Below are 55,553 nucleotides of genomic sequence, written 5' to 3'. Positions count from 1 at the left end.
CCGGTGTGGGCAGCGAAAGCGTGGCCATTCTCCGAGACTAGGGTCCTCGGTCCCGGTTCCCCGGGTGATTCGTAACGATTCGACCGCTGCCGGTGGGGCTTTCATTCCGGTTGCGTAACCACTTCACCGAGGCCCGTCTGCGGGGTGGATCCGTCGCTAGCCTGGCCTTGGCGCGGTTGCTCCACCCGGAGTGCGCGCCGCCGGTGATTCCGGTGCGAAATGCACGGGACGGCAATGGAAGTACCTGGAAGGGCACGGAAGCAGTCGATGAACCACATCTCGAACGTCCGCCGGACCACCGCGAGCGGTGCCGGCACCGGATCCATCAGCACCGAAGAGATCAAGTCCCGCATCGCGGCAATGTTCGGAGACGCACCGGCCGGCCATCAGGACAAGTAGGCCCGGCACCTTCCCACCTCGATCACTCCCCCGCTTCGTCCCCCGCCGGACGCGCCCGGATGTGTGCGCGCTCGCCCTGGCGCCCGAAGAGCCCCAGGAATTCGACGGGGTTCGCGTCCGCCGCGCCGAACCAGTGCGGGACGCGGGTGTCGAACTCGGCGGCCTCGCCCGGGAGCATCACGATGTCCTGCTCGCCGAGCACCAGTCGCAGCTTCCCGTTGAGCACGTAGAGCCACTCGTAGCCCTCGTGTACCCGTGGGTCCGGTTCCTGCGGGCCGACGACGCCCGGGATCACGTGCTTGTACGCCTGGATTCCGCCCGGCCGTCGGGTGAGCGGCACGATAGTCTTGCCACCCCGGGTGACGGGCCGCATGTGGATCCGCGGGTCCCCGGTCGCCGGTGCGCCGACGAGTTCGTCGAGCGGCACCCCGTACGCCCTGGCCAGCGGCAACAGCAGTTCCAGATTCGGCTTGCGCTGACCCGACTCGAGCCGCGACAGCGTGCTCACCGAGATCCCGGTGTCCGCGGACAGGTCCGCGAGGGTCACCGCCCGCTGCTGCCGTAGGTCCCGCAACCGCGGGCCCACCGCGCCGAGGATGCGGCCCATGTCGTCGACGTCGTCCATGTCTCCCAGCCTGCCCGGAAGTTGCCACTTCGGCAATAAACCTTGCTCACCGATGCCCGCGGTCGGCATGGTGGTGGTACCGAGGGAGGTATCGATGAGCGAACAGATGTCGGACGGATACGACGTAGTGGTGGTCGGCGGCGGCGCCGCCGGCCTGGAGGGAGCGTTGATGCTCGCCCGGTCCCGCCGGAGCGTGCTGGTGATCGACGCGGGTCGACCGCGCAACGCCCCGGCGGACGGGGTGCACGGCTTCCTGACCCGGGACGGCGTCCCACCCGCCGAACTGGCGAGGATGGGCCGGGACGAGGTCCGCGGCTACGGCGGGCACGTCGTGGACGGCACGGTCGCGGACATCCGCCGCGAGGACGCCCGGTTCACCGTGGACCTCGCCGACGGCCGGACCGTGCAGGCACGCCGTGTGCTGGTGACGACCGGTCTGGTCGACGAGTTGCCCGACGTCCCGGGCCTGCGGGAACTGTGGGGACGGGACGTGCTGCACTGCCCGTACTGCCACGGGTGGGAGATCAGCGATCAGCCCGTGGGCGTGTTGGCGACCGGTCCGATGTCCGTGCACCAGGCACTGATGTTCCGGCAGTGGACCGACGACGTCGTCCTGTTCGCGCACACGGGCCCGGAACCGACGGCCGAGGAACACGAGCAGCTCGCGGCCCGCGGCGTCACCGTCGTCCCCGGACGAGTGCAGTCACTCGTGACCGACGACGGCCGCCTCACCGGGGTCCGCCTCGCCGACGGCACCGTCGTCGACCGTCGGGCGCTGGTCGTGGCACCGCGGTTCGTGGCACGCGTCGACGCGCTCACCTCGCTGGGCCTCGAGACCGAGGTCGAGCCGATGAGCGGTGGCCGGTTCGTGCCGGGCGACTGGTCCGGACAGACGAAGGTCCCCGGGGTGTGGGTCGCGGGCAACGTCGCCGACGCCAAGCTGCAGGTCCTCGGAGCTGCGGCAGGTGCCGCGATGGCCGCCGTCGCGATCAACAGCGACCTCATCCTCGAAGACACACAGATTGCCGTCGCGCAGCACCGCGCACGCGAATCGAAGGGAATGGACGCATGACCGAGCAGTTCGACGAGAACTTCTGGAACGAGCGGTACCGCTCGAGTGACCGCGTGTGGAGCGGAAATCCGAACGGCGGCCTGGTACAGGAGGTTTCGAACCTCGACCCCGGAACCGCACTGGACGTCGGCTGCGGCGAGGGCGCCGACGCGATCTGGCTCGCCGGCCGCGGATGGCAGGTGACGGCCCTGGACCTGTCCGTCGTCGCCGTCGAGCGCGCCGCCGAACACGCGGCCGGCGCCGGCGACGACATCGCCCGCCGGATCACGTGGCAGCAGGCCGACCTGCTCGAGTGGGATCCGGGCACCGACCGGTACGACCTCGTGACGTCGCAGTACGTGCACCTGCCCACCGGCCCACGCGAAGCGCTGTACGACCGTCTCGCCGACTTCGTCGCGCCGGGCGGCACCCTGCTGATCGTGGGGCACCACCCGTCGGATCTGCACTCAGGGGTGCAGCGCCCGCCGCACGCCGAGCTGTACTTCACCCCGGAAGACGTTGTGTCCCGGCTGGATCCGAAGGACTGGCAGATCGTCACCGCCACCTCGGTGTCGCGCAACGTCCGGCACGGCGACCACGACGTCACCATCCACGACAGCGTCGTCCGCGCACGTCGGGCCGGCTGAGGGTTCCGATCATCCATCGTGGCGCCGGCCGACTCGGCCGGCGCCACGGCCCTCGCCGTCACACCCACGCCGCGCGCAACCTCGCGTCCCGCGCGCGCAACCGGCCGCGCAGCGCGCTGACCTGCGCGCGGGAGCTGTCGGGCAGGTAGTACCCGGGGCGAATACAGGTAGTCGAACAGGTAGTTCTAACGTGGCTGGCGCACCCCTCGGAGAGAGAACCTGGAGTAGTCACATCGGCACTACCCGAGGAGAACGGTCATGATGCGTCGCGGACGCAAGACGCTCATTTTGCTTGACAGCGGAAGTTGGCGATTCGGCCGTATCGTCGGTCCGCGCCGTAGCGAGTCCGGCGTGCGGGTCCAACTCCTCGAACGCGACGGCGGGAAGTTTCCGATCTTCACCGTCGCCGAGCAGACGGTGGGCGACGGTTTCGCCCTCTGAGCGCGTCCCCTCCAGGTTCATCTCTCGAAGCCCCGAGCAAACGCTCGGGGCTTCTTTCTCACAGACGCCCTGACACCCTCCGCCAGATCACACGTCGGCTGGACACGCGCGCTACGGTGACATGCAAGCTGACCGGAATGCCTGGTTCGCCGATGTGGGCCGTCGCCGGCGTGTTCTGCTTCGCGGCATCCAGAAGGGCCATCATGCGGTGGGCGAGCGTTCACCCTCCCCCGTCGATTCCGAACGAAGGGCAACCATGAGCAGCACTCTGCCGAGTACACCTCCGACCGACGCCGAGATCATTGCCGTCATCCGCAACCACGCAGCCGACCGCGCGAACGAGGGCGTGAAGATCGCCCAGGCCCTGACTGACATCACGTGCAGTGGTGGGGTCGTCACCGCCGTCTTCAACCCGTCACGCGCGGGACTCACGGTCGAGGTTTTCGGCGACATCAACCCGTTCGAGAATCTCGCGCAGTTCGTCGGTACGCCGATCGCATTCGACGATTCGGTCGGGCAGTGGTTCCGGCAGCGACTGGTCCGTATCGACACGGAACTCCCCGACGGGTCTCCACTCGGATCGTTGACGGCCGACGAGCTTCACGAGTTGAGGACAACGGGAAAGGCCCCCGAGTAGCCAGGAGACGAGAAGCGTTTCTAGGCCTGGTCGAACCACTCGTCTCGACTGATGAAGTAGACCGACCATCCGTCGGCGTTGGACGCTGTCCGCCGCATGCCGAGCCGTGTCAATGCTCGCTGAGCAGGCACATTGTCCGGAGCGGTTTCGGCTCCGATCCGTTGAAGATTCAACGCGCCGAATCCTGCTCCCAGACAAGCTTTTGCAGCCTCGACCGCCAGGCCCTTGTGCCAGAAGCTCCGGTTACCTCGACCCCCGATTCCCACCTCCGGGCCCCAGCCGTAGTCCTCGTGCTGAAGTCCCACGTCGCCGACAATCCGTCCGCCGGCGCGTTCGATGACCGTCCACAGACTCAGTTGGTCATCGGACTCGTACAGATCGATCTTGGACCGGACCCATCGTTCGGCTTCGGCGACTGACGTCGGTACATCCGGCGTCAGGTACTGCATCGCGTCGGCGTCACCGTAGACGGCGAGTAGTTCCTGGGCATCTTCCAGGCGCATCGGACGAATTTCGAGACGATCGGTGAAAAGTGGGAATCGTATTCGTTCAGGCACGCGCCAACCCTAGTGCCGCGCGCAGCACGGTTCCGAATGAATTTCAGGAACCCTCAGGAGGGAAAATGGCCCCTCACCAGCTTCACCGTTGGTGAGGGACCTTTCCTTCGGAGCCCCCTGTCAGGATTGAACTGACGACCTTTCGCTTACAAGGCGAGTGCTCTACCACTGAGCTAAGGAGGCAGTGGAGCGCGCCCATCATATCCATAGCAACAGTGGTGTGCGTAACCGTGCCGCGACCGCCCGTTTTCGTTAGCGTTGTCCCATGCGCATCTCGGAGATCGCCACTGTCCTCGCGTGGCACGACGCTCTCAATTCGTCCGACATCGACACGCTGCTCGCGGTGTCGAGCGACGACATCGACATCGCCGGCGAGGAGGGCGCAGCGCAGGGGCTGACGATGCTCCGCGAGTGGGCCTCGTCGGCCGGCCTTACACTGGTCCCCGGCCGGATGTTCATGCACGACGGGGTGATCGTCGTAGAGGAGCAGGCCACCTGGGCGTCTGCACCCGACCAATCCAAGACCGTGGCGACCGCGTTCCGTGTCGTGAACGACCAGGTGACCACCGTCTTCCGGCACGACACTCTCGAAGAGGCACTGGAGGCCACCGATCTCAGCGAGAAGGATCTCGTCACCGACATCTGACATGCGCAGGTTTGCGGCATCGCTCGGCAGTCTCGTCAAGGACCGCCGGGCGACGGTCGACACGGTCACGGCCGCGCCGACCCCGCTGCAGCCGATCGACCTCACCGACGATGCACGAGTGGCCGAGGTGCTCGATCTCGCGGTCCGGGTCGGCGAGGTGCTGCTCGCGTCCGGTACGGCCGCGATGGACACCGCCACCCAGGTGAAGTTCATCGCGGCGACGTACGGACTGGCACAGTGCGACGTCGACGTCACCTACAACTCGATCGTCGTGTCGGCGCACCGCGGTCCGCTGATCCCGCCGGCCGGCACGATGCGCATCGTGCACTACCGCTCGATGGACTTCACCCGCCTCGCGGCCGCCGACCGGCTGACCCGACGGATCCGCCTCGAGGCCATCACCCCCGCGCAGGCGCACGCCGCGCTCGACGCGATCGTCTCCGCGCCGCACCCCTACAACCGGTGGATCGCGACGCTGGGCTGGGCCGGACTGGCGGCCGCGGTGGCCGTGCTCCTCGGCGGCGGCCCGCTCATCACCGCCGTCGCGTTCCTCACCACCGTCGTCATCGACCGCTTCAACCGGGTCCTCAACCGCTTCGGCCTTCCGTACTTCTTCCAGCAGATGATGGGTGGCCTGATCGCTGCGGCGCCGGCTACCGCGTTGTACACGATCCAGGATCATCTGGGCGTCGTCATCAGACCCTCACAGGTCATCGCCGCCGGAGTGGTGGTGCTGCTGTCCGGGCTGTCGCTGGTGGGCTCGGTGCAGGACGCCATCACGGGGGCCCCGATCACGGCGGCCGCCCGGTTCTTCGAGGTCGTCATGATGACGGGCGGCATCATCGCCGGCGTCGCGCTGTCGCTGCGGGTGGCGTCGGCGCTGGGTGCGAACCTGCCGGTGATCAGCAACGCCGCGCAACCGGACCTGACCCAGCTTCCGGTCAAGGTGGCCGCGGGCGCGCTGGCCTCGATGTTCTATGCGCTGGTCTGCTACGCCGAGCGCCGGGCGCTCACGGCGGCCGGACTGGGTGGCGCCGCCGGACTCCTCTTCTTCGTCCTGGCCCAGAGTGCGGGGATCGGTCCGGTCATCTCGTCCGCGATCGCCGCGACGGTGGTCGGTTTCGCGGGTGGCCTGATGGCACGCCGCGCCTTGACCCCGCCGCTCGTGGTCGCCGTCGCGGGCATCACCCCACTGCTGCCCGGCCTGTCGCTCTACCGCGGCCTGTACGCGCTGCTCAACAACGAACTGATCATCGGACTCAGCGCCCTGCTGTCCGCGTTCGGCATCGGGTGCGCGCTGGCCGCCGGCGTCACACTCGGGGAATGGGGCGCGCGGACATTGCGCCGGCCGCCCCGTATGCGCCGGAATGCGACGCTTCGCCGAAACACGACGCTGCGCCGTCCGAGGTTCGGACGACGCAGCGTCGTGATGAGCGATCCGGTGCCCGATTCCGTGACCAAATAGGTCGACGGGGCGGGCGGAAAGGGCTACTTGCCGGCGTTCTTCTGGTCCTGCTCCATGGCCTCACGCAGGCTCTTCGGCCGCATGTCGGTCCAGTTCTTCTCGACGTATTCGACGCATGCCTGACGCGAATCCTCACCGAAAACGATCCTCCAGCCCTGCGGGACCTCGGAGAATGTGGGCCACAGGGAGTGCTGGTCCTCGTCGTTCACCAACACATAGAAGCGGCCGTCTTCGTCGTCGAACGGATTGGTGCTCATCTAACCTCGCTTATCGCGTACGGGTTGTCTGCGCTCAGCCTAGCAAGGCGACCGCCGAGATCTCGATGAGCGAGAATCGAATTGAGAATCTCTCCTGCGCGCACCGCAACATTGGACAGCAACGACGCCGTCAGTCCGTGGGTCTTCTCGGTCCCGCCCTGCAGGTAGATGCCCCCACGGACCCCCGGACCGGCCTCGAGTCGGTAGTCGCGGCCGATCCCCCGATCGACGCGCACCTCGGGCAGTGACGCGCCGAACAACGACTCCAGCGGCGCCGCCGAGAACCCGGTCGCCAGGACCAGTGCGTCACAGGCCAGCGTGTCGGTCAGGCCGTCGATCGAACTGCGCACCGACACCTCGATACCGTCCTCGACTTCGCGGACACCCTCGATCTCGGAGGCACGACGCATGAACAGGCGTCGCTCACCTCGGACTCGTTCCTGATATTCGGTGGCGTAGAGCTCGTTGATCAGGTCGATGTCGACGACCGAATAGTTCGTACTGCGGTGCAGTTCGAGCAGCCGGGCACGTTCCTGCGCGGGCGCGGCGTGCAGTTCGTCCACTGTGTCCGGATCGAAGATCCGATTCGCATACGGGCTGTCGTCGGCGGGGCTGAACCCGAAGCGGGAGAACACACTGTGCACCTCGGCGTCGGGATAGTTGGTGTGCAGGTACTGCACCACCTCGGCGGCGCTCTGTCCGGCGCCCAGGACGACGAACCGTTGATGCACGGGCTCGGGCAGCTCCGCGATCCGGAACAGGAACTGGTGGTTGTGGAAGCAGCGCGCGGACGGGGTTGCCCACTCCGGCAGCCGTTCCCGCAGCCCGGCACCCACCACGACATTGCGGGCGTACACCTCTCGACCGTCCCTCGGCTCCACCGCGAACCGGTCCAGGACACCCGAGGCATCGGCGACGCCCTCGACCCGGTCGACGACCGAGCCGTAGCGGACGTCCGCCTCGACCCGCTCCGCCGCCCACTGCAGGTAGTCCTGGAACTCGTGACGGGTCGGGAAGAAGGTCTGGTGGTTCACGAAGTCGACCAGTCGCTCACGGGCGTGCAGGTACGCGAAGAAGCTGTAGCCACTGCACGGGTTTCGGAAGGTGACCAGGTCCTTCGGGAACGCGATCTGCATGGTCGCGCCGTCGAGGAGCATGCCCTGATGCCAGCCGAACTGATCCTGCCGCTCGAAGAAGCGTGCCGTGATCCGCGCGTCGGGCGCGCACTCGCCGTTGTGCTCCTCGATCGCGATCGCGAGCGCGAGATTCGCGGGCCCGAATCCGATCCCGACGACGTCGAGCGGCTCCTCGAGCGTGTCCCCAATTCCGGTTCGTCGGCTGTCAGTCATCGCTCATCGTCCGTCCTCGTCGCACCGGCACCCCGATCTGAGTTCGCATCCCTGCGTGGCAAAAGATAGCAAAGGCTATCCTCAGTTTGGGATGCTACCAACCAGGAACCGACTGCGCTCTTCGTAGCGCAAGCCCCCCGTTCACGCGCTCCTCACGACCGTGCGGTGTCGCCCGTGACCACTTCCAGCAACGCCGGAATCTCTCGCGCCCACCGCTCGACGGTGTCCCGGTCGAGCACTCCTGTGGAGAACTCGAAGTAGGCGCGAACCGGACCCGCGCCCGCGGACTCGCGGAAGGCCAGTGTCAATTCCGCCGAGGGCATTCCGACCGACACCGGCAGGAACCCCTCGACCACGCCGTCGAGCCCGCCGGTGCGGTCGGTCCCGGGCCGCTCGTCGTGAACGAGCATCACCTGCGGGTAGCGGGTTCCCACCCGTCCACCGAGCTCGGCTGCAACCCAACCGAATCCGACATGCCGATGGCCCAATGCCTCACGGTTCGACGCCTGGACACGCGCCAGCAGCTCGTCGAATCTCGGCGAACCACTCGTATCGGTACGCAGAATCACGATGTTGGAGAAGCAGCCGACCAGGCCGTCGAGCACCTCCTCCTCACGACCGGTGACCAGTGCGCCGATCGGGATGTCGTTCCCTGCACCGTGTCTGGTGAGAATCGTCGCGAGCGCCGCCTGCATCACCGTGAACGTGTCGACCCCCACCCGGCCCGCGAGGCGGTCGACACCGTCGCGCAGCGCCGCACCGATGTCGACCCGGACTGTTTCCCGCCGAGGCTCACGGACACCGGCGGGGGCGGGCAGATGCAGCCGGGTCACCATGCCCGACAGACGGTTCCGCCAGTAGTCGAGCTGCCGGGCGTGCCGGCTCTCCGGGTCGGCCGGATCCCCCAGCAACCGGGCCTGCCAACGGGCGAAGTCCGGGTACCCCACCTCCAGCGGCGCCCACTCCGGCCGCGCCCCGCGTGATCGAGAAGCATACGCGGACAACAGATCTGCGAGAAGCAGCCGCATCGACCTGTCGTCGGCCGCCAGGTGGTGCATCGTCAGGAGCAGCACCCGGTGGCCCGCGTCGTCGCACACCAGGTGCAGCCGAAGAGGCGCCTCCTCGGTGAGGTCGATCCGCAGTTGCGCCAGCCCGTGGACCCGGCGCTGCAGGTCGTCGTCGCCGATATCGATCACCTCGAGGCGCGGCCGCGGACCGTCCGACGCGAACACCTCCCCGCCGTCCGACGCGAACACCGTGCGCAGCGGGGCATGCCGCTCGACGACGTCGTCGAGCGCCCTCGACAGGTGCTTACGATCGACCGCACCTGCCAGTTGCAGCGCCAGCGCGTGGTCGGCCCGCGCCGACCGGCCCGCCGCCCGGTGCCGCAGCCAGTGCAGGCGCTGCGACGGTGCGAGCGGCGCCGGTCCCGACGCCTCCATCGGGACGAGCGCGGGATGACGATCGTCGTCGGTCGTCGGGTCGAGTGCGGCAACCGTCGCCACGGGGTCAGCGAAGAACTGGGACAGGAAGTGCACCAACCGATCCTGGTGCCGGAGCAGTTCGACGCGCTGCCCCGCCGGGGCCCGCAGATCGATCCGGATCGGCTCGCCGTCCTGCCCGCCCTGGATGGAGAAGTCGAGGTCACGGACCGGCCCGGTGGACAGGTCCCGCACCCGGGCCACCGCCTCGCCGAGCGTGACCGGATGGTCGAACATCAGCGAGTTGATGCCAGGACCGAACACCCGGCGGTCCGGGTCGATCGCACGAACCTCCCGCTCCAGATCCTCGCCGCGGTAGCGGCCGTGCCGCAGGGCCGCGACCAGTCGGACGTCGATCGCGCGGGCGAGTTCCCCGACGGTGGCGTCCGGATCCACGTGGAACGTCACCGGCAGGATCGTCGACACGGCGCCGGGAATGCGCCGCATCGCGGTCCCGATCCGCGCGGCGATCGGCACGGACACCGTCAACTCGCGCAGTCCGGTGACGCGGTGCAGATAGGCGACGAGCAGCGCCATCGGCAGGCGGCTGCGACGGATCCCGACGTCGGCAGCGAACGCGGACAACGCATCCGCGATGCCGGCATCGAGGTGAACGGTGGTGGATTCGGGGGGCGCCGACGCCGAGGCCGGGCCCCCGGCACACAACTGGAGCGGCTCCGCCGACTGCAGAACCTCGGCGAGCCAGTAGTCGCGGTCCGCGGCGAACCTGGCCGACCCGCGATAGTCGAGGTCCGCGTCGACCAGATCACGCAGTGCCCACTCCGGCGCCGCGGACGCGCGGTCGGGGTCGGGGTCGGGGTCGGTATAGCGGGCAGCAGTGTCCGCAACCAGCAGCGCGATGCCGTGACCGTCGACGAGTGCCTGGTGGTACCGCTGATACCAGACGGTGTGATCGTCGGCGAGCAGTAGCAGCGCGTGCGCGAAGAGCGCATCGGCGCCGGTGACGTCGACGACGGTTCCCAAGTCGCGGTCCATCCACGCCTGCGCGGCGGCCTCCGGATCGGCGACGTCGCGCAGGTCGACCACCTCGAGCGACCACGCATCGCCCGGCGCCGGCACCTGCAGCAGGGTGCCGTCCTCCCCCACCCGGAACCGCACATGCAGCGCCTCGGCGTGAGCGACGGTGCGGCGGATCGCATCCGCGAGCCGGTCCACGTCGATCGGACCGGTGACGTCGACGACGAGCGACACGTTGTGGGCGGTGCTCCGCGGGTGTTGTTGCTGCGCGGTCAGGATCTGGGACTGCGCAGCAGTCACCGAAAGGCCGGTCATGTCCTGCAGCTTCCTTCAGCCCGTCGTGTCAGTCCGCGAGAAAGTCCAGAACCACCTTGTTCACGGCCTCGGGACGCTCGAGGTAACCGTAGTGCCCGGTGTCGGGAATCTCCTGGTACCCGGCATCGGGAATGGCGTCGGCCAACTCCTTCGACAGATAGGCCGGAATCATCCGATCGTCCGCGAATCCCACGGACAGGCACGGACGGGTGATGCCGCGGTAGGCGGCGGCACGGTCGAAGTCGCGGTCCATCGCGAGCTGGGCCCGCACACCCGCCGACGTCTTGCCGCCGGAGAACTCGAAGACGTCGAGCCAGTCCCGCGCGGCGTGCTGATCCGCCAGCGTCGCCGGGGACAGATTCATGACGGCCGTGACGGCAGCCCGGTACTTGGACGGCAACGTGATCCCGGCATCCTCGAGTTCCCGTTCGCCCTCGTTGAGGGTCCGTTGGAACTGATCCATCCGGGCGTGACCCGCGAGGAACACCGCCTTGCGCACCAACTCCGGACGCGCCAGCGCCAGCTCCTGGGCCACCCGGGCGCCCATCGACGTGCCGACGACATGCGCCGGGCCACCGCCCAGCAGTTCGATCAGCCCCGCCGTGTCGGCCACCAGATCCTCGATCGTGATGCCGCCGGCACTCTCCCCGGACGGCGCGATCCCCCGATTGTCGAACGTGCACACCCGATAGCCCGCGGACAGCAGCGCCGGAACCTGATGCAGATCCCACACCCGACCCGGGCTACCCGTGCCCATGATCATCACGACCAGGTCGCCGTCGCCCTTGACCTGATAGTTCAGAGGAATCCCGTTGATGGTGGCGATGGGCATGTCGGCCTTCCTCGTGACGTTCCGGCTTGGGACGAGCGCGGACCGGGGGCACCCGATCCTGGGGCAACGGTACCCCGCGGTCCGCCCCGGACCCCGATCGCGAGACGGCACCGGCCGTCACCTCGACCGAAAGAACCGCTCACCCGGATTGCGTCGAATCGTGTCGGTACGCCCCACCCGGTTGATACCGTCCCCGACGACACGGCGGAGATCACCGCTCCCCACTGCGCACGGCCTCGGCTGAGCCGACACCTCAGGAGACACGAATGGGAATGCTCACCTTGATCGGCCGCCTGTTCGGCTTCGAACCCAAGGATGCCATTCCGGGAATACTGGACCAGCTCCTCGTAGCGTCGAGTGGCGCGCAGGAACCCCCCGCCACTCCGTAGTTCCGGGGCTCCCCCGGCGACGCCTACTCTCAGCAAGGACGTCGCCGCCGAGCCTGCGGAGTGACGGGTGCCGCCCACCACTCCGCAGCGTTCCGGTCGACGGTCAGCGGATGAAGGTCAGCTTCACCGGGGCGGACGCGTTGCCGTAGGCGTCCACCGCGACGACCTCGGCCTGGAACTCATTGCCCACCACAGCATCCGGGACGGGGATGTCCAGGGCGTTGGGACGCGGCACGACATCGAAGCGCGAGAGCACCTTGGACGAGACGACCTTCGTGCCGGCCGTGGTGTCGGTGACGTCGACGCGATAGTGGTGGACCATCTGATCATCACGGGCCTGTTCGATCCGCACCGCGGTCGCGCCGTCCGCACCGGTGATCACGGACAGTGGTGCAGCCGTGCCGAACTCCGGCGCGACGGTATTGCGTGCGGCCGACGTATAGCGGAAGTTGTCCTTGATCTCCCGACTCGTGGATCCCTTCAATTCCACGGTCCAGCCCGCACCGCTCAGGGTGCCCGCGCTCGAGTACGACGGCTGCCAGTTCGCGGACCACTGCCCGCCCGCGTAGATGTCGTGGTGGTCGGCGGCCATGTTGATCCGGCTGATCTCCGCACGGTCCTGGTAGACCTCGACGAACAGCGCCTGCGAGGTCGGCGACTCGAAGCGGTCGGCGAGTCCGGTCTCGGTGACCATCTGGTAGCCGCGGTCGAATTCGATGTACGACATCGAACCGTCGTTCACCGACGTGAAGTCACGCTGATGGATCGACCGGTCGTCGTTGTTGTTCAGATGCGAATGCCCGGAAACGTAGATCACCTGCGGGAACGCCTTCAAGTCCTCGGCCAGACGGGGATTGGATGCCTGCTGGCCGTCCATCGAGGTGCCGGTGGTAGGCCGATGCCCCTGCACCAGAATCGGTTTGCCGACATTCGCCGGATCGGCGGTGATCTCCCCCAGCCGGCCCTTCAGCCAGTCCCGCTGCGCGGTGTCACCGTTGTAGGTCTCCGTGTTCAACGTGAAGACATTCACGCCGTTGACATCTGATTCGTAGTATCCGCCACCGGAATCCGGGAACCACTCCCGCGGATAGCCGGCCCGGACGTCGTCGAGGTACGCGTCGTGATTGCCGTACGACATGAGCACCTGGGTGTCGGCCATGCCCTTGCGCTCGAGGTTCTCCTGGAAGATCCGCGAGACGATCTTGTGGTCCGGCCCCTTGCCGTTCCAGTTGTCGTTGATCATGTCGCCGTTGGACAGGATCGCGTCGGGCTTCGGGAAGATCGATCCGATCGTGTCGAAGAAGCTCTCGTACTTCGCGGTGTTGTTCTCGTAGTCGCCGACGTGGACGTCCGACATCACCACGATCTCGGCGATCGGCTTCTCCGCCGTCCTGATCAGGTATCCGAACGACACCGGGGCACTCGCACGGTCGCCACGGAACGCGACGGCGGTGACGTTGGTGTCCTGCGTGATCTTCAGCGGACGACCGGGCGCGTAGACCTGGCTGTCTCGGGTCGGGGTGGTGCCGTCGAGCGTGTAGCGGACGGTCGTTCCCCGTTCGGTTTCGAACTTCAGGGCGACGGAATGCTCGTAACGTCCGCCGGGAACGTTGACGCCGGGAGGGGACGGCGGTGCGTCGTTCGGTCCGGCGGTACTGCCCGATCCGGGGCCGAGGCTTCCGGTGCTGCCCCACGCGGGCTCCGCCTGAGCAATGCCCGGGGCGGCGAGCGCCGCGGTCACGGCGGCAATCACAAGAGTTTTGCGTCTCACGAGAGATTCCTTGTCTTCGGCGCGGTCACAGACCCGATCCATAATTGGTCTGGACCAATGAAGCTAGGCGGCCACGGACATCGGCAGGTGGGCCCCGACTGGCGGACCGGTGAAGAACACCTGAACATCACCCGCACCGCCGGCCCGGCCCCGCGAACACATCGGACGGGTTCGACGATTCGCCTGCCGCGACCGCCCCGAAACAGCTACCCTCCCACCGAATCAGCGAGGGCGCCGGGCCACTCGCACCCGAAGCCAGCCGCGAGGACCCATGGGATCGACTCGTTCTGCCCTCAACCGACTTCTCCTACTGATCCTGGCGCTGCTCGCACTGGCCGCGCCGGTCGTTGCCGCGCCACTCGCGAGCGCCGAGCCAACCACCGACACGACCCCGGCGATCCGACTCGAGGGTGCCAAGAACTTCCGCGACATCGGCGGATACGAGACCTCGGACGGCAGGCAGGTCCGCACCGGGCTGGTGTACCGCTCCAACAAGCTCAGTTCGCTCACCGACGCCGACCTCGACAAGCTCACCGCCGCGAACGTCACGCTCGACGTGGACCTGCGGAACAGGTGGGAGCGCAAGGACCACCCCGACCGCATCCCGGACGGTGTCCGCTACCAGGTGGCCGACGTCGTCTCCTTCGAACACGGGATCGCCTTCCACGAGTTCGTACCGCTCACGCTGGGCCGTGCACTGATCGACGCGGCGGTAAACGGCTCGTCCGACGTCGGGCAGTCCATCGGCTACCCGTTCATGGTCACCTACCGCGGCTCCGACGTCGCCTTCCGTGACCTGCTCACCGCGGTCGCCGACAACGCCGACGGCGCCACCGTCTACCACTGCAGCGCCGGCAAGGACCGCACCGGCTGGGGCACCGCAGTCCTGCTGACGTTGCTCGGCGTCCCCGAGGAGACGGTGTACGCGGACTTCCTCGCCAGCAACACCTACCTCGGACGCTCCGACGCCGTCGAGAAATCGTGGCTCGACGCATCCTTCGCTCAGGTGGACCGGCTGTACGGCAGCGTCGACAACTACGTGCGCGAGGGGCTGGGAGTCGAGCAGGACACCATCGACGCGCTGCGCACGAAGCTGCTCACCTGACCCGCGCCTTCCACCGGCCCACGTGTTAGCAAACCCTAACTCGGGTGGTGAGTGGCGCTGACCGGGGCAGTTCTCATAGAGTCGCAGTCAGGAACTACCTGCTCGTGAAGTAGCAGCAAGCCGGAAGGAACAAGATGGCCGCGAAGACGACCGCCGAGAACGATATCGCGGACGAGGACCTCGAGCCCGTAGCCGACGAGACCGCCCGGCAGGCCCAGCGCGTCGTCGCTGCGTATGCCACGGACGCCGACGAGTGCCGCATGTTGCTCTCGATGCTCGGCATCGGACCGATCGCAAAGCTCGACTGACGAACGACAACTGAGGAAAGAGTAGGAATCCGTGGCTGAGCCTTCGGGATTATCGACCAGTTCCGAGGGCGCTACGGGCGCCTCCTCCGCTGAGGCGGAGCGCGGAGGATCCGACTTCGTCGTCGTCGCCAACCGCCTCCCGGTCGATCTCGAGAAGCTGCCGGACGGCACCACGCGCTGGAAGCGCAGCCCCGGCGGACTCGTCACGGCCCTCGAGCCCATCCTGCGCAACAACAAGGGCGCCTGGGTGGGGTGGCCCGGCGTACCCGACGTCGAGCTCGAGCCGATCGTCGAGGACGGCCTCGATCTGTACCCCGTCCCGCTGAGCTCGCAGGAGGTCGCGGACTACTACGAGGGCTTCTCCAACGCCACCCTGTGGCCGCTGTACCACGATGTCATCGTCAAGCCGGAGTACCGGCGTGAATGGTGGAACGCATACGTGGAGGTGAACCGGCGCTTCGCCGAGGCGACCTCCGAAGCGGCCGCCGAAGGCGCCACCGTCTGGATCCAGGACTACCAGCTGCAGCTGGTGCCGAAGATGCTGCGGATGCTGCGCCCCGATCTCACCATCGGCTTCTTCCTGCACATCCCGTTCCCGCCGGTCGAGCTGTTCATGCAGATGCCGTGGCGACGCGAGATCGTCGAGGGGCTGCTCGGTGCCGACCTCATCGGGTTCCATCTGCCCGGCGGCGCACAGAACTTCATGTTCCTGGCGCGCCGACTCGCCGGCCAGCAGACCTCACGTGGCACCGTCGGGGTGCGCTCCAAGCTCGGTGTCGTCCAGGTCGGATTCCGCACCGTGCGGGTGGGCGCCTTCCCCATCTCCATCGACTCCGGCAAGCTCGACGAGTTGTCGCGCCTCAAGTCGATCCGCGACCGCGCCAAGCAGATTCGCAAGGAGCTCGGCAATCCGAAGCGCATCATGCTCGGCGTCGACCGCCTCGACTACACCAAGGGCATCGACGTCCGCCTCGACGCGCTGTACGAGCTGCTCAACGAGGGCCGGGTCGACCCCGCCGACACCGTCATGGTGCAGCTCGCCACGCCCAGCCGCGAGCGCGTCGAGAGCTACGTGCAGATGCGTGGGGCGATCGAGCAGACCGTCAGCCGCATCAACGGCGAGTACGCCGAGGTGGGTCGCCCGGTCGTCCACTACATCCACCGGCCCATCGGCCGCGACGAACTGGTCGCGTTCTTCGTCGCCGCCGACGTCATGCTCGTGACACCGCTCCGCGACGGCATGAACCTCGTCGCCAAGGAGTACGTCGCGTGCCGCAGCGACCTCGGTGGCGCCCTGCTGCTCAGCGAATTCACCGGCGCCGCAGCCGAACTCCGCCAGGCGTTCCTGTGCAACCCCCACGACCTCGACGACGTCAAGGACAAGATGGAGGAAGCGCTGAACCAGGACCGGGAGAGCGGACGACGCCACATGCGCGCCCTGCGCCGCCAGGTCCTCGCCCACGACGTCGACCGCTGGGCCCGCTCCTTCCTCGACGCCCTCGGCCGGCAGGGCATCGCCGGACCGGCGCTGCTGCCCGCCGACGGCGAGTACACCGAATAGCACTGTCACCGAACGACGATGGGCTCCCACGCAGCGCGTGGGAGCCCATCTACGTTTCCGGGACGTGCAACTCGATCAGATCGGCGTGAGCCAGTTGATCAGCCAGTCGTCGCCGTCCTTGACCATCTCGACCCGCACACGACTGCCGATACTGACGGCCTCGAGCGATTCGGAACTCGTGGTGATCTGGTTGAGGTAGAGCAGGGCCACCACACGGTCCGGATCGGCCTCGACGACGGACTTGGCCGACGACGTCACCTGCACGTCGATGGCCTTCTCCTCCGCACCCGGGGCGATCGTCTCATCGACCAGCTTGAGGTACTCGGTCTTGTAGCCGTCGGTGAGTCCGTCCGCAGCCGCGCGCAACTGGTCCCGAGCGGTGTTGTGGTTGTACGCAAGCATCGCGACGACCTTGCCGTCGACGACGTCGAGAACCTCGCTGCGTGCCCGCTCGGTTGCCTCCGTCTCACGCATTCCACCCGAGCCCCAATACAACCAACCGGCCACGCCCGCCAGTGCCACGATGGTGACCGCCACGACGATGGTGAGGATCTTCTGCAGTTGCGTCACATTGCTTTTCACGGCACGAACTCCACATTCGATGCGAGCAGCTTGCCGCCCTCGTCACAGATCACGACACGCAGACGGAACGACTTGTCCACCGGAGCCTCGTCGGCGTTCTTCTGATTGGCCTTCACCGCGACGAGCGAGGTCTTGCAGTTGCCGTCCTCGCTCTCCAGCCCTGCCTCGACAACCTCACCGGTCGTGCTGACATTGAGCTGCGCGACCACACCGGCGAAGTCGTCCAGCCGGGCATCCAGGTCGGCCCGCAACGGGCCGGTGGTCCCCTCGAAGAGCTTGTCGAGGTCTTCCTTGGCCGAGTCCGACCGCAGCGTACTGATGTTGATCGCCGTGGCGCGGGCGACGTCCACATACGTCGCCCGCTCGGCCGCCAGGTCGGAGGCATTCTTGCGATCGATCAGCAGAACGACGATCGCGGCGACGAGCGCAACGATCACGATGCCGGCCACCACGCCCAGTGCCGACTGCACCTTCGAAAGCTTCGCCGGCGGTTCGTCCGAGTACGAGTCCTTCGGCGAGCCGGACTCGACCGCCGCCGATGTCGTGTTCCCGACCCCTGCGGTTCCCCCTGCCACAGCCGAACGCACGTCAGGCGTCCGAACCGCCGTCTCCCGCACCGGCGCGGCGGACCCGGTCTTCGCCAACGTCACTTCGGAGTTCGGCGCCGTGGGCACCGGACTCGTCGTTGCCGGTGTGGTCATTTCCGAACTGGTCGGCTCGGCCCCGGAGGGGCCCGACGGACGCGAAGCACGCCGGCGGGGCTGCCGCCCGCCGAGTTCGCGTTCGGCAGCCTTGTCGATTGTCATCGCCCTTGCTGGCCCTTCATAAGATCCTCCAACGACGTACCCACGTTCCCACCGAGATTCGGCTGTGAGTAAGTCCTTCCGTCGGGGCCGATGTACGTGCCCGTCACCGGATCGTACCGACGCGCCGCCGTTGTGGCACCTGTCGTGACGGGGCCCGGCACCGGCTTGTCGGTCACGGCAGCGACCGGCTGCGGCGGACCCTGCCACGGATTGTTGCCATCGGGTACGTAACCGTCACGACACGCCTGCGGGGTGGGTCCGCGTCGGCCGGGGTACTCCATACACGGCAGGTTTCGCGCACCGCGGATCGCATTCGGATCGGACTGGTCGATCTTGCAGAACAGATCGCCGGGCGTTTCGACCAGCGTTTCGTCGGCCGGCGACCGCCACTGGTCGGCCGGCAGGAAGCCGGTGGTGCACGGCGGCGGGTCGTTGAGTTCCAGGTGGAAGTTCACGAGCGCGCCGTCGTCGAGCGGCCCCGAACCGGCCGCGGTAGCCAGAGCAGCGGTCAGCGGGGGGTACATCACGAGGATCTGTTCGATTCCCGCGTTGTAGATGACGCCCACCTCGCCCACACTGACGAGATTCGCCAACAGCAGCGGCAACGTCGGTTGAAGTTCCTGCAGAAGCGCGTTCGCTTCCTGCGCGGCTCCCGGCCCCTTCTGGATCACAGCCCGCAGATCCGGATCGCTGGTGCGGAGCTGGTTCGTGAACGTCACCAGATCCCGCGTCCACGAACGGATCGCGTCACTGCTCACCACCTGCGTATCCAGCAGTGGACCGGCCTGATCGATCAGCGTCTTCGTGGCGTCGACGTTCTTGTTCGCCTCTTCGACGAACAGCCGAGCCGAGTCGATCAGCCTCTGCAGCTCGGGCCCGGAACCGTTGAACGCCTTGAACGATTCGTCGATGACGGTCCGCAGACGCGTGTCCGAGATGCTGGCGAGCAGCACATCGGCCTGATCGAGCATCACACCGACGTCCTGCGGCACGGTGGTGCGGGTGACCGGGATGACGGCACCGGCCGCGAGGTGATCGCTGGAGTCGGTGTTCTCCGGCGGAACCAGGTCGACGAACTGCTCACCGACCGCCGACACGCTCCGGACGTCGGCGTTGACATCTGCCGGAATGTCGAAACCGGAGCCGACGTTGAGCACCGCCTCGACTCCCGCCTCCGAGAGCCTGACCTGCTCGACCTTGCCCACCGTGGTTCCGCGGTAGGTGACATTCGCGTTGCGGTACAGGCCGCCGGTCGAGGTCAGCTCGACCGTCACCTTGTATCGCCCGATGCCGGCCATGTCCTGCAAGCGCACGTACTGCGTGGCCATCACGACCAGACCGATCACGGTCAGGATCGAGAAGATCACCAACTGGACCTTGACGAACTTCGAGAGCATCATGGCGCCGGCTCCCCCAAAGGTAGACCTGGAATGTTGATCGGAGGTAAGCCTGGGATCTGGATCCCGCCAGCCCCAGCTGTATTCGGCTCGTCGGCGGGCTTCGCAGCCGGCGTCTGGAGCGGTGCCCGCAGCGGATCCTGAGCCTGGCCGGCAACGCCCGCGTCCTTCGCCAGGATGCCTTCGGGGCTGCTGAGACGTCCTCCCATCGGCGTGCCCGACAGGAAGTTCAGCTCCAGTCGAGGCACCGTCAGGTCGATCGTCATGCCGAGGTTCGCGTAGTCGCCGCGGATCACGTTGTTCAAACCGGCCTGGGGGAACGGGAAGGTCAACAGCACGCCGAGAACCTGGGTGAGGCTCTCGCCCGAGTTCGCCAGCGCCGTCAAGGTCGGGATGAGCGCGCGGACGTTCGTCGCGAAATCGTCGCCGCTCTCCTTGATCAGCCGGTCCGCGACATCGCTGAGCTGCCCGAGGGACACCATCGCGTTGGTGATGTCCTGCCGCTGATCGACGAGCACCTCGAGCGCCGGCGGGATCCCGTCCAACGCATTCGAGATGGTGTCGGTCTGCTTCGCGGCCGTGTCGGCGAGACGGTTGATTCCCTCCATCGCCGACACGATCTCGTTTCGCTGCCGGTCGAGGCTGCCGACGAGGGTGTCGAGCTGCGGCAACAGGTCTCGCACCGAGTCCTCACGGCCGTCCAACGCCTTGTTCAGTTCCGACGTGATGTCCTGCAGCTGCGCCAGCCCACCACCGTTGAGCACCACCGACAACGACGACAGGGTCTGTTCGGTCGTCGGGAAGACGCCCGCGCGATCGAGCGGAATCACGTCGCCGTCGGCAAGCCTGCCCGTCGGTGCCTCCCCGGCGGGGGGAGCCAACTCCAGGTGGGCCGAGCCGAGCAGGCTGGTCTGCCCGATCTTGGCGGTCGAGTTCGCCGGAAGATCGACGTCCCCGTTGAGCGACGCGGTGACCAGCGCGTGCCAGCCCTGGACCGCGATCTTCGAAACGCTGCCGACCGTCACGTCACCAACACGGACCGGCGAGTTCTCGGTCAGCGTAGTCACGTTCGGCATCTGGATCTCGACCTCGTAGGCCCCGTCGCCGCGCCCCTGCGTCCCGGGCAGCGACACCGAGTTGAGGCCCGACCACTCACATCCGGACAGGACGAGCGTCGCGGCGAGCAAGCTCGCCGTGAGGCCGACCCTGCGTGCGGTAGAGAACGTGGTCATCGTCCACCTCCCGGCTGCATCAGCCCCGTCAGATCCTTCGGCACAGTCGCCGTGGGCGCCGCATCGAGCGGGCTCTTGACGGCGGCGACAGGCGCACCGCCGGCCGCTGCCTGCTCGAGTCCGGGCTCCGTGAACTCGATGTCACCGGGCAGAGCGAACTCACCGATGGCCGGGTTCGTCATGATCGGCGGATAGTTCATCGTCATCGACTCGAGCACCGGCCCCAACTGCTGCTTGCACAGATCGGCGCTGCGTTCGGCTGTCGATGTCGCGGCGGCCTCGATGGAACCGCAGATCCAGTTCACCGGATTGCGGAAGTTGCTCAGTGCGATCGCGCCGGTCAGGCTCCCCTGCTTCGGCTTGTAGATCTGGTAGAAGTTCGCGATCGATGTCGGGCCCGCGTGCAGGACACGCTCGATCTCCGGACGCTTGTCCGCCAGAACCTGCGTCGCATCGGCGAGGCGCTGCACCGACTCCGAGAGCCCGTCACGGTTGTCCGCGACGAAGCGCTGCACGTCACCCACAGCGAGGTTGAGGTCGCCGAGCGCGGTCCCCAACTCGTCGGAACTGCTCGCGAGCAGGTCCGACACCGAAGCGAGCCGGCCACCGAACTGCACTATCTGCTGGTTGCTCGAGGACAGCGCAGACACGAACGTCTGCAGGTTCCGGATCGTCGAGAACAGGTCGGTGCGGCCCTCGGACAACGTGTGCATCGTGTCCGACAGCTGCCGCAGCGTCCGCCGCAATGCGTCGCCGTTCCCCTCGAGGTTCTCACCGGCCGTGTCGATGAAGCGCGCCAGCGAACCCTGTTCGTCGAGCCCTTCGGGCCCGAGTGCCGTCGAAAGCTTCGTAAGCTCCGTCTTGATCTCGTCCCACTCCACCGGAACGGCCGTGCGATCGAGCGAGATGGTGGCACCGTCGACCATCTGGTCACCACCACTGAACACGGGAGTCAGCTGGACGAAGCGCGCCGAGACAAGGTTCTGGGCGACGATCACGGCCTTCGCGTCCGCCGGGATGCGCACGTCGTTGTCGATGAGCATGGTCACCTCGGCATCGTTCTCGCCCGGCTTGATCTTCTCGATCGTTCCGACCTTGACGCCCAGTACGCGGACGTCGTCTCCCTCGTACAAACCGGTGGTGGAGACGAAGTGCGCGTACACGGTGTTCTTGCCGAGCCCCGGCAGCAGGAACACCGCCGCGCCGAGTCCCACTGCAGCCACGAGTGCGATCACCAGTCCGGGCACCAACCACTTGCGCCACTCCGGCCGCTTGGTTTCCGTGATGTCGATCGCCTCCGTCGGCGCCGCGGACTCCGCCGGCGCGTTCACGTCGTCGTCCTCGGCCGCAGTCGATTCCGAAGGGCCCGTCGAGTCGTAGATCATTCTCCCGGCCCCCTCGTGTACGGCTTGGTTTCAGGAACGATGTCCTGAAGGTCCTGCGGCAGCATGTCCGGTGCGAATCCGGCATCGAACGCGGTCTTCCACCACCGGCTCGGCAGGATGTTGGACACGTATGCCTTGAAGTAGGGGCCACTCGCGACGGTTTCGCCGAGAGCGCCGATGTACGGACCGAGACCGTCGAGAGCGTCCGCGATGTTCTGCTTGTTGCGTTGCAGCACGGCGACGGCCTGATTCAGGTTGTCCAGCGTCGGCCCCATCTGTGCTTGGTTCTCCTGAACCAGGCCGGACAACTGACGTGAGACGGCCGAGGTGTTGACGATCAGTTCGTTGATGGCGTCGCGCCGTCGCTCGAGCTCACCGAACAGCTCGTTGCCGTCGACGATCAGGGAGTTGATCTGATCGCTACGATCCGACAGGACCTTGGTTACGCCCTCTGCGCGCTTCAGCAGCTCGAGGAGGCTCTCGTCGCGCTCGTTGATGCTCTTCGAAAGGCGGGTGACGCCGTCGAGGGCAGCTCGCAGCTCCGGCGGGGTGTCCTGCAGCGCACCGGAAATCGCGTCGAGGGACTGGTCGACCAGTCCGGTATCGAGTTCGGAGATCGTCGAGCCGAGATCGCCGAGGGCGTCGGTGAGCGAGTACGGCGAGTTGGTGCGCTCGATCGGAATGGTGTCGCCGACGCGCAACGTCCCGGACCCTTCCGACGTCACGGCAAGAGACTTCTTGCCGAGCACCGTGTTGGTCTTGATATCGGCTCCGGTGGCATCACCGAGCGCAATGCCGTCCGAGACCGTGAAGGTCACGAGGACCTGCTGGTCGTCGAGTTCGACCTTGTCGACCTTGCCGACGTTCACACCGGCGACGGTCACATTGTCCCCGACCAGTAGGCCGCCGGCCTCGGCGAAGGCCGCCGAGTAGCGGACGCCGCCGGACAGGAACTGGAGTTGGTCGTACTGCAGCGTCGCCAGCACCACCGCGCTGCTGACCGCCACGCCGATGATGCCGATCCGCACCAGGTTTCGTTCGCGATGTGGGCTCATTCGACTTTCGCACACCTTCCCGAGGTCTGCTCCGCGCCGGGAAGGATGATCGTCGAACCGTCCGGGCCGGAGAACTTGAAGATGTTCGAGCAGAGGAAGAACTGGAAGAAGTCACCGTAGGAACCGACGCGGATGAGCTTCTTGTAGTCCGTCGGCAGCCGGGACAGGGACTTGTCGATGTCGTCCTGGCCGAGGACCAGCTGATTCGCAGTCCGGTTCGTCTGCTCGATCATTGCCTGGATGTCCGGGCGGGTGCCCTGCAACAGGCTTGCGAGCGAGCCTGTTGCGTCGGCGATCCGAGGAATCGCCTCACCGATCGGGCCGCGATCCTGCGCGAGCCCGCTCACGAGCTGCTGCAGCTGATCGACCGTGGTCGAGAACTGATCGCCCTTGTCGTTGATCGTGCCCAGAACCGTGTTCAGGTTCGTGATCACCTCACCGATCAGCTGGTCACGATCGGCAAGCGTGTTCGTGAAGGAACTGGTACTACCGAGCAACGACACGAGTGTTCCGCCCTGCCCCTGGAACACCTGCAGCAGCGCGGCCGACAGGTCGTTGACCTGCTCCGGGTCCAGCCCGCGCAGCAGCGGCTTGAAACCGCCGAGCAGCAGATCCAGATCGAGGGCCGGCGCAGTCTGCGCGAGCGGGATGGACCCACCGGCATCCAGCGGCTCCACCGAGCCTTGCCCCTCGAGCAGCTCGAGGTACCGGTCGCCCACGAGGTTCTCGTAGCGCACGGTCGCCTTGGTGCTCGCGAGCAACGTGTACTGCGTATCGACCGCAAACTTGATCGAGGCGTGGTTGTCGTCGTCGACACCGACCGACTTCACCGATCCCACCGGCACGCCGGCGATACGAACCTTGTCACCGGTCTTGAGGCCGGACGCATCGGTGAACGTGGCGTGGTAGCCCTCCGAACTGCTGAACCGGAACTGGCTGAACACGATTGCGAGGCCCGCGAAGATCAACGCCATCACCGTGGTGAAGATCAGGAGCTTGACTGTTGTGGCTCTCATGTCACTCGTCCGCCTCGGTGTAGCCGTCGAACAGGAACCGGAACAGCGTCGGCACCGAGAGCCTCGCCTGTTCACTCGGCACGTACGGCGTGGCCCCCGTGTTCGCGACGGCGAACGGTGCGTAGCCGTCCTTCTTGGGGTCGAAATCGGGGAGGCCGTAGCAGTTGGGGCCGCCGGAGGCCGCAACCTTGGGAAGTTCTCCCGGTGCCCTGTACGTCTCGGCGCCGAGCATGAAGTTCGTGCTGAGCATGATGGACGAGTACTTACCGGTACCGGTCATCGGCTCGAACTTGATCCGGGCCGCGTTCAGGCCGGTAATGAAGCAGGTGAGCACCGGCGAGTACTCCTGCAGCAAGGTCGTCGTGTGGGTGAGCGAGTCGAGCGCGGTCACCGCGTTGGCCTCGTTCTCCCGCAACACTGTGTTGCCCGTGTTCGCGAGCCCGGTGACGTTCATCAGCAGCAGGTCGAGATTCGCCTGCTCCTCGACGATCGATCCACTCGTGCCGGTCGCATTTTCGACAATCTTCAACAAGTCCTGCGCGGTGTCCGCGTAGATGTTCGAGACATCGGCGGTCGCCTCGATGTCGTACTCGACCTGCGGCAGAGTCGGATTCATCGTCTTCAGGTACTGGTCGCTCTGCTCGAGCAGGATCCCCAAGTCCTCGCCGCGGCCTCTCAGAGCTGAGGACAGTGCACCCAGCGTCGCGTTCAGCTTCTCGGGCTGTACCTGATCGAGGACCTCGGTGAGGTGCTGGAACAGGGTGTTGAACTCGACGGTCACGCTGTCGGCGCTGATCACGGTGCCGGGCTGCAGCGAGTTCGGCGACGGGTTCTCAGGAACGACGAAGTTGACGAACTTGGCGCCGAAGACCGTTGTCGAGTCGATCTCGACGGTGGCGTTCGCCGGGATCTTCGACATCATCGACGGGTCCATGTCGAGCTGGAGCTCTGCGCCGTCACCCGAATACGACACCGAGCCGACCTTGCCGACCTGCACGCCGCGCATCTTCACCTTGGCGTCGGGGTCCATCACGAGGCCCGAACGCGGAGCCGTCACCAGGACAGGCTCACTCTTCGTGAAACCACCGACGAACATCGTCAGTGCCACCACGATGATCGCGACGAGGCTCAGCACCATCACGGCCGCCGCGAGTTTCGTCTTCCACCTTGCTTCGGGCATCGTTTCTCCGCCTTATCCCGAAAGGTTGAAGTTGCCGGACTGGCCGTAGATCGCCAGCGAGATCAACAGGGTCACGGTCACGACCGCGATGAGCGAGGCACGAACCGCGTTGCCCACCGCGACACCGACGCCGACCGGGCCGCCGCTGGCGTTGAAGCCGTAGTAGGTGTGGATGAGCATGACGGCCAACGCCATGACGATTGCCTGCGCGAACGACCACAGAATGTCCGTGGGGTTCAGGAACGTCGAGAAATAGTGGTCGTAGACACCGGGCGACTGGTCGTAGAGAAACACCGTCGCGAATCGGCTGGCCACGAACGACGCGATCACCGCGAGCGAGTACAGCGGAACGATCGCGATCATGCCGGCCATCACGCGAGTCGACACCAGGTACGGAACCGACGGAATGGCCATCGATTCGAGCGCGTCGATCTCCTCGGAGACGCGCATCGCACCGAGCTGTGCAGTGGAGCCGGCGCCGATGGTGGCGGCCAGGCCGATACCCGCGATGACCGGTGCGGCGATGCGTACGTTGATGAACGCGGCGAAGAAGCCGGTGAGCGCCTCGACGCCGATGTTGCCGAGCGAGGCGAAGCCCTGGACGGCGATCACACCGCCCGTGAACAGTGTCAGGAAGCCGACGATGACGACGGTGCCACCGATGACGGCGAGCGCGCCGGTGCCCATGCTGATCTCGGCAACGAGGCGGATCACTTCCCTCCGGTAGTGCACGAGCGCACGCGGCGCCCACACGAGCGCGCGCCAGAAGAACAGTGCCTGCTCGCCGACGCTGTCCACCGAACGCGACGCTCTCGCGATCCGGCGCCGAGTGCGGACGAACCGCCCTGAAGCAACCAGAGCCATCTACTTCACCCCCCTGCCACTCATCCGGACGTCAGCTTGATGCCGACGGCGGTGACGAGAACGTTGACCACGAAGAGCGCCATGAACGAGAACACAACGGTCTGGTTGACGGCGTCGCCGACACTCTTGGCGCCACCGCGGACATTCATCCCCAGGTACGCCGCCATCAGCCCGGCGATCATGCCGAACAGGCCCGCCTTGAGCATCGAGATCATCAACTCGCCGAAACCGGTGAGGAGGGTGATGCCGTTGACGAAGGCGCCCGGATTGACGTCCTGCACGAACACCGAGAAGAGGAACCCGCCGAGGATACCGATGGTGCAGACCAGTCCGTTGAGCAGCAGCGCGACGATCGTGGACGCCAGCACCCGCGGCACCACCAACCGGTGGATCGGATTGATGCCGAGCACACGCATCGCGTCGATCTCTTCACGGATGGTGCGGGCCGCGAGGTCCGCGCAGATGGCGGTTGCGCCGGCACCGGCGACGATCAGCACGGTCACGATCGGACCGACCTGGGTGACTGCGCCCAGGGCCGCGCCCGCTCCGCTGAGGTCGGCAGCGCCGATCTCCCGCAGCAGGATGTTGATCGTGAAGCTCACCAGCACGGTGAACGGGATCGCGACAAGCACCGTCGGAATCATCGACACGCGGGCGACGAACCAAGCCTGGTCGATGAATTCCTGCCGCTGGAACGGACGGGAAAAGACGGCCTTGAGCGTGTCCGCCGACATTGCGAAGAACCCGCCGGCTGCCCTCAGGGGTACTTCGAGGAGGTCGACCACTCTTCCTCCTCACCGGTGCTCGTCATGGTTGTCCTCATCTGTGCCGGTCGCTCTCGCGACACAGCACCTTCCTCAGGGCGCCCGAACTGCGCAAACACCCTGTGATCCACGTCATATTAACTAGAACGTGTTCACCTGTCAAAGGTCCGCAATGTCCGACCCGCGGAACGGCGCTCACCGCGCCCACACTCCCCGACCTCACGCGGCCCCGGCCGCGCAACGACCCGCGCTCCCGATGCGCCCTCGAGCCACCGGCCGACACGCCCCCGAGAGTCCGGCCGGTTCCAATAAATAGCTCTGACCATTGCATTCGTCCAATACTGGACGGAGCTCCGGTGCATCGGACGACAGAGCGCGGAACCCTCGACGACAGTTGATGCACATTCACACTCCCCCACATCCCGAAGCATCCAGGGACACCCTCACGACGCCCTCGGCGGTGCCGCACCCCACCACTCAACTGGAACAGGTTCTAGACACCAGTACAGCGTTTTGCGGCGGCGCACCCCGTAGCGCCCCATCCCCCGACGCATGACCCCCGTCGCATGCGTCCGCACCATCTTCGTCCGCATTCGTCCAGCATGTATCGAAAATCCCGCAATCTCCCGTTACAGGGGAAATTGCGGGACCGGGTCGAATCGAGTGACTGCGATCAGCCGAGCGACTTCAGCGCCTCCGACGCCGAGAACATCCGCTCCGGATCGCGATCGTCGAAGTACGCGCCCATCTCGTCGGCGAGATCGGCGGGGGGCCACTGCGACGCCGCATCGAACCGCTGCTCCACGACCGGGGCTGCCATCAGCGCAACCATCGGGCCGTAGACGACGAACACCTGTCCGTTGACGTTGTCGGCCGCCGGCGACGCCAGGTACGACACGAGCGCGGCGACATGCTCGGGCGACAACGGATCGATCTCGCCCTCGGGCGCGTCACCGAAGACCGACTCCGTCATCGACGTCCGGGCGCGGGGGCAGATCGCGTTGGCGCGCACGCCGTACCGGGACAGACCACGAGCTGCAGACAACGTCAGGGCGGTGATACCGGCCTTCGCGGCGCCGTAGTTCGGCTGCCCGGCCGGGCCGAGCAGTCCGGCCTCGGACGACGTGTTGATCAGTCGGCCGTAGACGGGCGCACCGGCGGCCTTCGAGCGGTCACGCCAGTACGTAGCGGCGTTGCGCGACAGAAGGAAGTGCCCACGCAGGTGGACCTTCAGGACGAGGTCCCACTCCTCGTCGGACATGCCGAACAGCATGCGGTCGCGGACGATTCCCGCGTTGTTGACGACGATGTCGACGTCACCGAGCCCCTGCGCAGCGGCCATGAGCGCATCCGCGGTGGCCCGCTCGCCGACGTCACCGGCAACGAACTCGACTTTCCCACCGAGGGTACGAATTTCGTCGAGCGTGGACTCGACCGTGTCGTTGATACCGAGATCGTTGACGACGACCGACGCCCCGGACCGGGCCAGGCCGATCGCTTCGGCCCGGCCGAGGCCGGACCCCGAGCCGGTCACGATGGCGACCTTGCCCTCCAGGCTGACCTCGCGACTGTTGACTGCACTCATGAACGCGCTCCCGTACCCCTGACGTCGACCGGCCTCGCGCCGATCGGTGCCTCGTCGCTGCGGCTGCCGGCGACGCGGCCAATGTAGAACGCGTTCTACATTGGCCGCAAGGCTCGGTCTAGTGTTCGGTCAGCGCAGCGCGGGGGCACTGCGCGATCGCCGAGCGCACGTCCGCTTCCCGATCGGCCGGCGGCACGGAAGCCGAGATGATCAGCTCCTCGTTGTCGTCCAGATCGAAGATGTCGGGAGCAATTCCGACGCACACGCCGTTCGCCTCGCAGCGATCCCTGTCGACCCTGACCTCCATGACCATTCCTCATTTCACATTCGCTCGAAAGACTCGACGAAAGGCGCTGCACCGGGCTGCGGTCCAACGACTTCCGCCATAAGACTAGAACCCGTTCCACCGCTGTGCAATGATTCGGACAACCATCCTCGACGCGCCCACCGTACGGTCTGCATCGGTGACGGGAAGCCCGCTCTCACAGGCCTCGAACACGAGCAGCCGTGGCCGCGATCATTCCAGAAGCCCTTGTCGAATCCGGTGATTCCGCGCCGTCGATAGCCTGGAATGGAGAGACAAGTGGATATCACCTACACCGCAGAACAACAGAAGCTGCGGGAGGAATTGCGAAGCTACTTTGCGAAATTGATGACCCCGGAGCGTCGCGAGGCACTGGCGGCGACGACCGGCGAATACGGCGAGGGCAACGTCTACCGCGAGGTCGTCCAGCAGATGGGCCAAGACGGCTGGCTCACGCTGGGGTGGCCCAAGGAGTACGGCGGCCAGGAGCGTTCCGCAATGGATCAGCTCATCTTCACCGACGAGGCCGCGATCGCCGGCGCGCCCGTCCCCTTCCTGACCATCAACTCGGTCGCACCGACGATCATGCACTTCGGCACCCCCGAGCAGAAGGCGTTCTTCCTGCCCAAGATCTCGGCGGGCGAACTGCACTTCTCGATCGGCTACTCCGAACCCGGCGCCGGCACCGACCTCGCGTCGCTGCGCACGTCCGCGGTCAAGGACGGCGACGACTACATCATCAACGGTCAGAAGATGTGGACGAGCCTCATCCAGTACGCCGACTACGTCTGGCTGGCGTGCCGCACCGATCCGTCGGCCCGCAAGCACCGCGGAATCAGCATGCTGATCGTTCCGACCACCGCGGAGGGCTTCTCGTCCACCCCGGTCCACACGATGGCCGGCCCCGACACCAGCGCCACGTACTACCAGGACGTCCGGGTCCCCCAGAGTTCGCTGGTCGGCGAGGAGAACGGTGGCTGGAAGCTGGTCACCAACCAGCTCAACCACGAACGTGTCGCGCTCACGTCGGCGGGCCCGATCATGACGGCGCTGCAGGAAGTGCGCGAGTGGGCGCAGAACACCAAGCTGGCCGACGGCCGCCGGGTCATCGACCAGGAGTGGGTGCAGATCAATCTCGCCCGGGTGCACGCCAAGACCGAGTACCTCAAGCTGATGAACTGGGAAATCGCGTCGGCCACCGATCACGCGCCCGGGCCCGAGGCCGCCTCCGCGAACAAGGTGTTCGGCACCGAGTTCGCCACCGAGGCCTACCGGCTCCTGATGGAGATCCTCGGCCCGTCCGCCACCATCCGACAGAACTCACCGGGCGTCGTCCTCCGCGGACGTCTCGAGCGGATGCATCGCTCGGCCCTGATCCTCACCTTCGGCGGCGGCACCAACGAGGTCCAGCGCGACATCATCGCCATGACCGCCCTCGGCCAGCCTCCCGCCAAGCGATAAGCAAGGACCACACCATGGACTTCTCTCTCACCGAGGCCCAGCAGGACCTGGCAGGCCTCACCAGCGGCATCGTCTCCGACATCGTCACCAACGAGCGCCTACGCGAACTGGATTCCGCCGAGGACCGCTTCGACCGCAAGCTGTGGGACGCACTGGCGTCGTCCGGCGTGCTCGGCGCGGCTCTTCCCGAGTCGGTCGGTGGCGACGGCTTCGGCATTCTCGAGCAGTGCAGCATCCTCATCGAGCTCGGTCGCAGCGTCGCGCCGGTGCCGTACCTCTCGTCGATTGTGATGGGCGCGGGCGCGATCGCCGAGTTCGGCTCGGACGCACAGCGTTCCGAATGGGGTGCGCCGGCCGCCGCAGGATCGAAGATTGTCGCCGTCGCGCTCGCCGAGGAACTCAACGACAACCCCGCCGCACCGGTCACGCAGGCGACGCAGTCGGCGGGCGAGTGGACGCTGAGCGGCACCAAGATCCTGGTCGATGCGGCACCGGTCGCCGATCTGATCCTGGTTCCTGCCGCGACCGACGCCGGAACCGTGCTGTTCCTGGTCCGGCCGGGCGACGCCGGTGTCACGATCACGCGCCAGCAGACGACGGACTTCGGCTGCACCGGGATCGTCGAACTGTCCGACGTCCAGTTGGACGCCGAGCGCGTGCTCGGCACCGTCGAGCAGGGCGGCGAGATCGTCGAGTGGATCCTCGACCGCGGCGCGGTGGGCTCGAGCGCCTTCCAGTTCGGCGTCCTCGATCAGGGGCTGAAGATCACCGCGGACTACGCGCGTGAACGCGTCCAGTTCGATCGGCCCATCGGCAGCTTCCAGGCCGTGGCTCAGCGGCTCGCCGACGGATACATCGACGTCAAGGGCGTGCGGCTGACTTTGTGGCAGGCCGCTTTCCGACTCGCCTCCGGGTTCCCGATCGAGGGCGAGATCGAGACCGCCAAGTTCTGGGCCGCCGATGCCGGACATCGCGTCGCCCACTCCATCGTGCACATCCACGGTGGCGTCGGCCTCGACGAGGACCATCCCGCACATCGGTACTTCCTGGCCGCCAAGCGCCAGGAGTTCCTGCTCGGATCCGCGACCGACCAACTCCGGCGGCTCGGCGCGGAACTGGCCGCGACCCCCGCGTAAGCACCACGGGCGCAGTCGGTCCCGCACAGTGAAATCGGAAAACATGACGGGCGTCACAGTCGCCATGATGGGAGGATGACAGCGACCCCCACGGTGTCGGATCTGCTCACGCAGGTCCGACACATCGACACGCACGGAATCCGATTCGAAGATGCGTACATTCCGTGGACGGACCACGTCCACGGAATGTACGACCGTGCATCCGCCCTGAACGACCTGCTCGATGCGGACCGCCCACGGCACTTCGGTGTCCTGATGGACAACGTCCCCGAGTTCTCCTCCCTGCTCGGCGCCGCCGCCTTCTCCGGTGCCGTTCTCGCCGGTCTCAACACGACCCGCCGCGGTGCGGCCCTCGCGCGCGACATCGCCTTGGCGGACTGCCAGGTCGTGTTCACCGAGAACACCCAGGCGCAACTCCTCGACGACATCGACCTCGGTGACGTCCGGGTGATCAACGTGGACTCCCCGGAGTGGGCCGAGATCCTGTCCCCCTTCGCGGGCAGCCCCGTCATCCCGCCCACCGCCGGGCCCGACGACCTGTTGATGCTCATCTTCACATCGGGTACCAGCGGTGATCCGAAGGCCGTGCGGTGCACGCACGGCAAGATCGCCGACCCCGGCATCATGCTCGCGGACCGGTTCGGCCTGTCCGACGACGACGTCGTCTACATGTCGATGCCGATGTTCCACTCCAACGCGATGATGGCCGCGTGGGCCGTCGCGCTGCGCGGACAGTCGGGAATCGCGATGCGGCGCAAGTTCTCCGCATCCGGCTTCCTGCCCGACGTCCGCCGCTACGGCGTCACGTACGCCAACTACGTGGGCAAGCCACTGTCCTTCATCGTGGCCACCCCGGAGCACTCCGACGACGCCGACAACACACTGAAGATCATGTACGGCAACGAGGGTTCGGCACCGGTGGTCCGGGAGTTCTCCCGCCGCTTCGGGGCGCGCGTGATCGACGGCTTCGGTTCCACCGAGGGCGGGGTGTCGATCTCGGCGCACCCCGACTCCCCCGCCGGCGCACTGGGGATGCTTCCTGCCACCGTCGAGATCCGGAATCCCGACACCGGAGCCGTCTGCCCTCCTGCCGAGTTCGACGCCAACGGCCGAATCGTCAACGCCGAGGAAGCCACCGGCGAGATGGTCAACGTCTCCGGCGCGGGCGCGTTCGCCGGCTACTACAAGAATCCGGAGGCGGACGCCGAGCGTCTGCGGGACGGAATGTACTGGAGCGGTGACCTCGCCTACCGCGACTCCGACGGCTTCGTCTACTTCGCCGGGCGCAGTTCCGGGTGGCTCCGGGTGGACGGTGAGAACCTGGGTGCCGCACCGATCGAACGGATCCTGGTGCGCTACCCCGGCTTCGCGCAGGTGTCGGTGTACGCGGTCCCGGATCGGGAGGTCGGCGACCGGGTGATGGCCGCCGTCGTCCCCACCGCGGAAGCCGCGGACTTCGACCCGGTCGCGTTCGCCGAGTTCCTGGACGGGCAGCCCGATCTGGGGCCCAAGCAGCGACCGACCCTGCTGCGGGTGTGCAGCGAGTTCCCGCGGACCGCGACCTTCAAGGTCGTCACCCGCACCCTCAGTGCGGAACGTTGGCACTGCTCCGACCCGGTCTGGGTGCGGGAGCGTGGACGGGACGAGTTCGAGCGGCTCACACCGGAACTCGCACTCACCCTGGAGCGGCAGACCGCCGACGTCTGACTAACGGACAGCGCCCCGGAACAAGGTTCCGGGGCGCTGCCTGTCAGGTCACTTCAGTCCGTCGAGGCGGGCGACCGTCGACTCGAACTCCGAGACGAGTTCGGCCATGATCTCGGCGACGGGACGGATCTCGTTCATCCTGCCCACGATCTGACCGACCGGCATCGCGACGACCTCCGGGTCGCTGCCCGCGGAGATGCGCTGATGCGCCTCGCTGACGAGGATGTTCTGCAGCGGCATCGGGAGCGGCTCAGGGGCGTCCGGCTTTGCCCACGCGTCGGTCCACTTGGTCTTGAGCAGGCGGGCCGGCTTACCGGAGTAGATCCGCGACCGCACGGTGTCGGCCGACGTCGCACCGAGCAGCGCGCGCTGGATCGACGACGGGCCGTCGGCGGCGCTGCCGAGCTTGTACTCGCTCGTCGTGAGCCAGTACGACCCCATCCAGACGCCGGAGGCGCCGAGCGCGAGGGCGGCCGCGACCTGCCGGCCGCTGCCGATGCCACCCGCGGCGAGGACGCCGGCGGAATCCCCGACGGCGTCGACGATCTCGGGGACCAGCACCATCGAGGCGATCTCACCGGTGTGGCCGCCGGCCTCGTAGCCCTGGGCGATGACGATGTCGACGCCGTTCGCGACGTGGCTGCGCGCGTGGTCCACGGCGCCCGCGAGCGCGGCGACGGGAACACCCTTCTCGTGCGCGAGGTCGATGACGTCCTTGGGCGGCGAGCCGAGGGCGTTGGCGATCAGCGCGATTCGGTGGTTCAAGGCGACATCGACGTGCGAGCGGGCCACCGAGTGCAGCCAGCCCAGGACGCCGGTGGCGTGCTCGACGTCATCCGTCAGCGGCGGGACACCCAGTTCGTCGAGCGTGCGGTTCACGAACGCGCGATGCTCGGCGGGGATGAGCTTGTCGAGGTCGACCGCACCGCCCTCGGTGGGCACCTTGGCCGGCATCACGATGTCGACGCCGTACGGCTTGCCGTCGGTGTTCTCGTCCATCCAGGTGAGCGTGGCCTCGAGCTCGTCCGGGTCGTTGAACCGGACGCAGCCGAGCACCCCGAGTCCACCTGCCCGCGAGATCGCCGCCGCCACATGCTCGGACGGGGTGAATCCGAAGATCGGGTATTCGATGCCGAACTTCTCGGCGAGATCGGTACGCATCAGTCGTCCTTGCCGTTGGTGAGGTGCTCGTCCGCCTCGCGGGACTGGGTCTGCGCGGTGGCCCACTTGTAGTCGGGCTTGCCGGCGGGCGAGCGCTTGATCTCGTCGACGAGCCACAGGCTGCGCGGCACCTTGTAGCCGGCGATCTCCTTGCGGGCCGCCTCGACGATGTCGCCCAGGCTCGGGTTGGTTCCCGGACGCGGCGCGACGACTGCCGCGACACGGTTGCCCCAACGCTCGTCCGGCACACCGACGACGAGGACGTCGAACACGTCGGGGTGGGACTTGACGGCGCCCTCGACCTCCTCCGGGTAGATCTTCTCGCCGCCGCTGTTGATCGAGACCGATCCACGACCGAGCATGATGACGGTGCCGTCCTCCTCGACAGTGGCGTAGTCGCCCGGGATCGAGTAGCGAATCCCGTTGAGCGTCTTGAACGTCGCCGCGGTCTTCTCTTCGTCCTTGTAGTAGCCGAGCGGGATGTGCCCGCTGCGGGCGAGGAGGCCGACCTGTCCGGAGCCCGGCTTCACCGGGATGCCCTCGTCGTCGATGACGACGGTGGCCGCGTCGATCTTCACGCGCGGTCCGCCGGTGTGCTCGAAGCCCTTGGTGATGGTGGCCAGGCCGCCGAAACCGGTCTCGGACGAGCCGATCGAGTCGGTGAGCAGACGGTTGGGCAGCAGGTCCAGGAACTGCTCCTTGAGGGCGGGCGAGAACAGCGCCGCGCTGCTGGCGATCACGTACAGCGACGAAAGATCGTACGGCTCACCGGTCTCCGGGTTGCCCGCGACGAGCGCATCGATCATGGGCCGCGCCATCGCGTCACCCGTGATGAAGATGAGATTGACCTTGTGCCGGTCGATGACCTGCCACACCTCGTGACCGTCGAACTCGGGGTGCATCACGAGAGTGCCGCCGCCGAACAGGCTGTGGAAGACCGCGGACTGCGAGCCGCCGTGGATCATCGGCGGGATCGGGAAGCGGACCATCGCCGGGTTCGCGGCGCCGACCTTCGCGATCTCCCACTCGTCCTCGACGCGCTCACCGGTGACGAAGTTGACGCCGCCACCGAGCACGCGCCACCAGTCCTCGTGCCGCCACATGACGCCCTTCGGCATACCGGTGGTGCCGCCGGTGTAGAGGATGAAGATGTCGTCGGGGCTGCGCTCACCGAAGTTGCGCTCGGGAGAGCCCTGCGACAGCGCCGCCTCGAACTCGACGCCGCCGTACGACGAGTAATCGAGATCGGTGCCGTCCTCGACGACGATGGCCGTCTTCACCTGCGGCGTGTTGGGCAGGACGCCCTCCACCCGGTCGCTGTAGCGACGCTCGTGGACGAGCGCGACCATGTCCGAATTCTCGAAGATGTACTGCAACTCGTTCTCGACATAGCGGTAGTTGACGTTGACCATGATGGCGCGAGCCTTGAAGACTGCGACCATCGAGACGATGGCCTCGATGGTGTTCCGGCTGTAGATGCCCACCTTGTCGCCCGGCTCGACACCCTGATCGCGCAGGTAGTTGGCCAGACGGTTGGCCTTCTCCTCCAGTTGCGCGAAGGTGATCTCGCGATCCGCGTCCACCAGCGCGAGGCGATCCGGATTGAGGTCGATCGAGTGCTCTACAAGGTCTGCAATATTAATGGCCACGTCAACAAAGTAGAACGTGTTACTGTCGGTGACAAGACCCAATTTGAGACTCAACTCACATACATCTCGGGAGCCACCAGTGTCCACCGAAACCGCCGACAAATCAGACGTTTCGGCAAAATCGCCCCACTGTCTCGTCGAGAAGCGCGGACACGTGCTGATCGTGACGATGAACCGCCCCGAGGCCCGCAACGCGCTCTCCGGCGAAATGATGGAGATCATGGTCGAGGCCTGGGACCGGATCGACTCCGATCCCGACATCCGGGTCGCGATCCTCACCGGCGCCGGTGGCACCTTCTGCGCCGGAATGGATCTCAAGGAGATGAACCGGAACGCACCGGGCGACAAGTTCTCGGGCGGAATGGATGTGACCCGCCTGCCGGCATTGCTGAAGGGCCGACGCCTCACCAAGCCGCTCATCGCCGCGGTCGAGGGCCCGGCCATCGCCGGCGGCACCGAGATCCTGCAGGGCACCGACATCCGCGTCGCCGGGCAGAGCGCCCGGTTCGGCGTCTCCGAGGCCCGCCTCGGGCTGTTCCCGCTCGGCGGATCCGCGGTCCGGCTCGTGCGCCAGATCCCCTACACCGTCGCCGCCGAGATCCTGCTGACCGGCCGCACGGTACCCGCGCCCGAGGCCAAGGAACTGGGCCTGATCGGACACGTCGTCCCCGACGGCACGGCCCTCGACAAGGCACTCGAGATCGCCGAGCAGATCGCCGCCAACGGCCCCATCGCCGTGCAGGCGATCCTCAAGACCATCCGCGTCACCGAGGGCATGCACGAAGAGGACGCGTTCAAGGTCGAAGCCGAGATCGGCATGGCGGTGTTCAAGAGCGACGACGCCAAGGAAGGCCCCCGCTCCTTCGCCGAAAAGCGCGCCCCCAAGTTCACCGGCAAGTAGCCGCCGCCCGTCCGACTCCCGTAGAAGCTGAAGGGTCCCTTCGTGCGCTGTCAGCGTATGAAGGGACCCTTCAGCTTCTACGGGGCTCAGGAAGACCGCCACGCGGTGGTTATTCTCGACGGGCATTGACCGACGATCGACAGGTGAAACCGTAGATGAGCACAACCGCCGGTGACGCAGCCCAGCCGGAGTGGCAGCGGTTGGAGCCGTTGGAGCTCACACCGATCCTGTCCGCAGCTCTCGATACGTTCTACGAGAGGGGTTTTCACGGCGCCTCCGTCCGCGAGATCGCCCGTCGCGTCGGGGTGACGGTTCCGGCGCTGTACTACCACCACGAGAGCAAGGAAGGCCTGCTCGTCGCGTTGATCGAGTTGGCTACCGGCGACGTGCTGGCGCGGGCGCACGCCGCGAACGATGGCGGTGGTGACGATCCCGCGCTCCGGCTCGGGAACGTGGTGTCGGCGATCGTGTTGCGGATGACGGATCGGGCACGGCTGGCAGCCATCGAGAGCGAGGCTCGCTACCTGGGCCCGGAGTACCGCGAGCGGTATCGCTCGGTTCGCAAGGGCATCGAGAATCTCGTTCTCGACATCGTCCGTGACGGTGTCGACTCGGGCGACTTCGAGGTCGAGGATCCCGCCGAGACCACGCGCGCCATCCTCGGCATGTGCCAGGCAATCCCCCGCTGGTATCACGCCGAGGGCGAGCTGGGGCCGCGTGCCGTGGCCGACAAGTACGCCGCGATCGCGGCGAAGATGGTCGGGACCGCGACCGTCTGATCGCTCCGTCGACCCGCTAGACTTTCGCAGTAACCTCACTGAACGATCGATAAGTAAGTTCAGTGAGGACGGGTCCGACAGCCGTCGTCGACACCTCGGCGACGACACCACGCTGTCATCGAACGATCCTGCAGCACAAGCACATCCGGAAGGTATTCACATGATCGTCAACGACAGCGTCGCCCTCGTCACCGGCGGCGCCTCCGGCCTCGGCCTCGCGACTGCCAAGGCCCTGCACGCGCAGGGTGCCAGCGTCGTCATCCTCGACCTGCCCTCCTCGAACGGTGAGGTCGTCGCCAAGGAGCTGGGCGACCGCGTCCGCTTCGCCGCCGGCGACGTCACCGACGAGGCCTCCGTCGTCGCCGCCCTCGATCTCGCCGAATCCCTCGGCCCGCTGCGCGTGACCGTCAACTGCGCGGGCATCGGCAACGCCATCAAGACGGTCAGCAAGAAGGGCGCCTTCCCCCTCGCCGACTTCAGCCGGGTCATCAACATCAACCTGGTCGGCACCTTCAACGTGCTGCGCCTGGCTGCCGAGCGCATCGCGAAGACCGAGCCGATCGACGGCGAGCGCGGCGTCATCATCAACACCGCGTCCGTCGCCGCGTTCGACGGCCAGATCGGCCAGGCCGCCTACTCCGCGTCCAAGGGCGGCGTCGTGGGCATGACCCTGCCGATCGCCCGCGACCTGGCATCGCTGCTGATCCGCGTCGTCACCATCGCACCCGGCCTGTTCAAGACGCCTCTGCTCGCCGGCCTGCCCGAGGAGGCCACCAAGGCACTCGGCGCGGCGGTGCCGCACCCGGCTCGCCTGGGCGACCCCTCGGAGTACGGCGCCCTCGCCGCGCACATCGTCTCCAACCCGATGCTCAACGGCGAGGTCATCCGCCTCGACGGTGCCATCCGCATGGCGCCGCGCTGATCCAGGAACCTCGCAACGAGGCGCGGCCCGTGACGGGTTTTCCGTCACGGGCCGCGCTTTGGTGTGTCCGACGCTGTCAGGCCGTACCGACCGCAGCCGCCAGTTCACGCATGTGCTCGACGCTGCGGCAGGTCACCAGCAGCATCGTCACGCCGGCGTCCTCCCACTGCTTGACCTGCGTGCGCACCTCGTCGATGTTGCCGATGATCATTGTGTCCGTGACCATCTCGTCCGGCACGATCGCGGCGGCCTCCTCCTTGCGGCCGGACAGGAACAGCTTGCCGATCTCCTTGACCTCCTCGCCGTAACCCATCCGGGTGTACACCTGCGCGTGGAAGTTCAGTTCGGGTGCGCCCATCCCGCCGACGTAGAGCGCGGTGATCGGCTTGAGCTTGTCGATCTCGGCCCGCCGGTCGTCGGTGACGACCACCTGGCAGGTCGCGGCGATCTCGAAGTCCTCACGGCTGCGCCGCGCGCCGGGACGGGAGAATCCCTCGTCGAGCCACTCGTTGTACATCGGCGCCAGTCGCGGCGTGTAGTAGATCGCCAGCCAGCCGTCGGCGATCTCCGCGGTCATCGCGACGTTCTTGGGCCCCTCGGCGCCGAGCCAGATCGGCAGGTCCGCGCGCAGCGGGTGCGTGATCGGCTTGAGCGGCTTGCCCAGGCCCATCGAACCGGCGCCGGTGTAGGGCAACGGATAGTGCGGGCCGTCGCTCCGGACCGCGGCCTCCCGCGCGAGGACCTGGCGCACGATCGAGACGTACTCCCGGGTCCGCGCGAGCGGCTTCTGGAACGGCTGGCCGTACCAGCCCTCGACGACCTGCGGCCCCGACACACCCAGTCCGAGAATCGCGCGCCCACCGGACAGATGATCGAGCGTCAGCGCGTGCATCGCACAGTTGGTCGGTGTCCGCGCCGACATCTGGGCCACCGAGGTTCCGAGCCGGATCCGCTCGGTGCTCGAACCCCACCATGCGAGCGGGGTGAAGGCGTCGTTGCCCCACGATTCCGCGGAGAACACCGCGTCGAATCCGGACGCGTCGGCCTCGTTCACCAACTCCTGCGCGTTCGATGGAGGCTGCGCCCCCCAGTACCCGAGTTGTAACCCCAGCTTCATAGCCAGCCTCCGCGTTTTCCCATATCCGAAGTGACTCTTGCCACAGTAATAAGAACCTGTTCTACTCGATTCCGTGACCCAAGGAAAGACAGCGGTAGAGAGCCCGGTGGCGGAGCAGCCACTGAGAGCGCCCCTTAATCTGAAATTCGACTACACCCGCTCGCTGGGGCCGACCATCGGCGCGTTCGTCACCGGCCTGCGTGACCGAAAGGTCATCGGTGCCCGCGGTTCCGACGGCCGAGTCCACGTGCCGCCGCCGGAATTCGACCCGGCGACACTCGAACCGATGACGGACTTCGTCGACGTCTCCGACACCGGAACGGTCGTCAGTTGGTCGTGGATGTCCGAGCCCATCGAGGGCCAGCCGTTGACCCACCCGTTCGCGTGGGCGCTGGTGAAGCTCGACGGCGCGGACACCTCGATCCTGCACGCCGTCGACGCCGGCTCCCCGGACGCGATGAGCACGGGCATGCGAGTGCGGGTCCGCTGGGCGGACGAGCGCACCGGACGCATCCAGGACATCGCCTGCTTCGAGCCCGGTGAGAGCGACTCGAGTTCCGCTGCAGCCGTTTCCGGCGGAGATCCGGTCACCGGCATCGTCACCCCGATCGACCTGCACTACACGCACACCGCGTCGCTCGAGGAGACCTACTACCTGCGCGGGCTGATGGAGGGCAAGATCATCGGCGGCCGCACCGACGCGAACGGCAAGGTGTACGTGCCGCCGCGCGGCGCCAACCCCACCGACGGCGTCCCCACCAAGGAACAGGTCGAGGTATCCGACAAGGGCACCATCACCACGTTCTGCATCGTCAACGTGCCGTTCCTGGGCCAGCAGATCAAGCCGCCGTACGTCGCGGCCTACGTGCTGCTCGACGGCGCCGACATCCCCTTCCTGCACCTGATCCTCGACGTCGACGCGTCCGAGGTCCGGATGGGCATGCGTGTGGAGGCCGTGTGGCGGCCGAAGGACGAGTGGGAGTACTCGCTGCGGAACGTCTCCCACTTCCGTCCCAGCGGTGAGCCGGACGCGGACTACGACACCTTCAAGCACCATCTCTAGGAGCCTCGAGAACATGACAGACATTGCAGTCGTCGGCTTCGCACAGGCCCCCCATGTGCGTGAGACCACCGGCACCACCAACGGTGTCGAGATGCTGGTCCCCTGTTTCCAGGAGCTGTACTCCACTCTCGGAATCACCAAGTCCGACATCGGATTCTGGTGCTCCGGGTCGTCCGACTACCTGGCCGGGCGCTCGTTCTCGTTCATCTCGGCGATCGACTCGATCGGGGCCGTGCCGCCGATCAACGAGTCGCACGTCGAGATGGATGCCGCGTGGGCGCTGTACGAGGCCTGGGTCAAGCTCATGACCGGTGAGGTCGACACCGCACTGGTGTACGGGTTCGGCAAGTCCTCCGCGGGCAACCTCCGTCAGATCCTCGCGATGCAGATGGATCCCTACCTGGTCTCGCCGTTGTGGCCGGATTCGGTCTCGGTCGCGGGACTGCAGGCCCGCCTCGGCCTCGACGCCGGCAAGTGGACGGCCGAGGACATGGCCGAGGTCGCCAAGCGCAACCGCGCTGCCGCCAAGTCGAACCCGAACGCGCAGTTCTCCGGCGACGTCGACATCGAGACGCTGCTGGCGTCCGAGTACGTCGCCGATCCGCTGCGTGTGCACGACTGCGCGCCGATCACCGACGGTGCGGCCGCCATCATCCTGGCCCGCGGCGACCGCGCCCGCGAACTGTGCGAGCGTCCGGCGTGGATCACCGGGATCGAGCACCGCATCGACTCGCCGAACATCGGTTCGCGTGACCTGACGACGTCGCCGTCGACGACGTCGGCCGCCCGCGCCGCCACCGGCGGCGACGTCTCGAACATCGACGTCGCCGAACTGCACGCCCCGTTCACGCACCAGGAGATCATCCTGCGCGAGGCGATCGGCCTGACCGACGCCACCACCGTCAACCCGTCGGGCGGACCGCTCACCGGCAACCCGATGTTCGCCGGTGGCCTCGAGCGCATCGGCTACGCGGCCCGACAGATCTTCAGCGGTGACGCGCAGCGCGTCCTCGCTCACGCCACCAGTGGCCCTGTGCTGCAGCAGAACCTGGTCGCAGTCATGGAAGGACGAAACTGATGGCGAAGCAACTGGCGGCCGTCCTCGGCACCGGTCAGACCTACTACGTCGCGAAGCGTCACGACGTCACAATGGCCGGCATGGTCCGCGAGGCGATCGACCGCGCGATGGCCGACGCCCACGTCGGTTGGGACGACATCGACGCCATCGTCATCGGTAAGGCCCCCGACCTGTTCGAGGGTTCGATGATGCCGGAGCTGGCGATGTCGGACGCGTTGGGCGCCAACGGTAAGCCGCTGCTGCGCGTGCACACCGCCGGATCGGTCGGCGCCTCGACCGGCAACGTCGCGGCCAGCCTCGTGCAGTCCGGTGTCCACAAGCGGGTACTCGCGGTGTCGTGGGAGAAGCAGTCCGAATCCAACGCGATGTGGGCACTGTCCACCCCGGTGCCGTTCACGATGCCGGTCGGCGCGGGCGCGGGCGGGTTCTTCGCACCGCACGTGCGCTCGTACATCCGCAGTTCGGGCGCTCCCGACCACATCGGTGCGATGGTCGCGGTCAAGGACCGCCGCAACGGCGCGCTCAACCCCTACGCGCACCTCAAGCAGCCGGACATCACCCTCGAGTCCGTGATGGCCTCCCAGATGTTGTGGGACCCCATTCGTTTCGACGAGACCTGCCCGTCGTCGGACGGCGCCTGCGCGATCGTCATCGGCAACGAGGATGCTGCGGAAGCCATCCTTTCCGAGGGCCGCAAGGTGGCATGGATCCACGCAACCGCGATGCGCACCGAACCGCTGTCGTACGCGGGCCGCAACGTCGCGAACCCGCAGGCCGGCCGGGACGCCTCGGCCGCACTGTGGAAGGCCGCGGGCATCACCGACCCGCTCACCGAGATCGACGAGGCCGAGATCTATGTGCCGTTCTCGTGGTTCGAACCGATGTGGCTCGAGAACCTCGGCTTCGTGCCGGAGGGACAGGGCTGGAAGTTCACCGAGGCCGGCGAGACCGCGATCGGCGGCCAGATGCCGGTCAACGCCTCGGGCGGTGTGCTCTCGTCCAACCCGATCGGCGCGTCCGGCATGATCCGCTACGCCGAGTCGGCGATGCAGGTGATGGAGCGGGCCGGTGACCACCAGGTCGACAGTGTCCGGAAGGCCTTCGGCCACGCCTACGGCGGTGGCTCGCAGTACTTCGCGATGTGGGTGGTCGGCGCCGACCGTCCCACCAACTAGGAGGGTTTCACCATGAAGTTCACAGTAGGCATCGCGATGAGCCCGCTGGAGCAGCTGACCGCCCTGGCACAGACCGCGGAGGAGTGTGGTTTCGCGAACATCGCACTGCCCGACTCCCTGTTCTTCATGGAGACGGCCGCCGCGGACTACCCGTACACCCCCGACGGCTCGCGCATGTGGAATGCCGAGACACCGTGGGTGGACCCGTTGATCGCGGCGGCCGCGATGGGCGCCGTCACCAGCACGATCGGCTTCTACACGAACGTGCTCAAGCTCGGTTCCCGCAATCCACTGCTGTTGGCGCGGCAGGTGGGCTCGGTCGCCAACCTGACGGGTAACCGCTTCGGATTCGGCGTCGGAATCGGCTGGGCGCCTGAGGAATTCGAGTGGTGCGGTGCCCCGTACAAGAAGCGTGGCGCCCGCGTCGACGAGATGATCGAGATCATCAAGCTGACCCTCGCCGGCGGCATGGTCGAGTACCACGGCGAGTTCTTCGACTTCGATCGACTCCAGATCAGCCCGGCTCCGAGCAAGCCGGTGCCGTTCTACGTGGGCGGCCACACCGAGGTCGCCCTCAAGCGCGCCGCGCGCATCGGTGACGGCTGGACGTCGGCGATGATGAAGTTCGACGACCTCGTCACCACGATGGCCCGACTGAAGGAACTGCGCGCCGAATACGGTCGGGGCGACGAACCTTTCGAGATCCAAGCGGTGTGCATCGACCGGTTCGGCAAGGACGGCTACGCCCAGATGGCCGACGCCGGCATCACCGACAACATCGTCGTCCCGTGGATCTTCGACGGACTCGGATTCGACGCCCCGTTGGAGGCCAAGCAGGACTCGCTGCGCAAGTTCGCCGATCAGTACATCCACTAGGGAGCGACATATGACGACGACGACAACAGGCACCGAGCACCCCGCGCGCATCGCCGCGAAGGCGTCGCAGTCCGCCGCAAGCGGAAAACGCAAGGAGGAGTGGCTCGATCTGTTCGCCGAGGACGGCTGGGTCGAGGATCCGGTCGGCCCGTCGGGTTTCGATCCGGAGGGCAAGGGCCACCACGGGCGTGAGGCGATCTCGAAGTTCTACGACATGACGATCGCCAACACCGATTCGCTCGAGTTCTTCGTGAACGACTCGCTGGTGTGCGGCGACGAGAACGTCAACATCGGCTTCATCCGCACGGTGATCGCCGGCAATCAGGTCGACGCCGAGGGCGTGTTCGTCTACCGCGTCAACGCGGAGGGCAAGCTGCAGTCGCTGCGGGCCTTCTGGGAGGTCGAACGAGCGATGAAGACCCTGAAGAAGATCTGAGTCCCGAGCACGGCAGTGGGGCGGTCACCGATTCGGTGACCGCCCCACTCGCGTTGCGCCCGTGTCTCTCTCGATCACCCCGGGAAGACCCCGAAACAGAGCAGTAGCGCCGGCGAGGGATGAGGGATCTCGCCGGCGCTACTGCGCCTGTGGTGGGTGTCGAAGACTAGTGCTGAACCGGGCAACCGCCGGTCTTGTAGTCGACCTGGTACTCCTTGATGCCGTTGAGCCAGCCGGAGCGCAGGCGGCGGGTGTCGCCGGCCTCGGTGATGTCCGGGAGGAAATCGGCGATCGCGTTGAAGATCAGCTCGATCTCCATGCGGGCCAGGTTGGCGCCCAGGCAGTAGTGCGCGCCGGTACCGCCGAACGACAGGTGCGGGTTCGGGTCACGGGTGATGTCGAAGTTGTGCGGGTTCTCGAACACGTCCTCGTCGAAGTTGGCGGACACGTAGCTCATCACCACGCGCTGCCCCTTCTTGACCTGCACGCCGCCGATCTCGGTGTCCTCGAGCGCGGTGCGCTGGAACGACGCGACCGGGGTGGCCCAGCGGATGACCTCGTCGGCCATGGTCTTCGGACGTTCCTTCTTGAACAGCTCCCACTGCTCGGGGTTGTCCATGAAGGCCTTCATGCCGTGCGTGGTGGCGTTGCGGGTGGTCTCGTTGCCGGCGACCGCGAGCACGATCACGAAGAAGCCGAACTCCTCCGGGCTGAGCACGTCACCGTCGACGTCCGCCTCGATGAGCGTCGTGACGAGGTCGTTGGCCGGGTTCGCCTTGCGGGCCTCCGCCATCTGGTACGCGTAGCCGAGGATCTCCATCGACGCGGCCGCCGGATCGATGTCCGCGAACTCCGGGTCGTCGTACGAGGTCATCTGGTTGGACCACTCGAAGACCTTGCCGCGATCCTCCTGCGGCACACCGATGAGCTCGGCGATAGCCTGCAGCGGCAGCTCGGCCGCGACCTGGGTGACGAAGTCACCGCTACCCTCCGCAGCGGCGGCCTTGACGATGGCCTCGGCGCGCCGCGTCAGCTCGGCCTTGAGCCCGTTGATGGCGCGGGGCGTGAAGCCACGGGCGACGAGCTTGCGCAGCTTGGTGTGCTCGGGCGCGTCCTTGTTCAGCAGCACGAAGCGCTGCAGTTCGATCTGTGCACGCTCCATGTCGTCGTTGAAGCGCGGAATCGCGGTGTTCTCCCACGTGGAGAACACGTCGCTGCGCATCGAGACGTCCCGGATGTCCTCGTGCTTGGTGACCAGCCAGTAGCCACCGTCGTTGAAGCCTCCGACACCGTCCGGCTGGTCGACCCAGTACACCGGCTGCGTCTTGCGCACCTCGGCGAGCTCTTCGACCGGGAGCCGGTGCGCGTAGATGTCAGGATCCGTAAAGTCGAACCCTGCGGGAATATTGGGCTGCGCCACTGCTGTCTCCTGCCCTCGCGGTCCGGCCGCGAAGTGATGTGTAACACGTTCTACATGCATTGAATCACAGAGCGCCGATCGGGGAAAGACTAGGTAAATATCAGCGGCGGGGCCCCTTGCCTTGCCGAGAGAACCTGTTCTACTTTTCGAAGAAGAGAGTGAAAGGAGCCCACCGTGGGCACACCAGTAATCGTCGAGGCAGTTCGCACACCGATCGGAAAGCGTGGCGGGTGGCTGTCGGGCCTGCACGCGGCCGAGATCCTCGGTGCCGTGCAGAAGGGAATCGTCGATCGCGCGGGCATCGATCCGGTGTTGATCGAGCAGGTCATCGGCGGGTGTGTCACGCAGGCCGGGGCACAGTCCAACAACGTCACCCGCACCGCGTGGCTCGCGGCGGGTCTGCCGTGGCAGACCGGCGCCACCACCGTCGACTGCCAGTGCGGTTCCGCGCAGCAGGCCAACCACCTCATCGCGGGCCTCATCGCGACCGGCGCGATCGACATCGGCATCGCCTGCGGCGTCGAGGCCATGAGCCAGGTTCCGCTGGGCGCCAACGTCGGCACCGAGGCCGGCCCGCGCCGTCCGGCGTCGTGGGACATCGACATGCCCGACCAGTTCAACGCCGCCGAGCGAATCGCCAAGCGTCGCGGCCTCACCCGTGAGGATCTCGAGGCGCTCGGTGTGCAGTCGCAGGCGCGCGCGAAGCAGGCCTGGGAAGAGGGCCGCTTCGACCGCGAGATCGTCCCGGTCACCGCACCGGTGATCGGCGCGGACAAGCTGCCGACGTCGGAGATGAACGTCGTGCGCCGCGACCAGGGCCTGCGTGACACCACCGCCGAGTCCCTCGCGAAGCTCAAGCCGGTCCTCGAGGGTGGCACCCACACCGCCGGTACGTCGTCGCAGATCTCCGACGGCGCCGCCGCCGTCATGCTCATGGACGAGGATCGCGCCCGCGCGCTCGGCCTGAAGCCGCGTGCCCGCATCGTCAGTCAGGCCCTCGTCGGCGCCGAGCCCGAGTACCACCTCGACGGCCCGGTGCAGGCCACCTCGCGCGTTCTCGAGAAGGCCGGCATGAAGATCGGCGACCTGGACCTGTTCGAGGTCAACGAGGCGTTCGCGTCGGTCGCCCTGTCGTGGGCGCAGGTCCACGGTCCCGACATGGACAAGGTCAACGTCAACGGCGGCGCGCTCGCGCTCGGGCATCCCGTGGGCAGCACCGGTTCCCGCCTGATCACCACCGCGCTGCACGAACTCGAGCGCCGCGACGGCTCGACCGCGCTCATCACGATGTGCGCCGGCGGCGCGCTCGCGACGGGCACCATCATCGAACGAATCTGATCGGAGTCCCTGACAGATGACCACGACGCGCCCGTCGGGGCTCGATTCGAAGTACACGGTCGGCATCATCAAGTGGATGTCGAAGTTCAACGTGAAGTTGTATCGGGCCACCGGCGGGCGCCTCGGCGGCAAGTGGCGCGTGGGCAGCGCCTTCCCGTGGGGGATCCCCGTCTGCCTGCTCACCACCACCGGCCGCAAGAGCGGCCAGCCCCGGATCAGTCCGCTGCTGTTTCTCGAGGACGGCGACCGGGTCATCCTGGTCGCGTCGCAGGGCGGACTGCCGAAGAATCCGATGTGGTACCTGAACATTCGCGCGAATCCGTCGGTGACCGTGCAGATCAAGTCGAACGTGCGAGAGCTGCAGGCGCGCGTCGCGACGGACGAGGAGCGGGCCGAGTTGTGGCCGCGTCTGGTCGACCTCTACGCCGACTTCGACAACTATCAGGCGTGGACCGATCGGCAGATCCCCGTGGTGATCTGCGAATAGCGCGCGACACTCCCCAGCGCGGCCGTCGGCGGGAATAATGATGGGCGACGCCCGGCCCACCGGCGCCGGGCACACCGGTTCCCGAGGAGGAATGCCGCGACATGACAGTGAAGAACCATGATCAGGTGATCGACCGGCGCGAAATCGCTTCGGCCCTGCTGAAGGCGCTCGACCGTCGACACGAGGTCCTGGACGCGATCGTCGAGAGCAAGGACCGCGCAGCCGCCGTCGCGGCCGTCCGCGACCTGCTGGAGACGTCCGACTTCTGCGCAGAGGCCGTGCTGAACCTGCGTTTCGACCGCCTGACGATCAAGGAACGCGACCGCATCCGCACCGAACTCGAGGATCTCGACGCGACCCTCCAGTGGCTGCCCGAGCAGCGCCCGTTCAGCACCGGGGCGGGAGTTCGCGTGCGCCCGTTCACCGATTCCGACGCGGATACCGCGCTGTTCCGTGCTCGGTCCACCGAACGCCTCGACGAGTCCGGCTCGCCGTGGAGCGCGGACCGCGTCGAACAGGAGCGGACGGCCGGACTGAAGCGGATCGACGACGAGTCGGCGGCGTGGTTGGTCGCCGAATGCACCACCGGCGACGAACCCAGCAGCGTCGGCCTGGTGTTCGGTGAACTCGCCGATAACGAGGTGGACGTCGCGGTGTGGGTCGCGCCCGGCGCCCGCAAGCAGGGCTACGGCACCGCGGCACTCAAGCAGGCGCGCAGCGAACTGGCCGCCTACTTCCCGGGCACGGTCCTGATCATCCGCACCCCCGCGTAACCCCAACCGAAACGGACAACGCCCGTGCGCACGAAGCGCACGGGCGTTGTCGTTGCGGCGTGACTTACGCGCCGTAGACCGGGGTGGGGGTCTCGGCCTTCTCGAGCAGGTCGGCGACGACCGGTCCGAGTTCCTTCGGATCCCAGCGGTCGCCCTTGTCCTGGGTGGGGCCGTGGCGCCAGCCCTCGGCGACGGTGATCTTGCCGCCCTCGACCTCGAACACGCGGCCGGTGACGTTCTTCGACTCGGCGGAGCCCAGCCACACGACCAGCGGGGAGATGTTCTCCGGCGCCATGGCGTCGAAGCCCTCCTCCGGAGCGGCCATCGCCTCGGCCATCGCACCACCGGCGCCGACGGTCATGCGGGTGCGCGCGGCGGGGGCGATCGCGTTGACGGAGACGCCGTAGTTCTTCAGCTCGGCGGCGGCCTGAATGGTCATCTCGGCGATGCCGGCCTTGGCCGCGGCGTAGTTGCCCTGGCCGATGGAGCCCTGCAGGCCCGCGCCCGAGCTGGTGTTGATGATGCGCGCGTCCACCGGGCGTCCGGCCTTGGACTCGGCGCGCCAGTAGGCGGCGGCGTGACGCAGCGGGGCGAAGTGACCCTTGAGGTGAACGCGGATGACCGAATCCCACTCCTGCTCGCTCATGCCGACCAGCATGCGGTCACGCAGGAAGCCCGCGTTGTTGACCAAAATGTCGAGCGTGCCGAAATTGTCCAACGCGGTCTGGATCAGGTTCTGGGCACCCTCCCACGACGCGACGTCGTCACCGTTGGTGACGGCCTCGCCGCCGGCGGCCTTGATCTCGGCGACAACCTGCTCGGCAGGGGTCTCGCCGGTGTTGGAGCCGTCGCCGCCGACACCGATGTCGTTGACGACGACCTTGGCGCCCTCCGCCGCGAAGGCCAGCGCGTGCGCGCGACCGATTCCACGGCCGGCGCCGGTGATGATGACGACTCGGCCGTCAAGCAATCCGCTCACTTGGTTCTCCTTAGTTTGTTGCCGCGGCCAGGAAGGCCGGGCGCTCGCCGCCGCCGTGGACGGTAAGAGTCGAACCGCTGACATAGGCCGCCAACGGTGATGCCAGGAATGTCGCACAGTTGCCGATGTCCTCGGGCAGTGCCATCCGACCCAGCGGGACGGTGGCGCCGACGGCGTCGATGCCGGCCTCGTCGCCGTAGTGGAGGTGGCTCAGCTCGGTCTGCACCAGGCCGACGACGATCGAGTTGACGCGCACCTTGGGCGCCCATTCGACGGACAGGCTGGCCGCGAGCGAGTCGATGCCCGCCTTGGCGGCACCGTAGGCCGCGGTGCCCGGGGAGGGCCGGCTGCCGCTGACGGAGGAGATCATCACGATCGACCCGCCGTCGTCCTGCTTCTGCATGACGGCGTTCGCGATCTGCGAGATCAGCAGGGGGGCCAGCAGGTTCAGCTCGACGATCTTGGAGTGGAACTTGGGGCTCGCGTCGGCCGCCATCGCGAAGGGGGCGCCGCCGGCGTTGTTCACGACGGTGTCGAGCCGGCCGTACTTCGCGACGATCGTGTCGATCATCGACTGCACCTGGTCGGCGTCACGCACGTCGCACGGGATGAAGTCGACACCGCGGCCGTCGACCTCGAGCGGCTCGGCGGTGTCCTCCCTCGGACGGCGCGCACACGTCACCACCGTCGCACCCGCACGCAGGAAGGACCGGCTGATTCCGGCTCCGATTCCGCGCACGCCGCCGGTCACCAGCACGACCTTGCCTTCGAGACCGAGATCCACGTTCATCCTCCCTGAAGCGGCACGGGTCATTCGTACCCGTCTGTGATAACTTACCAAGCAATCGCTTGGTTCGGTCAACAGACGTAAGGAACATGCCATGGGCATCACTTCGACCTCGGACGGTGCCGGGATCACCACGGTCACCGTCGACTACCCGCCCGTGAACGCCATCCCCTCGAAGGGCTGGTTCGAGTTGGCCGACGCCATCCTCGAGGCGGGCAAGGATCCCAGCACGCACGTCGTGATCCTGCGCGCCGAGGGACGCGGCTTCAACGCCGGCGTCGACATCAAGGAAATGCAGGCCACCGAGGGTCACGGCGCGTTGATCGACGCCAACCGCGGCTGCGCGGCAGCCTTCTCCGCGGTCTACGACTGCGAGGTGCCCGTCGTGGTCGCCGTCAACGGCTTCTGCGTCGGCGGCGGTGTCGGCCTGGTCGGCAACGCCGACGTCATCGTCGCGTCCGACGACGCGATCTTCGGCCTGCCCGAGGTGGACCGCGGCGCACTCGGTGCTGCCACGCACCTCGCCCGCCTGGTCCCGCAGCACATGATGCGCACGCTGTACTACACGGCCAAGAACGTCGACGCCCAGACGCTCAAGCACTTCGGTTCCGTGTACGACGTGGTCCCGCGGGCCGAACTCGATGCCTGCGCACTGAAGGTCGCCGGCGAGATCGCGGCCAAGGACACCCGCGTCATCCGCCGCGCCAAGGAAGCCATCAACCGCATCGACGTGATGGACGTGCACACCAGCTACCGGATCGAGCAGGGCTTCACGTTCGAGCTCAACCTCGCCGGTGTCGCCGACGAGCACCGCGACGAGTTCGTCGCCACGGGCAAGCCCAAGTCGAACACCACCGCACCCAAGGGAGACAGCAAGTAATGGCTGAGAAGCGCGACAAGCGCCGCTCACTGGATGAGGCCGTCGCCGGCATCCAGAGCGGGATGACCATCGGCATCGGCGGCTGGGGCTCGCGGCGCAAGCCGATGGCTCTGGTCCGCGCGCTGCTGCGCAGCGATGTCAAGGACCTGACCGTCGTCGGGTACCTCGGCCCGGACCTCGGCCTGCTGATCTCCGCAGGCAAGGTCAAGCGCGCCTACTACGGCTTCGTGTCCCTGGACTCGGCGCCGTTCTACGATCCCTGGTTCGCCCAGGCTCGTGTCGCCGGGACCATCGAGTCCCGCGAGATGGACGAGGGCATGGTCAAGGCCGGCCTGCAGGCCGCCGCCGCGCGCCTGCCGTTCATGCCGATCCGCGCCGGCCTCGGCTCGGATGCGCAGACCGTCTGGGGCGACGAGCTCAAGACCGTCGCGTCCCCGTACCCGGACGCCGACGGCCGCACCGAGTCCGTCATCGCGATGCCCGCGCTGAACCTCGACGCCGCCCTGGTCCACCTGGACCTGGCCGACGAGCGCGGCAACGCCGCCTACACCGGCGTCGACCCGTACTTCGACGACCTGTTCTGCCTCGCGGCCGAGCAGCGCATCCTCAGCGTCGACAAGATCGTCTCGACCGAGGAACTCGTCAAGTCCGTCCCGAATCAGGCCCTGATCCTGAACCGCGCGATGGTCGACACCGTCAGCGAGGCCCCGAACGGCGCGCACTTCACCTTCGCCGGTGGCTACAAGCGCGACGAGAAGTTCCAGCGCCACTACGCCGAGTCCGCCAAGACCCCCGAGGCATGGCAGGCCTTCGCCGACACCTACCTGTCCGGCAGCGAGGACGACTACCAGGCAGCCGTGCGCAAGTTCGCAGAGGAGCAGAAGTCATGACCGAGGTAACCCGCGCGGAGTACTGCGCCATCGCGTGCGCCGAACTGTTCGCCGACGCCGGCGAGATCTTCGCCTCCCCCATGGCGACGCTGCCGCTGATCGGCGCCCGCCTGGCCAAGCTCACCACCGAGCCGGACCTGATCATCACCGACGGCGAGGCCCTGATCCTGGCCGACGCCCCCGCCATCGGCGCCAGCGCGCCGATCGAGGGCTACATCCCGTTCTCCAAGGTGTTCGACGTGGTCGCCTCCGGCCGTCGCCACGTGGTGATGGGCGCGAACCAGATCGACAAGTTCGGTAACCAGAACCTGTCGGCGTTCGGCCCGCTGGACAAGCCGACCCGCCAGATGTTCGGCCTGCGCGGCGCCCCCGGCAACACCATCAACCACGCCACCAGCTACTGGGTGGGCAAGCACTCCTCGCGCGTGTTCGCCGACAAGGTCGACGTGGTGTGCGGCGTCGGCTACGACAAGGTGGACCCGGAGAACCCGGCGTTCCGCTTCCTGAAGAACCACCAGGTGATCACCAACCTGGGTGTGTTCGACTTCCAGGGCCCCGGCCAGACGATGCGCGCGGTCACCCTGCACCCCGGCGTCACCGCCGAGGACGTCAAGGCCAACACCTCCTTCGAGATCGCCGGCCTGGACTCGGCGGGCATCACCCGCGAGCCCACCGCCGAGGAGCTGCGCCTGATCCGCGAGGTCATCGACCCGAAGAGCCTGCGTGACCGCGAGGTCTCCCTGTGAGCCAGGTGCTGAAGACGCCGTTCACCGAACTGGTCGGCGTCGAGCATCCCATCGTGCAGACGGGCATGGGCTGGGTCTCCGGCCCGCGCCTGACCGCGGCCACCGCCAACGCGGGCGGTCTCGGCATCCTCGCCTCGGCGACGATGACGTACGAGGAGCTCGAGGCTGCGGTCATCAAGACCAAGCAGCTGACGGACAAGCCGTTCGGCGTCAACATGCGCGCCGACGCGTCGGACGCCGCCAAGCGCTGCGACCTGCTGATCCGCGAGGGTGTCAAGGTCGCCTCGTTCGCGCTGGCGCCCAAGAAGGACCTGATCGCCAAGCTCAAGGACAACGGGATCGTCGTCATCCCGTCGATCGGTGCCGCCAAGCACGCCGTCAAGGTCGCCTCGTGGGGCGCCGACGCGGTGATCGTGCAGGGCGGTGAGGGCGGTGGCCACACCGGCGGCGTCGCAACGACCCTGCTGCTGCCGTCCGTGCTCGACGCGGTCGACATCCCGGTCGTCGCCGGCGGCGGCTTCTTCGACGGTCGCGGCCTGGCCGCGGCGCTGTCGTACGGTGCCGCGGGCGTCGCGATGGGCACCCGCTTCCTGCTCACGAGCGATTCGGCGGTGCCGGACTCGGTCAAGCAGGAGTACCTCAAGCGCAGCCTGACCGACACCACGGTGTCCGTGAAGGTCGACGGCATGCCGCACCGCGTGCTCAACACCGACCTGGTGAACGCACTCGAGAAGTCCAGCTACGCAAAGGGACTCGTCGCGGCCACCAAGAATGCCCTCAAGTTCAAGGCGATGACGGGCATGAAGTGGTCCACCCTCGCCAAGGACGGGCTCGCCATGAAGAAGTCCGGCGACCGCACGTGGCAGCAGATCATCATGGCCGCCAACACCCCGATGCTGCTCAAGGCCGGTCTGGTCGAGGGCAACACCGAGGCCGGCGTGCTCGCGTCCGGTCAGGTGGTCGGCATGATCGACGACCTGCCCAGCTGCAAGGAACTGATCGATCGCATCATGGCCGACGCCGTGTCGCGTATCGATGCACTTGGAGATCTCAAGGCCTGATCGGCCTGCCTCCAGCTGAAGGGACCCTTCATGCGCCACCAGCGCGTGAAGGGTCCCTTCGTCCGTTCAGGCGAGTTCCTCGGTCTCCGCCCCCGACCGCTGCGGCCGGGAGAACAGTCCGCCGAGCACGTCCAGGACGTCGGTCCAGGCGTCGATCGTCACGGTGGCCAGTCGACGATGGTCGATGACGCCGGGCTGCGCGAGGGCCGCATCGAACGGCACCTCGACGAACCCGGCGATCCGCGGCGACAGCGCGTCCCGGATCGGCGCCAGATCCACCGGTGCGTCAGGCATCTGGTGCGAGACGACGACGATCGTGCCACCGAGAACCTGCGCGCCGTAGGCGGACATCACCCAGGTGAGGGCGTCACGCATCCGGCTCAGCGGTTCGGAGCGCGCGGGGGCGACCACCACCAGTGCCGCACCGGAGCGGATCAGCGGTGCCAGCCGCGGCGAGCGCAGCGCGGTGCCGACGTCGTGGACGCGGGCACTGTGCCGGGCGGAGAGCAGTTCGTCGACGATCGCGGGATCGCTCGCCTGCGCGTCGCCGCTGCCCACTACGACGACGCCGGCGGAGGTGAGCGCCATACGGGACTCGAGCTGCCGGATCGACCGGGTGGGGTCGACGGCGCCGAATCCGGCTCGCGCAAGCAGGTTTCCGCCGTCACTGGTCGCGTCGATCGCCGAGACGTCCTTGCCGGTGCCGAGGCGGAGCGCGGTCGCCAGCCCGTATGCCGTCGTGGTGGTCGCGGCGCCACCCGATCCGGCGACGACCATCGCGGACACCCGATCGGGCTCCGGCACCTTCGGGGTGCGGCGCAGCGTGAGCACGTTGTTCATCGCAGATCCTCCACCTTGGCAATCTTGAATCCCGTCGGCGACGGCGCGACCGTGACTCGTTGGCGGATGACGCCGTCGGAACCGGCCGGCGAACGCAGGCCCAGATCGACCTCGAAGACGTTCGGATCGGCGGTGGGGGCGACGGTGACGCAGTGCTCGGTACCGAGCGGAACCTCGTCGATCCACTTCTGGATGTCCGGAACGGCGTTGGGCGTCACCATCAGTGACGCGACCTTGCTGCCGTCGCGGTCGACGTAGTACGCGTAGTCGAACGCCCGGATCGCGCCCGGGCCGTCGTCGGCACTTCCCGGGCCGCGTCCGACGCTCCTGCCGTCGGCAACCGAATCCGCGCACCATCCGGCGGGCTGCGCGGGAGCCTGCGGAACCGTCGTGCTCGTCCGCGGCGCCGCGGTGGACCCGGCGACAGGATTGGGCGATCCGGCGATCTCGTCGCCGGTGCCGAGCGCGACGACCGTCGTGACCGCGGCGATGACCAGGAGCGCAACCGCGCCGCCGGCGATCAGCAACGCCCGCCTGCGAGGCGACTTCTCCGCCGACGACTCCGTCGGCGCGGTCACCAGCCACGTCGGCAGTTGGTCGAACTCGGCTTCAGGTTCGGGTGCGGCAACCGGCTCGGGTGCGGCATCGGTCCGGAACACCTCACCCGGACCCGGCACGACCGGCGGGTCGGGCGGGTCGGGCACTGCGAGCGGGTCGGGGGCCACCACCGGCTCGGTGGCGGTCGTCTCGTCCGGAACCGGCAGCGCCGCACTGGCTTCGGACACCGGGACCTCGGGGACCGACTCCGCGCCGTAGTGCTCGGTGACGTCCGGGAACAGCGAGTCTCCCGATCGGTTGTCCGTCGTCATTGGTCCTCCCCGAGGTCGACGGGTGGGGCGGACACCGG

Annotated in this window: 56 protein-coding genes and 1 tRNA gene (1 of these 57 running past the window's edge); 28 read left to right on the top strand and 29 right to left on the bottom strand. The window is 67.2% G+C overall.

Translation table 11 applies throughout. The features are described 5' to 3' along the window. Window positions 1-28 carry the beginning of a dienelactone hydrolase family protein gene (locus IJ15_RS0104790; protein ID WP_031937208.1) on the bottom strand. The gene continues 686 nt to the left of window position 1, outside the view, so 28 of the gene's 714 nt are visible here — the first part of the coding sequence; it begins with the start codon at window positions 26-28; the stop codon falls past the left edge of the window. Window positions 29-267: 239 nt separating this feature from the next. On the opposite strand from IJ15_RS0104790, the gene IJ15_RS26905 reads away from it, so the two are divergent. After that, window positions 268-399, top strand: coding sequence for a hypothetical protein (locus IJ15_RS26905; protein WP_269321472.1), 132 nt, complete (start codon window positions 268-270; stop codon window positions 397-399). Window positions 400-421: 22 nt separating this feature from the next. On the opposite strand, the gene IJ15_RS0104780 is transcribed toward IJ15_RS26905, so the two are convergent. After that, window positions 422-1,024 carry a helix-turn-helix domain-containing protein gene (locus tag IJ15_RS0104780; protein ID WP_031937207.1) on the bottom strand — a complete coding sequence of 201 codons (603 nt, stop codon included), beginning with the start codon at window positions 1,022-1,024 and terminating at the stop codon, window positions 422-424. A gap of 106 nt (window positions 1,025-1,130) precedes the next feature. On the opposite strand from IJ15_RS0104780, the gene IJ15_RS0104775 reads away from it, so the two are divergent. The 4 genes from IJ15_RS0104775 to IJ15_RS0104760 all read left to right on the top strand — a co-directional run bounded on the left by IJ15_RS0104775 (window position 1,131) and on the right by IJ15_RS0104760 (window position 3,800). After that, window positions 1,131-2,096, top strand: a complete 966-nt coding sequence (locus tag IJ15_RS0104775) for an NAD(P)/FAD-dependent oxidoreductase (RefSeq protein ID WP_197059745.1) — start codon at window positions 1,131-1,133, stop codon at window positions 2,094-2,096. Continuing rightward, the gene (locus IJ15_RS0104770) at window positions 2,093-2,722 is read left to right on the top strand and encodes a class I SAM-dependent methyltransferase (protein WP_031937205.1); all 630 of its coding nucleotides are present in this window, start codon (window positions 2,093-2,095) and stop codon (window positions 2,720-2,722) included. The genes IJ15_RS0104775 and IJ15_RS0104770 overlap by 4 nt, the downstream gene beginning before the upstream one ends. A 258-nt stretch (window positions 2,723-2,980) precedes the next feature. Next, window positions 2,981-3,163 carry a hypothetical protein gene (locus IJ15_RS0104765; RefSeq protein WP_031937204.1) on the top strand — a complete coding sequence of 61 codons (183 nt, stop codon included), beginning with the start codon at window positions 2,981-2,983 and terminating at the stop codon, window positions 3,161-3,163. Window positions 3,164-3,419: 256 nt separating this feature from the next. Next, window positions 3,420-3,800 (top strand): hypothetical protein, encoded by a 381-nt coding sequence (locus tag IJ15_RS0104760; RefSeq protein WP_031937203.1) that lies wholly within the window; start codon window positions 3,420-3,422, stop codon window positions 3,798-3,800. 20 nt (window positions 3,801-3,820) lie between these two features. On the opposite strand, the gene IJ15_RS0104755 is transcribed toward IJ15_RS0104760, so the two are convergent. Together IJ15_RS0104755 and IJ15_RS0104750 are read right to left on the bottom strand one after the other, a co-directional pair. Further along, window positions 3,821-4,357, bottom strand: a complete 537-nt coding sequence (locus IJ15_RS0104755) for a GNAT family N-acetyltransferase (protein WP_269321471.1) — start codon at window positions 4,355-4,357, stop codon at window positions 3,821-3,823. 111 nt (window positions 4,358-4,468) lie between these two features. Then, a tRNA-Thr gene (locus IJ15_RS0104750) sits at window positions 4,469-4,540 on the bottom strand. 82 nt (window positions 4,541-4,622) lie between these two features. On the opposite strand from IJ15_RS0104750, the gene IJ15_RS0104745 reads away from it, so the two are divergent. After that, complete coding sequence (locus IJ15_RS0104745) at window positions 4,623-5,003, top strand: hypothetical protein (protein WP_031937201.1); 381 nt, start codon at window positions 4,623-4,625, stop codon at window positions 5,001-5,003. A 1-nt stretch (window position 5,004) separates the two neighbouring features. After that, window positions 5,005-6,468 (top strand): threonine/serine exporter family protein, encoded by a 1,464-nt coding sequence (locus tag IJ15_RS0104740; RefSeq protein ID WP_031937200.1) that lies wholly within the window; start codon window positions 5,005-5,007, stop codon window positions 6,466-6,468. A gap of 23 nt (window positions 6,469-6,491) precedes the next feature. Here IJ15_RS0104740 and IJ15_RS0104735 read toward each other — a convergent pair whose 3' ends face one another. The 5 genes from IJ15_RS0104735 to IJ15_RS0104710 form a co-directional block, all read right to left on the bottom strand. Next, window positions 6,492-6,725, bottom strand: a complete 234-nt coding sequence (locus IJ15_RS0104735; RefSeq protein ID WP_031937199.1) for an MbtH family protein — start codon at window positions 6,723-6,725, stop codon at window positions 6,492-6,494. After that, window positions 6,722-8,074, bottom strand: coding sequence for a lysine N(6)-hydroxylase/L-ornithine N(5)-oxygenase family protein (locus tag IJ15_RS0104730; protein ID WP_031937198.1), 1,353 nt, complete (start codon window positions 8,072-8,074; stop codon window positions 6,722-6,724). Before IJ15_RS0104730 ends, IJ15_RS0104735 begins: the two co-directional genes overlap by 4 nt. Window positions 8,075-8,226: 152 nt before the next feature. Beyond that, on the bottom strand, window positions 8,227-10,848 hold the full coding sequence (locus IJ15_RS0104725) for a condensation domain-containing protein (RefSeq protein WP_031937197.1): 2,622 nt from the start codon (window positions 10,846-10,848) through the stop codon (window positions 8,227-8,229). Between the two features lie 28 nt (window positions 10,849-10,876). Further along, window positions 10,877-11,680: an alpha/beta fold hydrolase gene (locus tag IJ15_RS0104720; RefSeq protein ID WP_031937196.1), complete on the bottom strand. Its 804-nt coding sequence runs from the start codon at window positions 11,678-11,680 to the stop codon at window positions 10,877-10,879. Between the two features lie 492 nt (window positions 11,681-12,172). Continuing rightward, on the bottom strand, window positions 12,173-13,840 hold the full coding sequence (locus IJ15_RS0104710) for a metallophosphoesterase (protein WP_197059744.1): 1,668 nt from the start codon (window positions 13,838-13,840) through the stop codon (window positions 12,173-12,175). A 271-nt stretch (window positions 13,841-14,111) separates the two neighbouring features. On the opposite strand from IJ15_RS0104710, the gene IJ15_RS0104705 reads away from it, so the two are divergent. From IJ15_RS0104705 to IJ15_RS0104695, 3 genes are all read left to right on the top strand, one after another. Further along, window positions 14,112-14,945: a tyrosine-protein phosphatase gene (locus tag IJ15_RS0104705; RefSeq protein ID WP_031937194.1), complete on the top strand. Its 834-nt coding sequence runs from the start codon at window positions 14,112-14,114 to the stop codon at window positions 14,943-14,945. A 134-nt stretch (window positions 14,946-15,079) separates the two neighbouring features. Beyond that, window positions 15,080-15,253, top strand: a complete 174-nt coding sequence (locus tag IJ15_RS26345; RefSeq protein WP_197059743.1) for a hypothetical protein — start codon at window positions 15,080-15,082, stop codon at window positions 15,251-15,253. A gap of 31 nt (window positions 15,254-15,284) precedes the next feature. Next, complete coding sequence (locus IJ15_RS0104695) at window positions 15,285-16,814, top strand: alpha,alpha-trehalose-phosphate synthase (UDP-forming) (RefSeq protein ID WP_031937193.1); 1,530 nt, start codon at window positions 15,285-15,287, stop codon at window positions 16,812-16,814. Window positions 16,815-16,889: 75 nt separating this feature from the next. On the opposite strand, the gene IJ15_RS0104690 is transcribed toward IJ15_RS0104695, so the two are convergent. The 12 genes from IJ15_RS0104690 to IJ15_RS0104635 form a co-directional block, all read right to left on the bottom strand. After that, a complete protein-coding gene (locus IJ15_RS0104690; RefSeq protein WP_051918505.1) occupies window positions 16,890-17,396 on the bottom strand; it encodes a hypothetical protein in 507 nt (168 codons plus the stop codon). Continuing rightward, window positions 17,393-18,097, bottom strand: coding sequence for a mammalian cell entry protein (locus IJ15_RS0104685; RefSeq protein ID WP_231569424.1), 705 nt, complete (start codon window positions 18,095-18,097; stop codon window positions 17,393-17,395). The genes IJ15_RS0104690 and IJ15_RS0104685 overlap by 4 nt, the downstream gene beginning before the upstream one ends. Before the next feature lie 101 nt (window positions 18,098-18,198). After that, on the bottom strand, window positions 18,199-19,602 hold the full coding sequence (locus IJ15_RS0104680) for an MCE family protein (RefSeq protein ID WP_031937190.1): 1,404 nt from the start codon (window positions 19,600-19,602) through the stop codon (window positions 18,199-18,201). Beyond that, complete coding sequence (locus IJ15_RS0104675) at window positions 19,599-20,831, bottom strand: MCE family protein (protein ID WP_031937189.1); 1,233 nt, start codon at window positions 20,829-20,831, stop codon at window positions 19,599-19,601. The genes IJ15_RS0104680 and IJ15_RS0104675 overlap by 4 nt, the downstream gene beginning before the upstream one ends. Beyond that, window positions 20,828-22,216: an MCE family protein gene (locus tag IJ15_RS0104670; protein WP_081880584.1), complete on the bottom strand. Its 1,389-nt coding sequence runs from the start codon at window positions 22,214-22,216 to the stop codon at window positions 20,828-20,830. Before IJ15_RS0104670 ends, IJ15_RS0104675 begins: the two co-directional genes overlap by 4 nt. Next, window positions 22,213-23,271 (bottom strand): MCE family protein, encoded by a 1,059-nt coding sequence (locus tag IJ15_RS0104665; protein ID WP_031937187.1) that lies wholly within the window; start codon window positions 23,269-23,271, stop codon window positions 22,213-22,215. The genes IJ15_RS0104670 and IJ15_RS0104665 overlap by 4 nt, the downstream gene beginning before the upstream one ends. Next, a complete protein-coding gene (locus IJ15_RS0104660; RefSeq protein WP_031937186.1) occupies window positions 23,268-24,287 on the bottom strand; it encodes an MCE family protein in 1,020 nt (339 codons plus the stop codon). The genes IJ15_RS0104665 and IJ15_RS0104660 overlap by 4 nt, the downstream gene beginning before the upstream one ends. Window position 24,288: 1 nt before the next feature. Then, window positions 24,289-25,467 carry an MCE family protein gene (locus IJ15_RS0104655; RefSeq protein WP_031937185.1) on the bottom strand — a complete coding sequence of 393 codons (1,179 nt, stop codon included), beginning with the start codon at window positions 25,465-25,467 and terminating at the stop codon, window positions 24,289-24,291. A gap of 12 nt (window positions 25,468-25,479) precedes the next feature. Next, window positions 25,480-26,331, bottom strand: a complete 852-nt coding sequence (locus IJ15_RS0104650; protein ID WP_031937184.1) for an MlaE family ABC transporter permease — start codon at window positions 26,329-26,331, stop codon at window positions 25,480-25,482. A 20-nt stretch (window positions 26,332-26,351) separates the two neighbouring features. Continuing rightward, window positions 26,352-27,116: an MlaE family ABC transporter permease gene (locus tag IJ15_RS0104645; RefSeq protein WP_031937183.1), complete on the bottom strand. Its 765-nt coding sequence runs from the start codon at window positions 27,114-27,116 to the stop codon at window positions 26,352-26,354. A 652-nt stretch (window positions 27,117-27,768) separates the two neighbouring features. After that, window positions 27,769-28,680, bottom strand: coding sequence for a 3-oxoacyl-ACP reductase (locus IJ15_RS0104640; RefSeq protein WP_031937182.1), 912 nt, complete (start codon window positions 28,678-28,680; stop codon window positions 27,769-27,771). 118 nt (window positions 28,681-28,798) lie between these two features. Further along, window positions 28,799-28,987, bottom strand: coding sequence for a ferredoxin (locus IJ15_RS0104635; protein ID WP_031937181.1), 189 nt, complete (start codon window positions 28,985-28,987; stop codon window positions 28,799-28,801). 276 nt (window positions 28,988-29,263) lie between these two features. Here IJ15_RS0104635 and IJ15_RS0104630 point away from each other — a divergent pair, with 276 nt between their 5' ends. The 3 genes from IJ15_RS0104630 to IJ15_RS0104620 all read left to right on the top strand — a co-directional run bounded on the left by IJ15_RS0104630 (window position 29,264) and on the right by IJ15_RS0104620 (window position 33,288). Further along, window positions 29,264-30,445, top strand: a complete 1,182-nt coding sequence (locus IJ15_RS0104630; RefSeq protein WP_031937180.1) for an acyl-CoA dehydrogenase family protein — start codon at window positions 29,264-29,266, stop codon at window positions 30,443-30,445. 14 nt (window positions 30,446-30,459) lie between these two features. Next, window positions 30,460-31,581 carry an acyl-CoA dehydrogenase family protein gene (locus tag IJ15_RS0104625; RefSeq protein WP_031937179.1) on the top strand — a complete coding sequence of 374 codons (1,122 nt, stop codon included), beginning with the start codon at window positions 30,460-30,462 and terminating at the stop codon, window positions 31,579-31,581. 75 nt (window positions 31,582-31,656) lie between these two features. Next, window positions 31,657-33,288: a long-chain-fatty-acid--CoA ligase gene (locus tag IJ15_RS0104620; RefSeq protein ID WP_031937178.1), complete on the top strand. Its 1,632-nt coding sequence runs from the start codon at window positions 31,657-31,659 to the stop codon at window positions 33,286-33,288. Between the two features lie 48 nt (window positions 33,289-33,336). Here the strand turns inward: IJ15_RS0104620 and IJ15_RS0104615 are convergent, their stop codons facing one another. Continuing rightward, the gene (locus IJ15_RS0104615; protein ID WP_031937177.1) at window positions 33,337-34,449 is read right to left on the bottom strand and encodes an NAD(P)H-dependent flavin oxidoreductase; all 1,113 of its coding nucleotides are present in this window, start codon (window positions 34,447-34,449) and stop codon (window positions 33,337-33,339) included. Continuing rightward, entirely contained in the window at window positions 34,449-36,098 is a 1,650-nt protein-coding gene (locus tag IJ15_RS0104610) for an acyl-CoA synthetase (RefSeq protein WP_031937176.1), read from the bottom strand. The genes IJ15_RS0104615 and IJ15_RS0104610 overlap by 1 nt, the downstream gene beginning before the upstream one ends. 79 nt (window positions 36,099-36,177) lie before the next feature. Here IJ15_RS0104610 and IJ15_RS0104605 point away from each other — a divergent pair, with 79 nt between their 5' ends. From IJ15_RS0104605 to IJ15_RS0104595, 3 genes are all read left to right on the top strand, one after another. After that, the gene (locus IJ15_RS0104605) at window positions 36,178-36,999 is read left to right on the top strand and encodes a crotonase/enoyl-CoA hydratase family protein (RefSeq protein WP_031937175.1); all 822 of its coding nucleotides are present in this window, start codon (window positions 36,178-36,180) and stop codon (window positions 36,997-36,999) included. 155 nt (window positions 37,000-37,154) lie between these two features. Then, entirely contained in the window at window positions 37,155-37,778 is a 624-nt protein-coding gene (locus IJ15_RS0104600) for a TetR/AcrR family transcriptional regulator (protein ID WP_031937174.1), read from the top strand. 160 nt (window positions 37,779-37,938) lie between these two features. Further along, on the top strand, window positions 37,939-38,700 hold the full coding sequence (locus IJ15_RS0104595; RefSeq protein ID WP_031937173.1) for a 3-hydroxyacyl-CoA dehydrogenase: 762 nt from the start codon (window positions 37,939-37,941) through the stop codon (window positions 38,698-38,700). 76 nt (window positions 38,701-38,776) lie between these two features. On the opposite strand, the gene IJ15_RS0104590 is transcribed toward IJ15_RS0104595, so the two are convergent. Beyond that, window positions 38,777-39,817, bottom strand: coding sequence for an LLM class F420-dependent oxidoreductase (locus IJ15_RS0104590; RefSeq protein ID WP_031937172.1), 1,041 nt, complete (start codon window positions 39,815-39,817; stop codon window positions 38,777-38,779). A 73-nt stretch (window positions 39,818-39,890) separates the two neighbouring features. Here IJ15_RS0104590 and IJ15_RS0104585 point away from each other — a divergent pair, with 73 nt between their 5' ends. From IJ15_RS0104585 to IJ15_RS0104565, 5 genes are read left to right on the top strand one after another with little or no spacing between them, the layout of a single operon-like run. Further along, window positions 39,891-40,880: a Zn-ribbon domain-containing OB-fold protein gene (locus IJ15_RS0104585; protein WP_081880583.1), complete on the top strand. Its 990-nt coding sequence runs from the start codon at window positions 39,891-39,893 to the stop codon at window positions 40,878-40,880. A gap of 13 nt (window positions 40,881-40,893) precedes the next feature. Continuing rightward, window positions 40,894-41,958, top strand: a complete 1,065-nt coding sequence (locus tag IJ15_RS0104580; RefSeq protein WP_031937170.1) for a thiolase domain-containing protein — start codon at window positions 40,894-40,896, stop codon at window positions 41,956-41,958. Then, a complete protein-coding gene (locus IJ15_RS0104575; protein WP_031937169.1) occupies window positions 41,958-43,133 on the top strand; it encodes a thiolase domain-containing protein in 1,176 nt (391 codons plus the stop codon). Before IJ15_RS0104580 ends, IJ15_RS0104575 begins: the two co-directional genes overlap by 1 nt. Window positions 43,134-43,145: 12 nt before the next feature. Beyond that, complete coding sequence (locus IJ15_RS0104570; protein WP_031937168.1) at window positions 43,146-44,009, top strand: TIGR03619 family F420-dependent LLM class oxidoreductase; 864 nt, start codon at window positions 43,146-43,148, stop codon at window positions 44,007-44,009. Between the two features lie 10 nt (window positions 44,010-44,019). Then, a complete protein-coding gene (locus IJ15_RS0104565; protein ID WP_031937167.1) occupies window positions 44,020-44,445 on the top strand; it encodes a nuclear transport factor 2 family protein in 426 nt (141 codons plus the stop codon). A 166-nt stretch (window positions 44,446-44,611) separates the two neighbouring features. Here IJ15_RS0104565 and IJ15_RS0104560 read toward each other — a convergent pair whose 3' ends face one another. Further along, complete coding sequence (locus IJ15_RS0104560) at window positions 44,612-45,865, bottom strand: cytochrome P450 (RefSeq protein ID WP_031937166.1); 1,254 nt, start codon at window positions 45,863-45,865, stop codon at window positions 44,612-44,614. Window positions 45,866-46,039: 174 nt separating this feature from the next. On the opposite strand from IJ15_RS0104560, the gene IJ15_RS0104555 reads away from it, so the two are divergent. The 3 genes from IJ15_RS0104555 (at window position 46,040) to IJ15_RS0104545 (ending at window position 48,463) form a co-directional block, all read left to right on the top strand. Then, window positions 46,040-47,203: a steroid 3-ketoacyl-CoA thiolase gene (locus IJ15_RS0104555; RefSeq protein ID WP_031937165.1), complete on the top strand. Its 1,164-nt coding sequence runs from the start codon at window positions 46,040-46,042 to the stop codon at window positions 47,201-47,203. 16 nt (window positions 47,204-47,219) lie between these two features. Next, entirely contained in the window at window positions 47,220-47,690 is a 471-nt protein-coding gene (locus tag IJ15_RS0104550; protein WP_031937164.1) for a nitroreductase family deazaflavin-dependent oxidoreductase, read from the top strand. A gap of 101 nt (window positions 47,691-47,791) precedes the next feature. Then, window positions 47,792-48,463 carry a GNAT family N-acetyltransferase gene (locus IJ15_RS0104545; protein ID WP_031937163.1) on the top strand — a complete coding sequence of 224 codons (672 nt, stop codon included), beginning with the start codon at window positions 47,792-47,794 and terminating at the stop codon, window positions 48,461-48,463. A gap of 64 nt (window positions 48,464-48,527) precedes the next feature. On the opposite strand, the gene IJ15_RS0104540 is transcribed toward IJ15_RS0104545, so the two are convergent. After that, entirely contained in the window at window positions 48,528-49,442 is a 915-nt protein-coding gene (locus tag IJ15_RS0104540; protein ID WP_031937162.1) for an SDR family oxidoreductase, read from the bottom strand. Window positions 49,443-49,452: 10 nt separating this feature from the next. Beyond that, window positions 49,453-50,226 (bottom strand): SDR family oxidoreductase, encoded by a 774-nt coding sequence (locus IJ15_RS0104535; RefSeq protein WP_031937161.1) that lies wholly within the window; start codon window positions 50,224-50,226, stop codon window positions 49,453-49,455. Window positions 50,227-50,323: 97 nt separating this feature from the next. Between IJ15_RS0104535 and echA20 the strand changes: the two genes are divergently transcribed. From echA20 to IJ15_RS0104515, 4 genes are read left to right on the top strand one after another with little or no spacing between them, the layout of a single operon-like run. Beyond that, window positions 50,324-51,109, top strand: coding sequence for a (7aS)-7a-methyl-1,5-dioxo-2,3,5,6,7,7a-hexahydro-1H-indene-carboxyl-CoA hydrolase (gene echA20, locus IJ15_RS0104530; protein ID WP_031937160.1), 786 nt, complete (start codon window positions 50,324-50,326; stop codon window positions 51,107-51,109). After that, on the top strand, window positions 51,109-51,999 hold the full coding sequence (locus IJ15_RS0104525) for a CoA transferase subunit A (RefSeq protein ID WP_031937159.1): 891 nt from the start codon (window positions 51,109-51,111) through the stop codon (window positions 51,997-51,999). The genes echA20 and IJ15_RS0104525 overlap by 1 nt, the downstream gene beginning before the upstream one ends. Continuing rightward, window positions 51,996-52,745 carry a CoA-transferase subunit beta gene (locus IJ15_RS0104520; protein WP_031937158.1) on the top strand — a complete coding sequence of 250 codons (750 nt, stop codon included), beginning with the start codon at window positions 51,996-51,998 and terminating at the stop codon, window positions 52,743-52,745. The genes IJ15_RS0104525 and IJ15_RS0104520 overlap by 4 nt, the downstream gene beginning before the upstream one ends. Further along, on the top strand, window positions 52,742-53,806 hold the full coding sequence (locus IJ15_RS0104515) for an NAD(P)H-dependent flavin oxidoreductase (RefSeq protein WP_031937157.1): 1,065 nt from the start codon (window positions 52,742-52,744) through the stop codon (window positions 53,804-53,806). The genes IJ15_RS0104520 and IJ15_RS0104515 overlap by 4 nt, the downstream gene beginning before the upstream one ends. A 66-nt stretch (window positions 53,807-53,872) precedes the next feature. On the opposite strand, the gene IJ15_RS0104510 is transcribed toward IJ15_RS0104515, so the two are convergent. Beyond that, window positions 53,873-54,646, bottom strand: coding sequence for a hypothetical protein (locus IJ15_RS0104510; RefSeq protein ID WP_031937156.1), 774 nt, complete (start codon window positions 54,644-54,646; stop codon window positions 53,873-53,875). After that, entirely contained in the window at window positions 54,643-55,515 is an 873-nt protein-coding gene (locus IJ15_RS0104505) for a hypothetical protein (RefSeq protein ID WP_031937155.1), read from the bottom strand. The genes IJ15_RS0104510 and IJ15_RS0104505 overlap by 4 nt, the downstream gene beginning before the upstream one ends. Window positions 55,516-55,553 lie beyond the last annotated feature (38 nt).

The organism is Prescottella defluvii (assembly GCF_000738775.1).
GTDB classification, from domain to species: domain Bacteria; phylum Actinomycetota; class Actinomycetes; order Mycobacteriales; family Mycobacteriaceae; genus Prescottella; species Prescottella defluvii.
This window is presented reverse-complemented; position numbering and strand designations above follow the sequence as displayed.

Bases quoted from the DNA above. Each gene is read 5' to 3' on its own strand.
- IJ15_RS26905 (WP_269321472.1), top strand. From the start codon at position 268: ATGAACCACATCTCGAACGTCCGCCGGACCACCGCGAGCGGTGCCGGC.
- IJ15_RS0104780 (WP_031937207.1), bottom strand. From the start codon at position 1,024: ATGGACGACGTCGACGACATGGGCCGCATCCTCGGCGCGGTGGGCCCG.
- IJ15_RS0104775 (WP_197059745.1), top strand. From the start codon at position 1,131: ATGTCGGACGGATACGACGTAGTGGTGGTCGGCGGCGGCGCCGCCGGC.
- IJ15_RS0104770 (WP_031937205.1), top strand. From the start codon at position 2,093: ATGACCGAGCAGTTCGACGAGAACTTCTGGAACGAGCGGTACCGCTCG.
- IJ15_RS0104765 (WP_031937204.1), top strand. From the start codon at position 2,981: ATGATGCGTCGCGGACGCAAGACGCTCATTTTGCTTGACAGCGGAAGT.
- IJ15_RS0104760 (WP_031937203.1), top strand. From the start codon at position 3,420: ATGAGCAGCACTCTGCCGAGTACACCTCCGACCGACGCCGAGATCATT.
- IJ15_RS0104745 (WP_031937201.1), top strand. From the start codon at position 4,623: ATGCGCATCTCGGAGATCGCCACTGTCCTCGCGTGGCACGACGCTCTC.
- IJ15_RS0104740 (WP_031937200.1), top strand. From the start codon at position 5,005: ATGCGCAGGTTTGCGGCATCGCTCGGCAGTCTCGTCAAGGACCGCCGG.
- IJ15_RS0104735 (WP_031937199.1), bottom strand. From the start codon at position 6,725: ATGAGCACCAATCCGTTCGACGACGAAGACGGCCGCTTCTATGTGTTG.
- IJ15_RS0104730 (WP_031937198.1), bottom strand. From the start codon at position 8,074: ATGACTGACAGCCGACGAACCGGAATTGGGGACACGCTCGAGGAGCCG.
- IJ15_RS0104725 (WP_031937197.1), bottom strand. From the start codon at position 10,848: ATGACCGGCCTTTCGGTGACTGCTGCGCAGTCCCAGATCCTGACCGCG.
- IJ15_RS0104720 (WP_031937196.1), bottom strand. From the start codon at position 11,680: ATGCCCATCGCCACCATCAACGGGATTCCTCTGAACTATCAGGTCAAG.
- IJ15_RS0104705 (WP_031937194.1), top strand. From the start codon at position 14,112: ATGGGATCGACTCGTTCTGCCCTCAACCGACTTCTCCTACTGATCCTG.
- IJ15_RS26345 (WP_197059743.1), top strand. From the start codon at position 15,080: ATGGCCGCGAAGACGACCGCCGAGAACGATATCGCGGACGAGGACCTC.
- IJ15_RS0104685 (WP_231569424.1), bottom strand. From the start codon at position 18,097: ATGACCACACCGGCAACGACGAGTCCGGTGCCCACGGCGCCGAACTCC.
- IJ15_RS0104680 (WP_031937190.1), bottom strand. From the start codon at position 19,602: ATGATGCTCTCGAAGTTCGTCAAGGTCCAGTTGGTGATCTTCTCGATC.
- IJ15_RS0104675 (WP_031937189.1), bottom strand. From the start codon at position 20,831: ATGACCACGTTCTCTACCGCACGCAGGGTCGGCCTCACGGCGAGCTTG.
- IJ15_RS0104670 (WP_081880584.1), bottom strand. From the start codon at position 22,216: ATGATCTACGACTCGACGGGCCCTTCGGAATCGACTGCGGCCGAGGAC.
- IJ15_RS0104665 (WP_031937187.1), bottom strand. From the start codon at position 23,271: ATGAGCCCACATCGCGAACGAAACCTGGTGCGGATCGGCATCATCGGC.
- IJ15_RS0104660 (WP_031937186.1), bottom strand. From the start codon at position 24,287: ATGAGAGCCACAACAGTCAAGCTCCTGATCTTCACCACGGTGATGGCG.
- IJ15_RS0104655 (WP_031937185.1), bottom strand. From the start codon at position 25,467: ATGCCCGAAGCAAGGTGGAAGACGAAACTCGCGGCGGCCGTGATGGTG.
- IJ15_RS0104650 (WP_031937184.1), bottom strand. From the start codon at position 26,331: ATGGCTCTGGTTGCTTCAGGGCGGTTCGTCCGCACTCGGCGCCGGATC.
- IJ15_RS0104640 (WP_031937182.1), bottom strand. From the start codon at position 28,680: ATGAGTGCAGTCAACAGTCGCGAGGTCAGCCTGGAGGGCAAGGTCGCC.
- IJ15_RS0104635 (WP_031937181.1), bottom strand. From the start codon at position 28,987: ATGGAGGTCAGGGTCGACAGGGATCGCTGCGAGGCGAACGGCGTGTGC.
- IJ15_RS0104625 (WP_031937179.1), top strand. From the start codon at position 30,460: ATGGACTTCTCTCTCACCGAGGCCCAGCAGGACCTGGCAGGCCTCACC.
- IJ15_RS0104620 (WP_031937178.1), top strand. From the start codon at position 31,657: ATGACAGCGACCCCCACGGTGTCGGATCTGCTCACGCAGGTCCGACAC.
- IJ15_RS0104615 (WP_031937177.1), bottom strand. From the start codon at position 34,449: ATGCGTACCGATCTCGCCGAGAAGTTCGGCATCGAATACCCGATCTTC.
- IJ15_RS0104600 (WP_031937174.1), top strand. From the start codon at position 37,155: ATGAGCACAACCGCCGGTGACGCAGCCCAGCCGGAGTGGCAGCGGTTG.
- IJ15_RS0104595 (WP_031937173.1), top strand. From the start codon at position 37,939: ATGATCGTCAACGACAGCGTCGCCCTCGTCACCGGCGGCGCCTCCGGC.
- IJ15_RS0104590 (WP_031937172.1), bottom strand. From the start codon at position 39,817: ATGAAGCTGGGGTTACAACTCGGGTACTGGGGGGCGCAGCCTCCATCG.
- IJ15_RS0104580 (WP_031937170.1), top strand. From the start codon at position 40,894: ATGACAGACATTGCAGTCGTCGGCTTCGCACAGGCCCCCCATGTGCGT.
- IJ15_RS0104575 (WP_031937169.1), top strand. From the start codon at position 41,958: ATGGCGAAGCAACTGGCGGCCGTCCTCGGCACCGGTCAGACCTACTAC.
- IJ15_RS0104570 (WP_031937168.1), top strand. From the start codon at position 43,146: ATGAAGTTCACAGTAGGCATCGCGATGAGCCCGCTGGAGCAGCTGACC.
- IJ15_RS0104565 (WP_031937167.1), top strand. From the start codon at position 44,020: ATGACGACGACGACAACAGGCACCGAGCACCCCGCGCGCATCGCCGCG.
- IJ15_RS0104550 (WP_031937164.1), top strand. From the start codon at position 47,220: ATGACCACGACGCGCCCGTCGGGGCTCGATTCGAAGTACACGGTCGGC.
- IJ15_RS0104545 (WP_031937163.1), top strand. From the start codon at position 47,792: ATGACAGTGAAGAACCATGATCAGGTGATCGACCGGCGCGAAATCGCT.
- echA20 (WP_031937160.1), top strand. From the start codon at position 50,324: ATGGGCATCACTTCGACCTCGGACGGTGCCGGGATCACCACGGTCACC.
- IJ15_RS0104525 (WP_031937159.1), top strand. From the start codon at position 51,109: ATGGCTGAGAAGCGCGACAAGCGCCGCTCACTGGATGAGGCCGTCGCC.
- IJ15_RS0104520 (WP_031937158.1), top strand. From the start codon at position 51,996: ATGACCGAGGTAACCCGCGCGGAGTACTGCGCCATCGCGTGCGCCGAA.
- IJ15_RS0104510 (WP_031937156.1), bottom strand. From the start codon at position 54,646: ATGAACAACGTGCTCACGCTGCGCCGCACCCCGAAGGTGCCGGAGCCC.
- IJ15_RS0104505 (WP_031937155.1), bottom strand. From the start codon at position 55,515: ATGACGACGGACAACCGATCGGGAGACTCGCTGTTCCCGGACGTCACC.